Consider the following 56,170-nt stretch of genomic DNA (forward strand, 5'->3'; position numbering starts at 1 on the left):
ACTCGGCAGTGCTGTGGTTCGTATTCGGGGCGATATTCCTGGCAGCCGGGCTTGCCTCACGAAAGCTTTGCAAGCGACTCTACAGCGGCAAAACGGTTTTCCGCCGCTTCTATCGAAAGTAGTTCGCTGCCGGTATCCAAGCCCAGCCTTGCGCTGGGCTTTGTTTTTTCCGCGCACTGAGAGGGAGCGATACAAAGCGCTTTTTTGGTGCGCTTTTTAGCCCTCGTTCATAAAAAATATCCGGATATCCAAAGAGTTACAGAGTTCAATCTCCAACCAGTTATCGAAAAAGCCTTGTTGCAAGTTGGGAATTTAAGTAACATTCGTCCCGCGTTCACCACCACGGTTTATGCATTTTTAAATCCCAAGCTTCCATCAGCTGCTTGGGATTTTTTGCCTGCGATTTGGCGTTTGGCATCTGTTCCCCTTCACCTGCGCGCGAAGCGCCGTTATTTCGTCTACTACTGTCAGGCTGATTTCAACTCTTTATAAGGGGGCACTTCGATGCTGAGCCAGTGGATCCTTGCGGCTGTTCATCTATTCGCGTTTGCCTTGGCTTTCTGGGCGGTGCTGACGCGCGGCACAGCGCTCAGCCAGCTCTCGGCGGGCACGGGAGAGGTCAAGCGCGTTCTGCTCGCGGATAACTTGTGGGGGCTTTCAGCCTTGACGCTGCTTATCACCGGAGCGATGCGTGCGTTCGGTGGTTACGAGAAAGGCTCTGACTATTACCTGCATCAGCCGCTGTTTCATCTGAAGATGACGTTGTTTGTGCTGATCCTGCTGATAGAGCTTGCGCCCATGATCACACTGATCAAATGGCGCATCGCATCATCGCGCGGGGTAGCGCTTGATAGCGGACGTGCGAAATTGTACGCGCGAATCAGTCATGTTGAAGCGCTGCTGCTGATCATGATAATGGTCGCGGCGACAGGCATGGCGCGTGGCGTGATATTCGCTTAGAAGGCGGAATTCTCCGCGCTCTATCGGAAACGTCCGACAGCCAGCTCCAGGAGTGAAAGGTAATATCGGCGCAAGAAAGGAGGGAGGGGCAAGTGAAGGGAGTCAGCATGCTTCAGGCGCCGTGCCCAGCGGGGTGAAATGCGGATGGCTAAACGGCGCGTGAATCTTTAGCCAGTCTTGCGCGACGGCAAAACGACTGGCTACGTGAGGCGGTGTGGCTCAGGGGTTTGCGGCTTGTCCGGAGCGGTCAGGCCGGCCTGGATGCGTTGGTAAATTTCTTCACGATGCACTGCCACGTTTTTCGGAGCGTTGATGCCGATGCGAACCTGTTGGCCGCTGACTCCGAGGATGGTGATCGTGATGTCATCACCAATGTTTATGCTTTCACCGACTTTGCGGGTGAGTATCAGCATGGTCTTCTCCTTGATTGCTTTGTAGGGCACCTGATTCAGACAGTGCAGAGGTCGGTGGTATCTATAGATTAGTGCGAAGTCTCACGGTTTGGGTGCCTCTTTCTGACGCGCAGATGCGGCATTAATTCCCAGGGCGTAACTATACAGAGGCTGCAATCATCATTCTCGTTGTTTTGTGCCCATTTTGCGGGGCTCGCGAAGTATTTATGAATGATAAGATCGCCGCTTTACGAATTCCGAGGAAAGCGTTGTGCGCAAATTGGTTTGGCTGGTAGCGGCACTGGCATTGGCAGGCTGCGGTGAAGGCAAGAATGTAGATGCGCCGAAGCCTGAGACGAAGGTCGCGGCAACGCCGGCGGCCGCTGCGCCACAGTGGGATCTGGAAGTGCGTGGCGAAACGCCTCAGGCAGTCAGTGACCTGAGCGGCTGGTTGATCGAGCACGCTTTCGTTCCGACGGTCGTCAAGGACGGCAACGGTAAAACACGAATTCTGATCGGTCCGTTCAATTCTCAGGCTGACGCCGAAGCGCGCAAGGTGCAGGTCGATGCGGCGTTGGTAAAAGCCAAGAAACAGAACATTGAGTCAGTGGTGATTGAGCATCCGCTTACGCCATAAACGAAGCGCCTTCAACGCAGGTTGAACGCCGGACATGAAAAAGGCCTCGAGCATAGCACTCGAGGCCTTTCTATTTGTGCTGCAATCAGCCGCAGGCTTTCAGATTTACCGAGCCGACAAATTCATTGCCTCGTCCCATCACGCACGCCACGCTTTGATTACGCTGACGCTCCCAGTCCTGCACCGGATATGTCTTGTCCCACGCCTCGTACAACTGCCGATCCTGCTTCGATAGGCGCAGTCCGTATTGTTTGCTCATATAAAAATACGTGCGGGCGATCATGCCGCGAATCGAAGGGCGGGGCATGACCTTCTTCGCTTTGAAATCGACCTGCGTCAGGCAGGAACCGTACTGGCCCGATTGTACCGGCAACCAGCCGTAGCTGAAGTTGCTGCGGTCACCGTTGACCTCGCCAATGCTCGGCACCAGGTTGTGCAAATCAGCTTCGGCCTTTTGATACACCGGATCGTAGCGGGTGCAATTCTTGCGTCCGCCTTGTTGCCAACACTGTCGCTGGTGACCGATCTGCCAGGCCGGCACGATGTGCTCCCATTCGATTCTCGATGCGCGTTTGGCGTTCTTGCGCGGCACATAACCGCAAGCCTTCAGATCGACCTTGTTACCGGTGTACTTGCAGCCGCAATAAAACTCGGTGGACTGCGGTGCGTAAAGTTTCCACGCGGCTTTCTTGGCTTCCGAAAAGGTTCGTGGGGCGCCAGCCTGGGCGCCCATGGCGAAAAACAACAACAGCAAAGCAACACAGCGGACACTCATTGAATCAATCTTCCTTCGGCACAACCCAAAAAATCTGCACGCCACCGTCATCGCGATAAGCGAGGGTAACGTTGTCGTTCTCGTCGATTTCCTCGAGCAAGCGCTCCCAGTCGTCCATTGGCTCATCCGGCAAACGGAAAATCAGTGCGGCTTTGGCTTTTTGTGCGGTGGGGGAATTGATGATTTTCTGAACGCGCATACCCATGCGTTCGTAAGCGTCAGGAGCAGCAGGAGAGGTGGCCACGAGGTTATCCTTATTAAGCTGTACGTGCATACAGTATTTAACTGTAAGCGATTTCGCAACTGCTTAAAATTCAAGAAAATCCTCTGACAGCGTGTTTCCGATTTTGGTGTAGTACTCGACGAGTTTTTTGTGGAAAAAATGCTTGTAGGGTGTCAGCGGGGCACCACCTGCCAAGCTGACAGGTGGTGCGCAATGCCCGATCGAGAACTGATCAGGCGAAGGTCAATCAATATTCCCAGAACATCCGCTGCAGTTCTTTGCTGTCGTTGGTCTTGGTCAACGCGACCATCGCCAGGATGCGGGCTTTTTGCGGGTTCAGGTCGTGAGCGACAACCCAGTCGTATTTATCGTCAGGCTGTTCGGCGTTACGCAGGACAAAGCCACCGGCGTTGACGTGGGACGAACGAATGATCTGCACGCCATCCTTGCGCAGGGCTTGCAGGGACGGGACCACACGCGAAGACACCGAGCCGTTGCCAGTGCCGGCGTGGATGATCGCCTTGGCACCGGATTGCGCCAACGCCTTGTAGGCGGTATCGCTGACGTTGCCGTAGGAGTAGGCGATTTCTACATCAGGCAGACTCTTGATGTTCTTGATGTCGAATTCCGAATCCATGGTGTGACGCTTGGCCGGCAGGCGGAACCAGTAGGATTTGCCTTCGACGACCATGCCCAGCGGACCCCAGGCGCTTTTGAACGCTTCGGTCTTGATGTTGATCATTTTGCTGACGTCGCGACCGGACTGGATCTCGTCGTTCATGGTCACCAGCACGCCTTTGCCGTGCGCTTCTTTGCTGCTCGCCACGGCGACGGCGTTGTACAGATTAAGCATGCCGTCTGCCGACATGGCAGTGCCCGGACGCATCGAGCCGACGACGATGATTGGCTTGTCGGTCTTTTCAACCAGGTTCAGGAAGTACGCGGTTTCTTCCAGTGTGTCTGTGCCGTGGGTAATGACGATACCATCGACGTCCTTGCTCTCTGCCAGCTCGGAAACTCGACGACCCAATTGCAGCAGGTTGTCATTAGTGATGCTTTCCGAAGCGATCTGCATGACTTGCTCGCCACGCACGTTGGCCAGTTTGCTCAGCTCGGGAATGCCGGCGATCAGTTGTTCGATGCCGACCTTGGCCGCTTGATAGGTGGCACTGTTGGCAGCACTTGCCCCGGCGCCGGCGATGGTGCCGCCCGTTGCCAGTACAACGACGTTGGCCAGTTTGGTCTGGGTTTCGACTTCTTTTGCCTGAAGGGCGGTGGGCAGGAGCAGGAGGAGGGCCAATGCGCCCGGAACCAAGGTATTGAAAGCAGATTTCATTATTTTCTCTCTAGTCGTAGACGGTGCTGATGCAGGTTCATCTAGATGCGCCCCGAGCCGATCTGAATGCTTGAGGTGCAACGAAGGGAGCAGGATTCATACCATGCGTAATGTGCCTGCGGAAAATGTTTAACTCGATGATTTAAATCAACATTTGTCTGGTGTCAGAACATTCTTGCAGACCGTTCCATCCGGTATTCCGAACAACGGACGGATTCGTGTTCGGCTCACCGATGGGCAACCGCTAAACGCCTGCTGAATAGCAAATACCCGCTAAAGAAATGCGCGCCCGGGCCGATGCGTCCTCAAGGAAACCAAATCTTAGGAGTTCACATGTCACTGACGGTCGGTTTTGCCAATCCCGCTGCAGTCACCATCGGCGGTAAAACTGCAGCGACAATCAACACCCTGAACGATGCGACCAATGAGGCATCGGCGCAGGCGCTGGGTACCGAGAAAACCGAAACAAATCAGGTCAGGACCGGCGGCGGGCCTGTGCAGGAAGACAGCAAGGCCGAGAGCGGCGGCAATCAGAGCATCACCGTCAAGACATTGCTCAAGCGTATGCAGGAGTTGCAGAAGCAGCTTCAGGAACAGCAACAGCAATTGGCAGCAGCGCAGGCTGCGAGCTATCCAACTCCAGAAGCCAAGTCCCAGGCGATCATGTCCATCCAGGGACAGATCGCGCAGACCAGCGCGGCAATGACCGAAGTCGCGGGCGCGCTGGTCAAGGAAATGTCCAAGGGCGCCAGTGGTGGGCTGGTCAACACCACTGCTTGATCTGTCGATTGGGCGAGTCAGCGATTCGCCCTACAACAGATGACGATTTGTGATTGTTGACAAATGTCGGCGGGATTCTCATAGTTCGGTCTACGCAAACGTTTGCGCGGCTTTAACGGGGCAGATGTCCTTTCGGCCTTGACGGAGCATACGTCAGCGCAAACGTTGCTCACAATAATCATAAGATCGGAGTGAACCCATGAAGCTGCCATTCGCCGCACGTCTTCTTGCTGTCGCTATGCTGGCTGCCACAGCCGCCGCACTACCTGTCTCCTCGGCGTTCGCCGAATCCGCAGAAAAACCCAAAGTCGCGCTGGTCATGAAATCCTTGGCAAACGAATTCTTCCTGACCATGGAAGACGGCGCCAAAGCCTACCAGAAAGAACACTCCGCCGATTTCGATCTGATCTCCAACGGTATCAAAGACGAAACCGACACCGCTGGCCAGACTCGCATCGTCGAACAGATGATCCTGGCCAAGGTGAATGCACTGGTGATCGCGCCTTCTGACTCCAAAGCCATGGTGCCGGTTATCAAGAAGGCCGTAGACGCCGGTATCACGGTGATCAACATCGACAACCAGCTCGATCCCGCCGTAGTCAAAAGCAAAAACATCAACGTGCCTTTCGTAGGCCCGGACAACCGCAAAGGTGCACGTCTGGTTGGCGAATACCTGGCCAAGCAACTGAAGGCGGGCGACGAGGTCGGCATCATCGAAGGCGTGTCCACTACCACCAACGCACAGGCGCGCACGGCCGGTTTCAAGGACGCGATGGAAGCCGCGCAGATCAAAGTGGTCTCGCTGCAATCCGGTGATTGGGAAATCGACAAGGGCAACAAGGTTGCCGCTTCGATCCTCAGTGAATACCCGGATGTCAAAGCACTGCTGGCCGGTAACGACAGCATGGCGGTCGGCGCCGTTTCCGCAGTCCGTGCCGCTGGTAAGGCTGGGCAGGTGAAAGTCGTCGGTTACGACAACATCAATGCGATCAAGCCAATGCTCAAGGACGGCCGCGTGCTGGCCACTGCTGACCAGTTTGCAGCCAAGCAGGCCGTGTTCGGCATCGAAACCGCACTGAAGATCATCAAAGGCGAGAAAGTCGACAGCGGTGCCAACGGCGTGATCGAAACACCGGTCGAACTGGTCACCCAGTAAGTCATCTGGCGACACAACGGCGCTCGTCCGTCCGGGCGAGCGCATGGAGATTTCTATGTCAGTTTCCGCCCCGAACGCTGTCCTCTCGGTCAGCGGTATCGGCAAGACCTATGCGCAACCGGTGCTCACCGGCATCGATCTGACGCTGATGCGCGGTGAAGTACTGGCGCTGACCGGCGAAAACGGTGCCGGCAAAAGTACCCTGTCGAAGATCATTGGTGGTCTGGTCACGCCAACCACCGGCCAGATGCAATTCCACGGCAAGGACTATCGTCCGGGCAGCCGTACCCAGGCTGAAGAGCTTGGCGTGCGCATGGTCATGCAAGAACTCAATCTGTTGCCGACGCTGTCGGTGGCGGAAAACCTGTTTCTGGATAATCTGCCGAGCAGCGCGGGCTGGATCAGCCGCAAGCAGTTGCGCAAGGCGGCGATCGAAGCCATGGCGCAGGTCGGCCTCGATGCGATCGACCCGGACACACTGGTTGGCGAGTTGGGTATCGGTCATCAACAGATGGTCGAAATCGCGCGCAACCTGATTGGCGATTGCCACGTGCTGATCCTCGATGAGCCGACCGCGATGCTCACGGCGCGCGAAGTCGAAATGCTCTTCGAGCAGATCACCCGATTGCAGGCTCGCGGCGTTTCCATCATCTATATCTCTCATCGTCTCGAAGAACTGGCGCGGGTGGCGCAGCGTATTGCTGTGCTGCGTGACGGCAATCTGGTCTGCGTCGAGCCGATGGCCAACTACAACAGCGAGCAACTGGTCACCTTGATGGTCGGTCGCGAACTGGGTGAACACATCGACATGGGGCCGCGCAAGATCGGCGCTCCGGCGCTGACGGTCAACGGCCTGACGCGTTCGGACAAAGTCCGCGACGTCTCCTTCGAAGTGCGTGCCGGGGAGATCTTCGGTATTTCCGGATTGATCGGGGCAGGGCGCACGGAATTGCTGCGGCTGATCTTCGGTGCCGATGCTGCCGACAGCGGTACCATCGCCCTCGGCTCGCCGGCCAAGGTCGTGAGTGTCCGCTCGCCAGTGGATGCCGTGCGCAATGGCATTGCGCTGATCACCGAGGATCGCAAGGGCGAAGGGCTGCTGCTCAGTCAGTCGATCAGCGCCAACATCGCCTTGGGCAACATGCCGGAAATCTCCAGTGGCGGTTTCGTCAACAACGGCGACGAAATTTCCCTGGCGCAACGTCAGATCGAGGCCATGCGCATCCGCAGCTCGAGCCCTACGCAATTGGTTTCGGAACTGTCCGGCGGCAATCAGCAGAAGGTCGTGATCGGCCGTTGGCTGGAGCGCGACTGTTCCGTGCTGCTGTTCGACGAGCCGACTCGCGGGATCGATGTCGGTGCCAAGTTCGATATTTACGGTTTGCTCGGAGAGTTGACCCGCCAGGGCAAGGCGTTGGTCGTGGTTTCCAGTGACTTGCGTGAGTTGATGCTGATCTGCGACCGGATCGGCGTGCTCTCGGCGGGACGTCTGATCGACACCTTCGAGCGCGACAGCTGGACCCAGGATGATTTGCTTGCCGCCGCTTTCGCCGGCTACCAGAAACGTGATGCGTTGCTCAATGAAGCAGCGCCTAGGGATCTCCCATGAAAACTGCATCTTCTGCCAGTAAACGTAGTGGCAATTTCTTCGGCCTGGGTACTTATCTGGGCCTGGCCGGTGCCTTGCTGGCGATGATTGCGCTGTTCTCGGTCCTGAGCAGCCATTTTCTCTCGTACAACACTTTCAGCACCCTGGCCAACCAGATTCCCGACCTGATGGTGCTGGCGGTAGGCATGACCTTTGTGCTGATCATCGGCGGCATTGATTTGTCCGTCGGCTCGGTGCTGGCGTTGGCCGCATCGACGGTCAGCGTTGCGATTCTCGGCTGGGGCTGGAGCGTTTTGCCAGCGGCGCTGCTCGGCATGGCGGTGGCGGCTCTGGCCGGGACCATCACTGGCTCGATCACCGTGGCCTGGCGGATTCCGTCGTTCATCGTCTCCCTCGGCGTGCTGGAAATGGCCCGCGGTGTGGCGTATCAGATGACCGGGTCGCGCACTGCCTACATTGGCGATGCGTTCGCCTGGCTGTCGAATCCGATCGCGTTCGGCATTTCCCCGTCGTTCATCATCGCTTTGCTGGTGATCTTCATCGCGCAGGCAGTTTTGACCCGCACTGTTTTCGGCCGCTACCTGATCGGCATCGGCACCAACGAAGAAGCCGTGCGGCTGGCCGGGATCAATCCCAAACCCTACAAGATTCTGGTGTTCAGCCTTATGGGTTTGCTGGCGGGCATTGCCGCGCTGTTTCAGATTTCGCGTCTGGAAGCGGCTGACCCGAACGCAGGCTCTGGCCTGGAACTGCAAGTGATCGCAGCCGTTGTTATCGGCGGCACCAGTCTGATGGGCGGGCGCGGTTCGGTGATCAGTACGTTCTTCGGCGTGTTGATCATTTCCGTGCTCGCGGCCGGACTCGCGCAGATTGGTGCGACGGAGCCGACCAAGCGCATCATCACCGGTGCGGTAATCGTTATCGCTGTGGTGCTCGACACCTATCGCAGTCAACGCGCCAGTCGCCGGGGCTGAACCATGGCAACGATCAAGGATGTAGCGGCGCTCGCGGGCATTTCCTACACGACCGTGTCGCACGTGGTGAACAATACCCGTCCGGTCAGTCAGGAAGTGCGGCGCAAAGTCGAGGCGGCGATCAAGAGTCTCGACTACGTGCCCAGTGCCGTGGCGCGCTCGCTGAAAGCCAAGACCACCGCGACCATCGGTTTGCTGGTACCGAACAGTCTCAACCCGTACTTCGCCGAACTGGCGCGGGGAATCGAGGATTACTGCGAGCGTAACGGCTACTGCGTGATCCTCTGCAACTCCGACGACAATCCGGACAAGCAACGCAGTTATCTGCGTGTGTTGCTGGAAAAGCGCATCGACGGTTTGATCGTCGCCTCCGCCGGCGGTGACAGTGGTCTGGCCGAAGGGCTGGCGGGTGTGAAAACGCCGATGGTCATTGTCGACCGCGGCCTGGAGGGTGTGAATGCCGATCTGGTGCGCATTGACCACGAGTACGGCGCTTATCTGGCAACCCGTCACCTGCTCGAGTTGGGTCATCGCGACATCGCCACGATTGGAGGCCCGGCCAGTACTAGCGTGGCGCAAATGCGTCAGGCCGGTTATTGCCGAGCGCTGCAAGAGGCAGGAATAGAAGTGCGCGAAGAGCGCATGCTGGAAAGCGACTTCACCAGCACCGGAGGTTACAACGCCGCTGCCCGCTTGCTTGAAAGCAATCCGCCGAGTGCGATTTTTGCTGGCAACGACATGATTGGTATCGGTGTGCTGCGTGCGGCGGCCGAACGTAACGTGCGAGTGCCGGCCGAATTGTCGGTGATCGGCTTCGATGACATTCAGATGAGCCGTTATGTCTATCCGGCGCTGACCACGGTCGGCCAGTCGATCCTGCAATTGGGCGAGATGGCCGCCGAGGTGCTGTTGCGCAGGATTGCTGTGCCGGATTCCGGCACCGATCAACGCATCGTGACCCCGAGCATTGTCCTGCGCGAATCGACCGCGCCGCTGTCCGGCGTGTTCACCGAATATCGCTGAAACCGAATTGATGAGTAGTGATGTATGCCAGCAAATGTAGTGGTAATAGGCAGTCTGAACATGGATCTGGTCACCCGGGCGCCAAGGCTGCCGCGCGGCGGTGAAACGCTGATCGGACATTCCTTTGCCACCGTGTCGGGAGGCAAGGGCGCCAATCAGGCGGTTGCCGCTGCTCGTCTGGGCGCGCAGGTGGCGATGCTCGGTTGCGTCGGAAATGACGACTACGGTGTGCGATTGCGCGATGCCTTGCTCGCCGAGCACATCGACTGCCAGGCTGTCAGTGTCGTCGAGGATTCCAGTGGCGTGGCGCTGATTGTGGTGGATGACCACAGCCAGAACGCCATCGTCATTGTCGCCGGTGCCAACGGCGCAATGACGGAAGCAGTTATTGACCGTTTTGATGCGGTTTTGCAAGCCGCCGATGTGGTGATCTGTCAGCTCGAGATTCCCGATGCGACAGTCGGTCATGCGCTCAAGCGTGCGCGTGAACTGGGTAAAACCGTCATCCTCAACCCGGCCCCGGCCAGCCGTCCTTTGCCGGCAGACTGGTTCGCGGCGATCGACTATCTGATTCCCAACGAGAGCGAAGCGGCCGCATTGAGCGGGATCGCGGTCGACTCGCTGCAGTCGGCAGAAACGGCTGCCACCCAATTGATTGCCATGGGCGCCAGCAAAGTCATCGTCACCTTGGGCGCGCAGGGCTCGTTGTTCGCCGATGGCAAAGGCTTCGAACATTTCCCCGCGCCGACCGTGAAGGCGGTCGATACCACGGCGGCAGGCGACACGTTTGTTGGTGGTTTCGCCGCAGCCCTGGCCAGCGGCAAGTCCGAGGCCGAGGCGATTCGCTACGGTCAGGTCGCCGCTGCACTGTCGGTTACCCGCGCCGGTGCGCAACCGTCGATTCCAACCATGTCCGAAGTACAGGCGTTCAGACCCGCATGAAAAAGACTCCTTTGCTCAACGTCGCGCTGTCGCGACTGATCGCCTCTCTTGGCCACGGTGACATGGTGGTGATTGGCGACGCCGGTTTGCCGGTGCCGCCGGGCGTCGAATTGATCGATCTGGCGCTGACCCATGGTATCCCTGACTTCGTCAGCACCCTGAAAGTCGTGCTCAGCGAAATGCAGGTAGAAAGCCATGTGCTGGCCAGAGAGATCTTCGATAAGCGGCCCTCCGCGCTGGCCGATCTGGACGCGATGAACGAAGAGGGCGCGCTGGGCCGTAGGGATCTGCTCACCCACGAGCAGTTCAAGGTGCTTAGCCGACAGGCCAGGGCGATCATTCGTACAGGAGAATGTCAGCCGTACTGCAACATCGTTCTGGTCGCCGGGGTTACATTCTGATTTCTGATTTCCGATTTCACCTGCACAAGGAATGCGCCATGCAACGCTATGCTGAGAAACTTCACCAACTGATCCGGAGCCTGCTGCTTTTGTCCGTGATAACTGCGACCGGCGCCCAGGCGGCGGAAAAGATCGACTTGATCATCGATACCGATCCCGGCGCTGACGACGTGGTCGCCTTGCTCTTCGCTCTGGCATCGCCGGATGAATTGAACATCCGTGCCCTGACCACCGTTGCCGGCAACGTGCGCCTGGACAAGACTTCGCGTAACGCACGGCTGGCTCGCGAATGGGCAGGGCGCGAAGATGTACCGGTTTACGCCGGTGCGCCGAAACCGCTGATGCGTACGCCGATCTACGCCGAGAATATTCATGGCAAGGAAGGCTTGTCGGGCGTGACGGTCCACGAGCCGAAGAAAGGCCTGGCGAAAGGAAATGCGGTCAATTATCTGATCGACACGCTTAAATCGGCCAAACCGCACAGCGTCACCATCGCCATGCTCGGCCCGCAGACCAACCTGGCGCTGGCGTTGATCCAAGAGCCGGAGATCGTTCAGGGCATCAAGGAAGTGGTGATCATGGGCGGGGCGCATTTCAACGGTGGCAACATCACCCCTGTGGCTGAATTCAACCTGTTCGCTGATCCGCAGGCTGCCGAGGTGGTGCTCAAGAGCGGGGTGAAACTCACCTATCTGCCGCTCGATGTGACCCACAAGATTTTGACCAGTGACGCGCGCCTGAAGCAGATTGCCGCGCTGAACAACAATGCCAGCAAGATCGTCGGCGACATTCTCAACGAATACATCAAGGGCGATATGGAGCATTACGGCATTCCCGGTGGCCCGGTGCATGACGCGACTGTTGTGGCGTATCTGCTCAAGCCTGAGCTGTTCACCGGTCGGGCAGTCAACGTCGTGGTGGACAGCCGGGAAGGGCCGACATTTGGTCAGACCATCGTTGACTGGTACGACGGTTTGAAAGCGCCGAAAAATGCATTCTGGGTTGAAAATGGCGACGCGCAGGGTTTCTTCGATTTGCTGACCGAGCGCCTGAAACGCCTTAAATAAGCCCTCTGATCCGCAGGTCACTGCCTGCGGGTTTTCACTGCGTGTGTTCGGCCGCTACGATGCGGTAGCGTTCGAATACCTGGTTGATGAATTGCTGCGCCGCCTCGATTCCCAGCTCCTTGACCAATAGATCAATGCCGATCAGCGCCAGCTCCTCCGTCGTGCCGGGGCTGTAAGAGCTGTGGCCGTCCGCCCATTTGGCTTTGATGTCGGCGTCGATGCTGAGGCTGGTCATGAGAAGGCTCGAAAGGTCAGGATGTCGGTTTTTCGAGTTAACCATTTTGCGCGGTGTTTGGCACTGCGACTTAGGCATGAGCGGGGCGCTATGCGACACTTGGTCTTTTCCGGCTTCCAAGGACCTTGTTGTGCAAATCGATCTGAATAGCCCTGACGGCCTCACGCTCGAAGCAGTGCGCCAATTGCTCGCCTCGGCCAGTGACGACGTACACAACCAGTTGCGCGTGAGCAAAGATGGCATCGCCTATCTGTCCACCGTGACCGGCGGGCAGGATATTGACGGTCTGCGGTTTCGCTTGGAAACCTGGGCAAAGGGCTCGGGCTATGTAGGTAACGTCGCAGCCAGCGATGAAGTCTGGGTGACGCAGATTTTCAACGCCCTCAGGGACAACTGGCCGAATCCGCCGTATGACTACATCGACGTTTATTGAGCGTCGTTAATATTCAGTCACGATTGTTTGCTGAGTCGCCGCGCGCAGCTCAGGCACACTCGGCATTTTTCCGCTCGTGGGGCAGGGCATGGCTTGCGCCTTGAAACCAAACGCCGCATTGGCGGTCGCACGATCTCTGCTTAAACATTTGAAAACAAGGAGGCTTCATGCCTTTGAAGTTCGCGACACTGGGTGCACTGATGGCCGCTACGCTGTTGGCTGGTTGCAGCACAACCTCCAGCGAGTCGGCAAAGGAACCCGTGGCTGCTGAATCGGGAAACAGCCGCTGCGAAGCATCGGCAGCGCAATTCGCCATCGGCAAGAAGGCATCCCCTGAATTGCTGGATCAGGCACGTGCCAAGGCTGGGGCGCAAAATGCGCGCTTCCTCAAGCCGAACGACATGATCACCCTGGAATACCGCTCCGACCGCCTGAACCTGAACACCGACAACAACCTGGTGGTCACCCGCGTCAACTGCGGCTAAGTCTTTTTTCAGGCATAAAAAACCCCGTCACCAGGACGGGGTTTTTTTAGTGCGCCGAGAAATTACTCTGGGCGAACTTGTGCAGCTTGCATACCCTTTTGGCCTTTCTCAGCCACGAAGGAAACAGTCTGGCCTTCTTTCAGGCTTTTGAAACCGTCGCTTTCGATAGCTTTGAAGTGTACGAACAGGTCGTCACCGCCACCTTGAGGAGTGATGAAGCCGAAGCCTTTTTCATCGTTGAACCATTTAACGGTGCCGGTTTGGCGATTAGACATGGTGTATCTCCAAGAAACATATATTTTCAGTAGTACTGTGCTGCTCAGGCCAACTGGGCACACCCGGGTATCATAGTCGAAATGTTCGCTTTGGGAGCCCCCGGACGTGCTGTTTGCCAATCAGTCGTGTTTTCTTTACCGCCTGTTTCTGCTGAAAGCCCCGGTTTGAAAGGCTTGCAGCGAAACGTAAAGACGATAAAAAACCTGTAAAACCTGCATAAATCGTCTGAAAAGCTTCATTTCCAGCACTTTTTCCGCCTTTCAGCCGACCAGAATGCGCGGTTTTATTATTTTTTCGCCGGAGGATTTGCCTTGCATTTGGCGATCTGGCCGAGGGCTTTCTGTTGCAGTTCAGGAGTCGCCTTGTTGTCCATCAGTGCCTGAATATCGCTGGCCGGATAGGACTTGATGGCGTCGGCACCGCAAGCACAGTGGGATTTCGCCGCGGCAGCACCGATTTGCTGGGTCGCAGCCTGAGTGCACTGGGCCATGTACTTCTCGCGCTCGCCTTTTGGCCAGTCGGCATGGGCGCTCAGTGGCAACAGCAGAACGACGGGGGCGACGAGGGCGAATAAGCTTTTCAGACGCATGCGAGGATGCTCCTTGTGGGTCAATGTCTTGTTATCTGAGGGCGCGAGGGCCGATCAAGTTCAGCACTCTGGCATAAAAACGGACATTTCGCCTTCTGCCAAATCAAGGCGTGGGCGACCGCTCATCTGTGCTAGCATGCCGGGCTCAAGCGTTATCAGGCTTCGGATGACCTTCAGTCCCGAAGCGGTCGGCGTGCGAATTTTTCGATTTGAATCCCAGTCACTCTGGTTCGGTTTTCCGGTTGGCCGCAAGGCTCCTGCCGCTGTAAGGCAGGCGTTCGTCATTGAATGGCCTGGATCGGATCTTGTACTGGCTCATCCCAACCCACGTGACCTTTGGTAGGGGTCACCACTAGGAGAGGAGGCGCCATGCCAACTATTACTCTTCCCGACGGCAGTCAACGTTCATTCGATCACCCGGTTTCCGTAGCCGAGGTCGCCGCATCCATTGGTGCAGGTCTGGCCAAGGCCACACTCGCCGGCAAGGTCAATGGCCAACTGGTCGACGCCAGCGACATCATCAGCAGCGACGCGACCCTTCAAATCATTACGCCAAAGGATGAAGAGGGGCTGGAGATCATTCGCCACTCTTGCGCGCACCTGGTTGGCCACGCGGTCAAACAGCTGTACCCGACCGCGAAGATGGTCATCGGCCCGGTCATCGACGAAGGCTTCTATTACGACATCGCCTACGAGCGTCCTTTCACGCCGGAAGACATGGCGGCCATCGAACAGCGCATGCAGCAGCTGATCGAGAAAGATTACGATGTCATCAAGAAAGTCACTCCGCGCGCTGAAGTGATCGAAGTGTTCAAGGCTCGCGGTGAAGACTACAAGCTTCGCCTTGTCGAAGACATGCCGAACGAGCAGACCATGGGTCTGTACTATCACGAAGAATATGTCGACATGTGCCGCGGCCCGCACGTGCCGAACACACGCTTTCTGAAATCCTTCAAGCTGACCAAGCTGTCGGGCGCCTACTGGCGCGGCGACGCCAAGAACGAGCAATTGCAGCGCGTTTACGGCACCGCCTGGGCTGACAAGAAGCAGCTGGCGGCGTACATCCAGCGCATCGAAGAAGCCGAGAAGCGCGATCACCGCAAGATCGGCAAGCGCCTGGGCCTGTTCCACACCCAGGAGGAATCCCCGGGCATGGTGTTCTGGCACCCGAACGGCTGGACGCTTTACCAGGTGCTCGAGCAGTACATGCGCAAGATCCAGCGGGACAACGGCTATCTTGAGATCAAGACTCCTCAAGTTGTCGACCGCAGCCTGTGGGAAAAGTCCGGGCACTGGGCCAACTACGCCGACAACATGTTCACCACTCAATCGGAAAACCGCGACTACGCCATCAAGCCGATGAACTGCCCGTGTCACGTGCAGGTGTTCAATCAGGGCCTGAAGAGCTACCGCGAGCTGCCGATGCGTCTGGCCGAGTTCGGTGCGTGCCACCGTAACGAGCCGTCGGGTGCGCTGCACGGCATCATGCGCGTGCGAGCGTTCACTCAGGACGACGCGCACATCTTCTGCACCGAAGAGCAGATGCAGGCCGAGTCCGCTGCGTTCATCAAGCTGACCATGGATGTCTATCGCGATTTCGGCTTTACCGAAGTCGAGATGAAACTGTCCACTCGTCCGGAAAAACGCGTCGGCTCCGATGAACTCTGGGATCGCGCTGAAGCAGCATTGGCTGCAGCCCTTGATTCTGCTGGCCTGCCGTACGATCTGCAGCCGGGCGAGGGTGCCTTCTACGGGCCGAAGATCGAGTTCTCGCTGAAAGATTGTCTCGGTCGCGTCTGGCAGTGTGGTACCTTGCAGCTCGATTTTAACCTGCCTGTCCGTTTGGGCGCTGAATACGTCTCTGAAGACAACAGCCGCAAACACCCTGTGATGTTGCACCGTGCGATCCTCGGTTCGTTCGAGCGTTTCGTCGGGATTCTGATCGAGCACTACGAAGGTGCGTTCCCTGCGTGGCTAGCGCCGACCCAGGCGGTGATCATGAATATCACTGATAAACAGGCAGATTTTGTTGCAGAGGTTGAAAAAACTCTCAACGAAAGCGGATTTCGTGCCAAGTCCGACTTGAGAAATGAAAAGATCGGCTTTAAAATCCGCGAGCATACTTTGCTCAAGGTTCCCTATCTTTTGGTTATCGGAGATAAGGAAGTCGAGATGCAGACTGTCGCTGTGCGTACTCGTGAAGGTGCTGACCTGGGCTCGATGCCCGTCGCCCAGTTCGCTGAGTTTCTCGCGCAAGCGGTTTCCCGGCGTGGTCGCCCAGATTCGGAGTAATTATTATTAAGCGTGAAATGAGACAAGATAAACGAGCTGCACCGAAAGCCCCGATCAACGAGAATATCTCGGCACGCGAGGTTCGGTTAATTGGCGCTGATGGCGAGCAGATTGGCATCGTCTCGATTGATGAAGCGCTTCGTATCGCTGAAGAAGCAAAGCTTGATCTGGTGGAAATTTCCGCGGATGCAGTCCCGCCTGTTTGCCGGGTGATGGACTACGGCAAGTCGATCTTCGAAAAGAAGAAGCAGATTGCCGCGGCGAAGAAAAACCAGAAGCAGATTCAGGTTAAAGAAATCAAGTTTCGTCCAGGGACGGAGGAAGGGGATTACCAGGTAAAACTGCGCAACCTGGTACGTTTCCTGAGTGACGGGGACAGGGCCAAGGTATCCTTGCGATTCCGCGGCCGTGAGATGGCCCACCAGGAGCTGGGGATGGAACTCCTCAAGCGGGTTGAACAAGACCTGCTTGAGTACGGTTCGGTCGAACAGCATCCTAAGATGGAAGGACGCCAGCTGATCATGGTCATCGCCCCGAAAAAGAAGAAGTAATCAACAGGGCACGGCAGGCCTTCTGATTATGTTTATCAACTGAATGCGGAGTATCCGAACATGCCAAAAATGAAAACCAAAAGTGGTGCTGCCAAGCGGTTTCTGAAAACTGCTAACGGCATCAAGCACAAGCACGCTTTCAAGAGCCACATCCTGACTAAAATGTCGACCAAGCGTAAGCGTCAACTGCGCGGTAGCAGCTTGCTGCATCCGTCTGACGTGGCAAAAGTCGAGCGCATGCTGCGCCTTCGTTAATTTAGTCAAGAATAGAGGAAGTAACTCATGGCTCGTGTAAAGCGTGGCGTCATTGCCCGTAAGCGTCACAAAAAATTCTGAAACTTGCTAAAGGCTACTACGGCGCACGCTCCCGCGTATTCCGTGTTGCCAAGCAAGCGGTAATCAAGGCAGGCCAATACGCCTACCGTGACCGTCGTCAGAAAAAACGTCAGTTCCGCGCTCTGTGGATCGCTCGTATCAACGCTGGTGCTCGTGTTAACGGTCTGTCCTACAGCCGTTTCATCGCTGGCCTGAAAAAGCGTCCATCGAGATCGACCGCAAGGTTCTGGCTGATCTGGCAGTGAACGAAAAAGCGGCGTTTGCTGCGATTGTCGAGAAAGCTAAAGCCACCTTGGCTTAAGTACCCTCGACAGTCACCCGGCCTCACCTCTGTGGGGCCAGGTGTTAAACGTCATAAATAGGGGAAGAGCCTTCAAGCTCTTCCCCTATTTTGTATCTGGAGTCTGTACATGGAAAACCTGGATGCGCTGGTCTCTCAAGCACTAGAGGCTGTGCAAAGCGCTGAAGATATCAATGCCCTGGAGCAAATCCGGGTTCAATACCTTGGCAAGAAGGGCGAATTGACTCAGGTGATGAAGACCCTGGGGAATCTGCCGGCAGAAGAGCGTCCGCAAGTCGGCGCGCTGATCAATGTTGCCAAGGAGCGTGTTACAGGCGTTCTCAATGCGCGCATGGCATTGTTTGAAGAAGCCGAACTGGCTGCCAAACTGTCTGCCGAATCCATCGACGTGACATTGCCGGGCCGTGGCCAGACCTCTGGCGGCCTGCATCCGGTCACCCGGACTCTGGAGCGCGTCGAGCAGTTCTTCACCCGCATTGGCTACGGCATCGCCGAAGGCCCTGAGGTCGAGGACGACTATCACAACTTTGAAGCGCTCAACATCCCAGGCCATCACCCCGCCCGGTCGATGCATGACACCTTCTATTTCAATGCCAACATGTTGCTGCGCACCCATACCTCGCCGGTACAGGTCCGCACCATGGAATCGAAGCAGCCGCCGATCCGCATCGTCTGCCCAGGCCGCGTGTATCGCAGCGACTCCGATATCACCCACTCGCCGATGTTCCACCAGGTCGAAGGCCTGCTGGTCGATCGCGATATCAATTTTGCCGATCTCAAAGGCACCATCGAAGAATTCCTGCGGGTGTTCTTCGAGAAAGAACTGGCCGTGCGTTTCCGTCCTTCGTACTTCCCGTTCACCGAGCCATCCGCCGAAGTCGATATGGAGTGCGTGATGTGCAGCGGCAAAGGCTGCCGTGTCTGCAAGCAGACTGGCTGGCTGGAAGTGATGGGCTGCGGCATGGTTCACCCGAACGTGCTGCGCATGTCCGGCATCGACCCGGAGGAGTTCTCCGGCTTTGCCTTCGGCATGGGCGTCGAGCGTCTGGCCATGCTCCGTTACGGCGTGAATGACTTGCGTCTGTTCTTCGACAACGACTTGCGGTTCCTTGCGCAATTTCGCTAGTCGTAACGAATTCTTAGGAGAGCAGGATGAAATTCAGTGAACAATGGCTGCGCGGCTGGGTTAGCCCGCAGGTAGATCGCGATGAGCTGGTTGCTCGTCTGTCGATGGCCGGTCTTGAGGTCGATAGCGTTACGCCGGCCGCCGGTGTATTCAGTGGTGTGGTGGTGGGTGAGGTGCTGAGCACCGAGCAGCATCCGGACGCCGACAAATTGCGCGTGTGCCAGGTCAGCAATGGTACGGAAACTTTCCAGGTCGTGTGCGGAGCGCCAAACGTGCGCCCGGGCCTGAAGATTCCGTTCGCCATGATCGGCGCGGCACTGCCGGGCGACTTCAAGATCAAGAAGGCCAAGCTGCGCGGCGTCGAGTCGAACGGCATGCTGTGCTCGCAAGCCGAGTTGCAAGTCGGTGAAGGCAACGACGGTCTGATGGAGCTGCCGGCCGATGCGCCGGTGGGCGAAGATTTCCGCGTGTATCTGGATCTGGAAGACGCCAGCATCGAGGTTGACCTGACCCCGAACCGTGGCGACTGCCTGTCCCTGGCCGGTCTGGCCCGGGAAGTCGGTGCCCTGTACGCCGTGCCGGTGACTCGCCCTGTAGTGGCTGCGGTTGCAGCGGTACACGACGAAGTGCGTTCGGTCGAGGTGCTGGCGCCCGCAGCCTGCCCACGTTATCTGGGCCGGGTCATCCGTAACGTCGACCTGTCCAAGCCTACGCCGCTGTGGATGGTTGAACGTCTGCGCCGCGCCGACGTGCGCAGCATCGACGCTGCGGTCGACATCACCAACTACGTGATGCTCGAGCTGGGTCAGCCGCTGCACGCTTTCGATCTTGCCGAAATCAATGGCGGCATTCGTGTGCGGATGGCTGAAGAGGGCGAGAAGCTGGTTCTGCTCGATGGTCAGGAAGTCAGCCTGCGTAGCGATACGCTGGTCATCGCCGACCACACTCGTGCACTGGCGATCGCCGGCGTTATGGGTGGCGAGCACAGCGGTGTTTCCGCGACCACGCGCGATGTGTTCCTTGAATCTGCGTTCTTCGATCAGATCGCTGTTGCCGGTAAGGCGCGTTCTTACGGCTTGCACACCGACGCTTCGCATCGCTACGAGCGTGGCGTTGACTGGCAGCTGGCCCGTGAAGCCATGGAGCGCGCCACGGGCCTGCTGCTGGAAATCACTGGTGGCGAAGCTGGTCCGGTTATCGAAACCGTCAGCGAGCAACATCTGCCGTCGATTGCGCCGATCACCCTGCGTGGCCAGCGCATCACTCAGATGCTCGGCATGGAAATGGATTCGGCACAGGTCGAGCGTCTGCTCAGCGCCCTGGGCCTGAACATTACCGCTGAAGGGGAAGGGCAGTGGCGCGTTGAAGTGCCAAGCCACCGCTTCGATATCAGTCTGGAAGTCGACCTGATCGAAGAGCTGGCTCGTCTTTACGGTTACAACCGTCTGCCGGTTCGCTACCCGCAAGCGCGTCTGGCGCCACAAGCCAAAGCCGAAGCGCGTAGTGATCTGCCTGAGCTGCGTCGTCTGCTGGTTGCTCGTGGTTATCAGGAAGCGATCACTTACAGCTTCATCGATCCGCGTCAGTTCGAACTGTTCAATCCGGGCGTCGAGCCGCTGTTGCTGGCCAATCCGATCTCCAACGACATGGCGGCCATGCGTTCGTCGCTGTGGCCGGGTCTGGTCAAAGCGCTGCAGCACAACCTCAATCGTCAGCAGGATCGCGTGCGTCTGTTCGAGAGCGGACTGCGTTTCGTGGGTCAGCTTGACGGCTTGAAGCAAGAGCCAATGCTGTCCGGGGTTGTCTGCGGCAGCCGCTTGCCGGAAGGCTGGGCGCAGGGTCGCGATACCGTCGACTTCTTCGACGTCAAGGCTGATGTGGAAGCAGTACTGGGTTTCGCTGGCGCCCTGGATTCGTTCACCTTTGCTCCGGGTAAACACCCGGCGCTGCATCCAGGTCAGACCGCGCGCATAGAGCGTGAGGGTCGTGAAGTGGGCTTCATCGGTGCCATTCACCCTGAGCTCTCGAAAACGCTGGGTCTGGATCGTCCGGTGTTCGTCTTCGAGCTGGTGCTGGCGGAAGTGGCGCTCGGTAAAATGCCGAAATTCCACGAGTTGTCGCGCTTTCCTGAGGTGCGTCGTGACCTTGCACTGATCGCACATAAAGACGTCGCGGCCTCGGCTGTGCTGGACGTAATCCGTGAAAATGCAGGCGAATGGCTCACAGAGCTCAGGCTGTTTGACGTATATCAGGGTAAAGGTATTGATCCTGATAGAAAAAGCCTTGCAGTCGGCTTGACCTGGCAGCATCCATCGCGCACTCTTAATGACGATGAGGTGAATTCGACGACGCAAAATATCCTCACCTCGCTCGAACAAAGGTTGAACGCCACGTTAAGGAAGTGACGTATGGGGGCTTTGACGAAAGCTGAGATGGCGGAACGTCTGTATGAAGAGCTGGGCCTGAACAAGCGGGAAGCCAAGGAATTGGTAGAACTGTTTTTCGAGGAAATCAGGCACGCTCTTGAAGACAACGAGCAGGTCAAATTGTCCGGTTTCGGCAATTTTGACCTTCGGGACAAACGCCAGCGGCCTGGCCGCAACCCGAAAACGGGGAAGAAATCCCGATCACGGCTCGCCGTGTGGTCACCTTTCGTCCAGGGCAGAAGTTGAAGGCCCGAGTTGAGGCTTATGCTGGAACCAAGTCATAACGACGAACTACCCGTCATCCCGGGCAAACGCTACTTCACCATCGGTGAAGTCAGCGAGCTGTGTGCCGTAAAGCCACACGTGCTGCGCTACTGGGAGCAGGAGTTTCCTCAGCTCAACCCCGTCAAACGCCGCGGAAACCGCCGGTATTATCAGCGCCAGGACGTGCTGATGATCCGGCAGATCCGTGCGCTCCTTTACGATCAGGGTTTCACCATCGGCGGCGCACGTCTGCGCCTGTCCGGCGACGAAGCCAAAGACGACACCACCCAGTACAAGCAGATGATCCGGCAGATGATTGCCGAGTTAGAGGATGTGCTGGTGGTGCTCAAGAAATAAAAAGCTGCGTTTGAATACTTCCAGTTTTCAAATGCTTGCGATATATTCTTGAGCGTTCTTCGAGGTGAAGAACGCAACGCAACATCAGTCGGGGCGTAGCGCAGTCCGGTAGCGCACTAGCATGGGGTGCTAGGGGTCGAGTGTTCGAATCACTCCGTCCCGACCATATTTTTCAATGACTTAGGCCAATGTTCAAAGCATTGGCCTTTTTCTTGCGCGTAAGATTTGCGCGACTTCTGGGTTCCGATCAAGCCTTTAACTCCAGGATGGCTCCCCTACTGCTGCCAGAAGGTCGGCAGAAACGCATCGATCACGGCATCCTTTTCCGCCATGCACGCGCAGCCATGTTGTTTAATACCAAATTCTTGAAAGGAGTCGAGTCATGGACAAGGCGTTCAAACAGCCAATGTTTGTTGTTGGGCTGCCACTTGCAATATGCGGCTTGGTTTTCGGCCTCAATGGTCTTCTTGCCAGCGGAACCTTTGCATATATCGCGCCGGGGCTATTGATACCTGGCTTGGCATTCATGTTGATAGGTTGGCTGCAACGGAATAAGTGATTTATCGGATAGTTAAGTCCCGTCGTAGAGCGGGGCTTTTTTATGTCCGCTCGTCGAGCGGATCGCACTCCGAGTATGCGCATATTCTCTCACTAGTAAGCGCAGCCCCTGCGCCACTGACAGGAGAAAATGATGATCGACGACAACAACGGCCCAGAAGCGCCATATCCGGGCCCGGGCGAGCAAACCCCTGACTCTGGCGAGGGTCATGATTCCGGTCTGGAGCAAGCTGAGTCTGAGCCAAAGCAGGGTACGGACGAACGACCAGAAGACTGGAATCCGCCACCCGGTAATCCTGGCTCCGATCAAGATGCCCAGACGGGCCGCGACAATGGCGGCGCGAAGTAGGGGTCATGAACTCAAACGTTCAGAAAACCCGGCCATTGCGCCGGGTTTATTTATTGCCGTCGTCCTTGGAGTAACAGCGGGAACACAATCGCCGGACAAGACGCGTTCAGTTGAAACTTCCTTCTCAACAAGACGATCTCTTGAGCACCAGCAAACAGGAGATCGGCGATGAAATGTTATCTATGCGGGCTTGAGGTGCGGGCAACGGAAGAAGCTCACGGCGGCGAACTTATCGAATGTGCGGACTGCGGCATTTACAGGATTTCAGGCTTGGTCCTGAAAGAGCTTGGGAACAAGAAAATCGACTTTGCAAAAATGCGCGACGATCTGCATCGCCAGCGGCAGGTTGATTCTACGGACGTGGCCGAGATCAACACTGAGACAGTGATCTGGGTTTGAGCGGAACGCCTTCGAGTAATTGAAGCCAAACGGCGCCGGCGCTGGACGTTTCGATCCAGGCGCCGGCAACTAGCATGTTCACTCGACGATGCAGATCCAGCGGTGGTTGTAGCGGTAAGGCGCACGAGTGAAATGGACGTCTGAGACCATCTTCATGCCGCGCTCTTGAAGCGCTTCGGTCAGTTGTACGAGTGTCTCTGCCTGGATAGTCATTGCTGTCACCTCGTCAGATTTACTGCGTTCATAATTCTTGACCGAGAGATCAGGCGGCTAATTCATTTTTTCTACGGTCATCATTGGGACTCTGTGTTCAGGGGCGTTGCACTTCACTTCGTGCCTGCGATCTCAGCCCATTCAAGTCCGAACCGCCCCAAATACTTCCTCAAGCGATCGGCATCATTGGGCTGCGCCTTGGCCTGCCGGGAAACACCGAACAGCTGTCGACCGGCATCTGACAGACTATCCGCCTGCCGACATACGTCGATAACCGCCTTCAGTTGCAAGCGGTCGAACAAGTCCATGCTCTCGCCATCTCCCGGCAAGTCAGCTGACACTGCAGTGGGTTGCGCCAAGCCCCAGGCATACCGCAATCGATCAATCTCATCGTCCACCTGTGCTTCATCGATACGCCCGCTGTCGGCCAACGTCGCCATCCGCGTAATCGATGCGGACAGTTCGCGAAAGTTGCCCAGCCAGGTTGCTTCGCGTGAGCTGGCGAATGCCAGGTAGCGTCGGCGCGCTTCGAGATTGAAACGCACCCGCTGCCCATGCTCGCGAGCATGGCGTTCCAGTTCGAAATCGATATTTGGCTCGATATCCTCGCGGCGACCGGCCAGGCCGGGCAGGTCGAACGTCCATAGATTGATCCGAGCGTACAGGTCCTCGCGAAACGCGCCTTCGGCGACCCGGCTGCGCAGGTCGCGGTGGGTGCCAGCGATGATCAGGAAATCACTCTCCACTTCCTTGTCCGAGCCCAGCGGGAAGAAGCGTTTCTCTTCGATTGCCTTCAACAGCATTGCTTGTTCGTCTGCGCCGAGCTCGCCGATTTCATCGAGAAACAACATTCCCCCATCGGCGGCGCGCAGCAGGCCATCGCGAGCGTTTTGCGCACCGGTGAAGGCACCTTTGACGTGACCGAACAGGGTTGACATCGCACCGTCGCCACGCAGGGTGGCGCAGTTCACTTCGACAAAGCGTCCCTGCATCTGATGGCGATTGCGTTTGAGTTCGTAGATGCGTCGGGCCAGGAAGGATTTGCCGGCGCCGGTCGGACCGATCAGCAGCATCGGTGCTTTGGAGCGCACCGCTACGCGTTCGATCTGTTCAATGGAACGGTTAAATGCATAGTTGCGCGTGGCGATGCCGGACTTGAGAAACTCCAGGCCTTCCAGGCGCTTGCTGGCGAAGCGTGAGGCGATGCGATCATAACGCGACAGGTCGAGATCGATCAGCGCATGCGTACCGCAGGCGGGCTCGTTATCGCTGTTGCGCTTGGGGGAGGTCTGGATCAGGCGGGCCGGCAGATAGCGCGCCTCGGTGAGCAGGAACCAGCAGATTTGTGCGACGTGGGTGCCGGTAGTGATGTGTACGAGGTAATCCTCGGTCTCGGTGTCGAAGTTGTAAGCCGTGGTGAAGTCGTGCAGTGCGCCGTACACCTCTTCGAAATCCCAGGGATTGCGCAGCAACATCGGATGCAGGCGCACTTCGGTCCCTGGAGATGTCTGCTGAATATCGACAGTAACGCGCTCCGCGAGGCTGACGTCGCGCGCATCGAGGCCGTGAATCAGTTCAAGCCGATGGATCGGCAGATTGGCTTGTTGGCACAGGCCGACTGTGGGGCGCCAGTGGCTCCAACGGTTTGCGCCTTTACCGACGCGATCGAGAGTGGCTCCGATAAATCCGATAGCGACCGTGAGTTTTTCAGACATGCTTATCTCAGAAGATAAATGACGATAGACAATGATAATTTCTTTGAGTCGGTTTTGTCGTCGATTGCTCGCCGAGACCGACTCAGAAAATTGATAATTCCTTCTAAATCAAGTGGATGCATTAAATAGTAGGGCGCGACGGCGAAGCTGGCACAGCGGCTGCAACGCTCATGCAAACAAAGAGGGACACCGATTTATGAAAGATCAAAGCTACCAGCTCCTCGAAGTCGCCAACGGCAAGCCAATCAAACTGTGGACCGAAGGTGTCCCAGTTGAAAACGAAGCCCGCGCACAGTTGATGAACACGGCAAAAATGCCATTCATCTTCAAGCATCTGGCGGTCATGCCTGACGTGCATTTAGGCAAGGGATCGACCATCGGCAGCGTGATCCCGACAGTTGGCGCGATCATTCCGGCAGCGGTGGGCGTCGACATCGGTTGCGGCATGATCGCTGCGCGTACGTCGCTAACGGCTGCAGATCTGCCAGACAACCTGCATGGATTGCGTACTGCAATCGAACAAGCGGTGCCACATGGCCGCAGTTCCAATCGTTCGGGGCGAGACAAAGGCGCGTGGGACGAGATTCCTCAGCAGGCTGATCAGGCCTGGGCGGGGTTGCAGCCGCGTTTCAAGCTGATCACCGACAAGTATCCGAAATTGGCCAACACCAACAATCGTGGGCATCTGGGGACGCTCGGCAGCGGCAACCACTTCGTCGAAGTGTGCCTGGATGAAGCCAACCGGGTCTGGTTCATGTTGCACAGTGGCTCGCGTGGTGTCGGCAACGCCATCGGCAACCTGTTCATCCAACTGGCCCAAGCCGATATGCGCCAGCACATCGCCAACCTGCCAGACCGTGACCTGGCCTATTTCGAAGAAGGCAGCCGACATTTTGATGACTATGTGGAGGCTGTGGGCTGGGCGCAGGATTTCGCCCGGCAGAACCGCGAACTGATGATGCGCGCAGTGATTCAGGCGACGCGGCAGATCATTCGCAAGCCTTTCGAGGTCGCGCTCGAAGCGGTGAACTGCCATCACAACTATGTGCAGAAGGAGCGGCATTTTGGTCAAGACGTACTGATCACGCGCAAGGGCGCGGTGTCGGCGAAGAAGGGTGAACTGGGGATTATTCCGGGCTCGATGGGGGCCAAGAGCTTCATCGTTCGCGGGCTGGGCAACGAGGAGTCGTTCAATTCCTGCAGTCATGGCGCCGGGCGCACCATGAGCCGTACCAAGGCAAAAATACGTTCACCGTCGCCGATCAGATTCGCGCCACTGCCCACGTGGAGTGCCGCAAGGACGAAGCGGTCATCGACGAAATTCCGATGGCCTACAAGGACATCGACAAAGTCATGCACGCCCAGCGTGAGCTGGTGGAAGTGCTGCACACCCTGCGTCAGGTGGTGTGCGTCAAAGGTTAAGGAGCCCGCGCTGGCGAAAACGCTTCGGGCGGCGTCGCCCGATACTGCATCGGTACATCGCGCCCGAGCTTGAACGCGAAGTTCCTACATTACTCAGAACTCGGAAGACTCACGGCGGCTTGACCGGTACCTCAGGGACAACGTCGCGCCGTACGCATAAGGATTGGCAATGAAAGAAATGATTGAACTGGACGGCGCCATTGGTGGCGGCCAGGTGTTGCGCAGTGCGCTGAGCCTGTCGATGGTGACAGGCCGGGCGTTTCGCATTAAACAGATTCGCGCCAGACGCAGCCGTCCTGGATTGCTGCGTCAGCATCTGACAGCCGTGATGGCGGCGGCCGAGGTTTGTGGTGCACGGATCTGCGGTGCGCATTTGGGCTCGCAGGCCTTGAGCTTGGAACCGGGCGCAATCCGCGCAGGTGATTTCAAGTTCGCCATCGGCACGGCGGGCAGTTGCACGCTGGTTCTGCAGACTTTGCTGCCAGCCCTGATGCTGGCACCGCAGGCCAGTCGAGTGACGATCTCTGGCGGCACGCACAATCCGCTGGCGCCCCGACTGAATTCCTCTCGCGCAGTTGGCTACCGCTGCTGCGACGCATGGGCGGGGTTGTCGAACTGGACTTGGTGCGTCATGGTTTTGCGCCGGCCGGCGGTGGTGAGGTTGAAGTGCGAGTGCAGCCTTCGAGCCTGATGCGACTGGATCTGTGTGAGCGCGGCGAGGCGATTTCACAACAGGCTCTGGCGCTGACCGCCGGACTTGCGCCCACTGTCGCTCAACGAGAACTGAGTCAGGTGGCCAAGCGTTTGAACTGGCCGGCGGAGGCGCTGCGACCGGTCACAATTGATCCAGCACGCGGCCCGGGCAATGTGTTATTGCTGGAATATGTTTTCGAACATGTCACTGAGGTGTTCAGCGCGTTTGGGCAAGTGTCCTTGCGCGCCGAGAAGGTCGCTGATGCCGCGATCAATCAGGCTGCAGACTGGCTGCGCAGTGATGCGGCGGTCGCGGAGCACCTGGCCGATCAGTTGCTGTTGCCAATGGCGCTGGCCGGCGGCGGATCGTTCACCACGCCACGCATGACGGATCATTTACGCAGCAACATTGAAGTCATTCAGATGTTTTTGCCGGTTCGTTTCGATTGCCGAGAGGAGGGCGGCGATCGCTTGCAGATAGACGTTTTACAAACCGATTAAGCGTCCTGCGATACCGAAGGCAGTCGCAAAGCTTCGCTGAGCGCGCCGCTAGCCTTCAGCCATTAGCACATCCGACCTAATTGCCCCTGTTCCGGCTCGACTTTAAAGTCCTTTCGCTTGGCAGCTAATTGCCAGAATTTTTCCGGTATGAAAATCAAAAAGGTCGATCTGCATGAACTCATCAAGGACTATCCCGGTTCTCGCTTTACTCGCAACATTGGCGCTCGCAGTTACTGGATGCCAGACCGTAAAGCCGGGAGAGAGTGATCTCAAGAATCGCGCACAGACCACCATTGGCAAACCTGTAATCAAGGTGTCCAACATCCGCAGCGACTTCAATACAACTTTCTATACCGCTCAAACCGAAAGCGGTGAATATACGTGCGAACTGCCGAGCGGCCCGATGGTTGCCCTGGGTGCCATGGGCATGGGGCTGGGCGCTCAGTGCACCAAGCAATGAATAACCAGTCTCTTCGCCGCTAAAAAGAAAGGCCAATGTCGATGACATTGGCCTTTTCTCTATAACGAATACTCGGCGCAGATCAGCTGTTTTTCGAGTTCAGCTTGCGCAGTTCTTCGTAGGTCGCCGACTGCACGAACCAGAAGCCGGAGACGATGCACCAGCCCAGGGTGCCGCCTACGAACATGCCGAGACCCGAAAGAAAGCTCTGGCTCATCATGAACAGAGACACGATCAGGATGACTGCGAGTGCGATGTAGAGAACGATGTTGTTGACGCCGATGACGAAATCTTTCATTTGCATTCCTTGGGTGTATTTTTCTCTGGCCACCCTCTATGGTCGCCAGTGCGCGCATCATATTGATATCACCCTGTGCTGCGCTAGTTTCGACATCGGATTTTCGTTACTAAAAGCGAAACCACTCTTACTGAGCGGGTTTTTTATCTATGTCGCTGGAGTCGCTCGACGTCGCGGCATCCTTCTCTGTCTCATGCGGCTGTGAACCTGCGTTGGCGCCTGACGACTCTTCGCCTTTCTTGTTCGCCTTCTCATCATGGTCGCGAGAGCTTTCTGCATGATTGACACCGGGCAGGGCGGTGGCAGGGGTCGCGGCACCCGCTGTCGTTTCGGCTGCCCAAGCGTGAAGCGGGCCGATCAGGCACAGGCTGGAAAACGACAGGGCGAGCATTTTCTTGTTCATCACATTGGCCTTCTACGCGGTGGGATGTGCTGCGTTGGATAGGCCTCCCGGCCAAAGGTGCGCGGTACTGGACGAGCGGCGAATTCACCTTTGATAAAAAATCCCGACAGCAGGCAAATTGCTGGCCCCCAGACGCAATGCACCCCGGCAAAATCGCCTCTTTTTCAAAAGGTTAGGCTGGCAATATGCGGACGATTGTCATCACCGTTGCGGCGTTTTCCCTGGCTTTGATCGCCTCGGGAGTGCAGGCAAGAGAGTTAAGCAAAGGCCATCGCTTTGCCTGTACCTGGGGCTCGGACATTGCTGCCGGTGCGCAGCAATCCAAGCTGTCAGGGGTTTCGCTGTATGGCGCGCGCAAGCAACTGCAGGTTCGCCGCTTCCAGCAGCCGTGGATGCGCATGACCGCGATGGGCATTACCGAGCAGACCTACAACAGCAGTTCGAAGCTCAAACCGGCAGCGGTCAAGCAGACCTATTACGAGCAATGCGTACGCCACGAATTGGCAAGGCGATAAGCGAAAGCCCGACCTGACCAGGTTGGGCTTTTGGGTGCCTGGGCGCTAGTGATGTATTCAGTCGACGATCACACGTTCGTTGTCGTCGTCACTCAAGCATATGGTCAACTGCTGACCATCTTCGGTGAACGCACAATGGGGCAGCGACATTTGCCTGGCGACATAAATGGGCCCGCCAATAAATACCGTCAATATGAGAATCGCCGTGGCCGATCTCCCGATCATCGCCCAAAGCGAGGGCGCGCGTTGCTTCCTCAGTCTGGAACGCAAAAACAGGCCGAGTCCCAACAACAACGCACCGATCAGCATCGCGCTACCGATTTCGTGAGGACTGATGCTGTAGATGCGCTGTTCCGCGTCGTCAGGATAGTTGATCTGCCACCACATGCCGATGGCCAAAGGCATAAGGCCCGCGAGTATGCAGGCATTAATTGCTCCCGGTATGCGCGCCAGCATGGCCAACAACAAAGCTACAGTGGCCGCGACCCATCCACTGGCGAACAGTTGTCCACCGATTCCGCCCATGAAGGTACCGCCGACGTCGATCGGGGTCAGCAGATTCCAGTCATAGAAAGCGCTGTGCAGCAGTAGTGAAAGTACAGCTAGCCAGCAAATCGGGTAGTAAATCCATCGGGCGTTGGGGCGGGTTAACACACTCAGTCCTTTTTGTGGTGTCGGAAGCGGCGCCAGTATGCCAGTACGTCGGTCAGGAGTCGCTAGAGCCTTTGGCCACTGCTGGTCCGGCAACTTTGGGCAGCGGTTTGCTTTGCATCAACGCATCCAGAGCCTTGCGATAACCCTGGCCACCGAGCGCCATGCTGTTGTTGTGCGTCGCTCCGGGCACCATCAGCAGGCGTTTGGGCTGCTCAGCGGCATTGAACAGCTGCTCGCTGAAGCGCGGCGGCACGAAGGCATCGGCCAGGCCATGCACCACCAGCAGCGGCATGTGAATGTCGGCAATCTTGTCGATGGAGTCGAATTTCTGTGAAAGCAGCCAGCGCACCGGCAGCGAGGTATTCGCTACGGCGGCGGCGACATCAGCCAGAGAAGTGAAGGTTGACTCAATGACCAGACCGCGCACCGGCAGAGGCGTGTGGTTACGCGCGGCGTTCTTTCCGAGCTCAGCGGCCAGATCGATCGCCACTGCGCCACCGAGAGAGTGACCGTAGATCAGGCGTTTGTTCGGATCCGGTTGCAACAGTTGGAAGCGTTCCCACGCAACGCGGGCATCTTCATAAACGCTGCTCTCCGACGGCAGATCGCCCTTGCTCTGGCCAAACCCGCGATAATCGATAGCCAACACCGAATAACCCGCCGCGCGCAGCTGTTCGATGCGAAACAGTTGCCCGGTGAGGTTCCAGCGCACGCCATGCAAATAGAGGATTGCCGGGGCATTGGCACGTTCCGCAGGCCACCACCAGGCATGGATGTTCTGCCCGGCCTTGAAGCTCTTCGGTTGCAGATCGAGTTCCTGAACACTGTTCGGCAGACCGCGATACCAGCCGGCAGTCCCCGGCTCGATGCGAAAAAGCAACTTGCGCTCGGTGTGTTCCAGTACGGCACAACTCGTCGGCACGCCAATAATCAGCGCGGCCATCATGGCGAACGCCAGGCGGCGGCGTCGCAGACGAGTCAGGAAAGACAGGAACATTAATCGTTTCACCACTGCGCAGACAAAGAACGCTTTTTACCAGATGCCTCGGTCTGCGCGTGATTATTTTCGACCACCGTGCATGCGCAACGATTACAAGATGCTGCAATCGCTCATGCCACTTGCAGCACGATCTTGCCGATATGATCGCCGCCCTCCATGCGGGCATGGGCCTGAGCCGCGTCAGCCAGCGTATATACTTTATCGATGATCGGCAGGCAGCGCCCGGCGCTGAGGGCAGGCCACACGTGTTCTTGCAGTTGATCGGCGATGGCGGCTTTTTCCGCAGCGGTGCGTGCACGCAGCAATGAACCGGTGACGACGGCGCGTTTGCCAAGGATCGCCAGCAGATCGATGTCATTGGCGCGGGCGCCGCCGAGGAAACCGAGCATCACCAGTCGGCCGTCCATCGCCAGTGCGCTGATGTTGCCGTTCAGATACGAGCCACCCATGATGTCGAGAGTCACGTTCACGCCTTGATCTGCGGTCTTCTCGGCAATGACCTTGGCGAAGTCCTCTTCTCGATAGTTGATCGGTTGCCCGTGAAGTTTGCTGATTGCGGCGCATTTTTCAGCGCTGCCTGCGGTGGCGAAGGCCTCGATACCGAATTCGCGACAGAGCATCAGCGCGGTGGTGCCGATGCCGCTCGTGCCGCCGTGAATCAGCACGCGCTGGCCGGCCTTGGCCCCGCCGAGGCCGAACAGGTTGGCCCATACGGTGAAAAAGGTTTCCGGAATCGCGGCGGCCTGAATCCAGTCGACACCGTCCGGCACAGGCAAAGTCTGGCCGGCTGGAACCGCGCAATATTCGGCGTAACCGCCGCCATTGGTCAGTGCGCACACGCGATCGCCGACCGCGAGGCGCGTTACTCCGGGGCCAAGCGCAACCACTTCGCCAGCCACTTCCAGGCCGGGAATCGGGTCCATGCCGGGTTTCATCGGATACTTGCCGGCACGCTGCAGGGCGTCCGGGCGATTGATACCGGCGGCGTGAACGTGGATCAGCACTTGGCCTTCGGCAACGCTTGGCAGAGGCACGCGTCTGGCTTGCAATACTTCCGGGCCGCCGGGTTCGGTGATTTCAATACGGGTCATTTCATTGGGCAGTGACATTGTCGATTCCTGTGAAAAAGGTCGTGTAGATGGGAGCGCTGCGAGCGCGCAATGATTCCCTTCAGTTCGCCGCGCAACGAGTTTGAGTTGCAGCGGGCAGCCAGCGCATGGCTTGCTCCAGCAGCAGGGCAATCACGATCGCGCCGGCGGCGATCACAAACAGCAGCGTATGCTGGCCGCCCGAAGCGTTGAACAGCGCCGAATAGGCAAACCCCGCCAGTGCCTGAAAGGTAGCGAACGACACGGTTGCGCGGCTCCAGGCGATCTGCTGATGGTGATGCGACGGCACCAGCTCATGCACCCGCGCCAACGCCAGCGGTACGATGCCCGGCGGGAACGAGCCGAGGATCACCGCGAGTAACGCCAGCGCCAGAAACGAATCGGAGACGGTTAGCAGACCCAACGCAACCGCTTGCACCACCAACACCAGACGGATGCCAGCGCGGGCGCCAAGCTGGTCGGCCAGAAAACCGTACGTGACCGGTCCGACAATCGCCCCCAGGCCGTACATGACCCAGACCAGTGCGCCGATATGCGCCCCGCGCTCAGTCCGCGGGCCACGTAATCCACCAGAAACACCATGGCAGGCACCAGCCCGGCAGCCATGAACGCGTATTGAGCGAACAACAGGTAAACGCCCGGCGGTGTCGGCTCATCGGCCAACGTCGTGTGCGCCGCCGCGGTATGCGCGGTATCGGCAGGCCAGCCGAACCAACTCAACGCGGTCAGTAATAACGCCAGCGCGCCCAGCCCCAGCCAGGTTGCCTGCAAACCAAGAGCCAACAGCGGCGGCACTAGGGTTCCGGAACCGGCAATCCCGAGGCCGATGCCAAGGAAGATTGCGCCACTGGCCAAACCTCTGCGAGAAGCCGGAACGTGAGGCAGCACGGTTGCCGCGACCAGCACCATGATCGCCCCACCGGCAATGCCGGACAGCAAGCGCCAACCGAAGAACCAGCTCACCGACAGCGGATAAGCACAGGCAAAAAACGCTGCCGTGACAGCCAGCATCATCAGCCGCAAGGCGTTACGGTTACCCAGTCGATGAGCCATGGGCCGACCGAGGAGGGCACCAATCAAGTAACCGACCAGATTGGCCGCGCCGAGATAGACGACATCGTTGGCCGAAAACCACTGCGCCTGAATCAGCGAAGGGATCAATGGCGTGTAAGCGAAACGCGCCAGGCCAATGCTGACCAGGCTGGCGCAAAGTCCGGCGAAAATCGGCAGCCAGATACCGGAAGAGTTTGAAGTACGCATGATAGCGATCTCACAAGAGGTGTATGGCGCTCAGCTTATCGGCTATCGTTGCTGCGTATATGCAGCGATTAAGCGGCACACTGATGCAGAAATGCTTCTAGGAGGAACAGCATGAATTGGGATGATGCGCGAGTGTTTCTGGCGGTCTGTCGCGAGTCGACATTGCGTGGGGCTGCGCGGGTTCTGGGCGTCGACCAGGCCACGGTCGGACGGCGTGTCACCGCGCTGGAGAAGTCGTTGAGCGCGACGCTGTTTTTGCGCACATCCGATGGTTACGCGCTGACCGCCGTCGGTGAGGCGGCACTCAGAAGTGTGGAGAAAATGGAGCATTCGGCGCTGGAACTGGAGCGGCACATTCATGGGCTGGATGATCGGCTGACCGGTAACGTACGGGTCAGCACCACCGACTCGCTGGCCATCGACTTCATCATCCCTGCGATGGCGCGCCTGCATGACCAACATCCGGATGTGCAGATCCAGTTGGATGCGTCGACGCAAATTCTCAGTCTGGCCAAGCGCGAGGCCGATATCGCCGTGCGCAATACCCGGCCGGATAACCCGGATCTCATCGCCCGGCGAATCGCCCGCTGGCCTGTAGGACTTTTCGCTGCACAGGCCTACGTCGACCGGCATGGCGAACCGCAGCCCGGCAGTGCTTTCGAGGGCCATGATCTGGTGGTGTATCAGCCGTATTTGCAGAGCAAAAAAGACCTCACGCTGGTGTCCGAGCCGTTAAGCCGTGGGCGCATCGTCGCCACGCTCAGTTCCAGCCTTTTGGTGCGTCGCTCCATTGCCGCCGGCCTCGGGGTAGGGGAGATTCCTGTGAACATGGGCGAACGCGACGGCCTGGTCAGACTCTGGCCGGAGCGGACCCGGCCGTTGCCGTATGAAGTGTGGCTGGTCACTCACGCCGACCTGCGTCACACCGCGCGGGTACGGGCGGTCATCGAGCAGATCGTTGAGGCTTTTGCGCTGGAAAACCAATAGTGGATTCAGGATTTTGCCGAGGCTACAACGTCTGACGAAACAGCCTACGTCCGAGGCAGAATGGGCCGGCTTGTCGCCGAGGGCGATGAAATCTATTGTGACTGCAGTTGGATGCAGACCTCGGTCCCGCATCGAAACGAAGAGCCAGGGAAGGTCTCGTAGCCATATAAAGGTGTCGAATTGAAAATCAGGGAAGTGAATCAATATGCAGGCACGGACAGATCGGACGCAGGTCAGAAAAGGCAAACCATGAGCAGCATAAGTCGCGAAGAATTCGATGCCAGGATAGAGACCATCGAGACGAGGATGGACGGCCGCGTGGCAGAAATGCGCGCCGACATTCGCGGGTTCCTCGCTGCTCAGGCAGAGCGGGACAAGGTCTATCTTGAACGGGACAAGGCCCTACAGGAGCGCGACAAGCGTTATGACCTGATGTGGATGGGCGTGCAGAAAATTGCCGACGAATCGCGGGAAGCGATCAGGCAGGCATCGACAGTAAAGGCCAATTACTGGGCGGCCACCACCGTGCATTTCCTCGGCGTGGCCTCTTTGCTGGTTGGCGCGCATTTCGCCAATCAGGCGGCGGTGATGACCACGATCCAAACCACCCTGGCAGCGATTCAGATTGGCAAAGAGGTCTCTGCCCCCAAACCAGTTGAACGACCCTCAACGGCGTCGCCGCAATAAAAAACGGCCTTCAGTGGAAGGCCGCTGTGCATCGCGCCAGATCATGGCATTTCTGGCAACTCCTGAGGGCGCAAGTCGAACACCAGAACCTCTGCATCGACGCCGTTGCTCAAGGTAAGCAGCTGTTCTTCACGAACCCGCACGCCGTCGCCTTCCTGCAAGGCTTGGCCGTTGAGTTCGACACTGCCACGCGCAACGTGCACGTACGCGTAACGATTAGCCGGCAATTTCAGCGTGGCACTTTCCTCGCCGTCGAATAACCCGGCGTAGACCCGCGCATCCTGACGCACTTTCAGGGAACCGTTGCTACCATCCGGCGAGATGATCAGTTGCAGGCGACCGCGTTTTTTCTCCGCGCTGAAGTGTTCCTGTTGGTAGCGCGGTTTGGCGCCGCTGACGTCCGGCACAATCCAGATTTGCAGGAAGTGCACGGGCTTGGTGGCCGAGTGGTTGAACTCACTGTGCGCCACGCCGCTGCCGGCACTCATCAACTGTACATCGCCGGGGCGGATCACCGAACCAGTGCCGAGAGTGTCCTTGTGTTCCAGCGCGCCCTCGAGCACGTAGGAGAAAATCTCCATGTCGCGGTGCGGATGCTGGCCAAAACCTTTACCGGCGGCGACCCGGTCGTCGTTGATCACCAGCAGGTCGGAGAAACCCTGTTCACGCGGGTTGCGGTAATTGGCGAAAGAGAAGGTGTGAAACGACTTCAACCAGCCGTGATTGGCGAGGCCGCGATCGGAGGCTTTGCGAAGAGTCAGCATGATGAAATCTCCTGGCGGGACGTGAATTCGTCCGAGTGAGGAGAAGGTTACTGGTTACCCGACAAGGCAATAAGTAGATGGAAATAGAAAGACTGTCCGGTTCAGGTTGACAGTTTTGCGTTATGGTTCACCCATTCGATTATGCTGATCACGCCGGAGTCAGCCTTGATGCCCCGGCTGCAGCGTAAATATTGGCCCTTGAAATGTGTGATGCCCTCCATGAAAACCGTGGCAATGGTGCTGTTTCCCGACTTTCTGATGCTCGACATGGCCGGGCCGCTGGAGGTGTTTTCAGTCGCCAACCGTTATCTGAAATCTGATTTGCACTATCAACTGACGACGTTAGGCACGGAGCGCGGCTTGCTGAGGGCTTCCAATGGCGTGCAGGTCCAGGCTGATCTGCACATCGACGAAGCGGCCGAACGCTATGATCTGTTATTGGTGCCCGGCGGCCCTGGCGCCTACAACCAGAGATTTCCCGAATTGTTCGCCTGGTTGAGAAACGCCGTGCCGCGCGCCGAACGCTACGGTTCGATTTGCACTGGCGCTTTTATCCTCGGCCATGCCTGCCTGCTCGATGGCTATCGCGTCACCACGCACTGGAATTACACCGAGCGCCTGATCAAGGCTTTTCCAAAAACTACGGTGACCACCGACCAGATCTACGTTGAGGATCGCAATCTGATCACGTCGGGGGCGTGACCGCTGGCATCGATCTGGCGCTGGCGGTGGTGGCCCGGGATCACGGCAAGAAAATCGCCCAGGATGTGGCCAAGGTCTTGTTGGTGGTGATGAAACGCCAGGGTGGGCAGGCGCAATTCAGCCCTTTGATGGCAGCAGTCTCGCCGCAAGAGACGCCTGTCACCCGCGTACAGAATTACGTGCTTGAACACTTGGACGAAGCCTTTACCGTCGAGCGCATGGCCGGATTGGCGAATATGAGCGCACGGCACTTCGCTCGGCTGTTCGCCCGTGACGTCAACATGACTCCAATGGAGTTTCTGCAGAATGCCCGCATCGACTGCGCGCGCAGCCTGCTGGAAACCAGCGATCTGCCCCTGAAGACCATTGCTTATAAAAGTGGCTTCGGCAGCGTTCGGCACATGCGCTCGCTGTTCGCCGAAAAGCTTGGTCTTACACCGTTGCAATACCGGGAACAGTTCAGCTAGAGCGGTTCTGTCCGTCTGGCGCAGCCGGATGTCCGTACCGCGTCGGCTGTGGCGGTTGTATCGTCACGCAAGGGTGCCAAGATGTCTGGCATGACTAATCACAACGACACAAACCACGGTCGGGTGCTGCGTTTTGGCCCCTACACCTTTCATGTGCGCCAACGCTTGGTTCTCGAGGAGAGCAACCGCTGCGCATGGGCGGGCGCGCCATGGACATTCTGCAGGTGCTGCTCGAGCACGCGGGCAGGGTGGTCAGCAAAGAGCAGTTGATTGCTCAGGTCTGGCCGACGTCGATTGTCGAAGAGATCAATCTGCGGGTGCACATTGCGGCGCTGCGCCGTGCACTCGGCGATGGCACCAAAGGCCAGCGTTACATCGTTCACGTGGCGCAATGCGGCTACAGTTTTGTCGCCCCGGTGGAGCAGGACCCAAATGATGCGCTGCCCATGCCCGCCGCCGGGCTCAAGCCGCTGCACAATCTTCCGGCTCGACTGACACCCGTCAGTGGTCGCGATGCTTTGGTCGGCAGTCTGGTTCGACAAATGCCGGTGTGCCGCTTGATGACGATTACCGGTGCGCCAGGTGTTGGCAAAACCACGGTGGCACTGCGCGTGGCAGAACTGCTGCTGCAATATTTCCGCGATGGCGCCTGGTGGATCGACCTTGCCAACCTCGAAGATGAAAAATCGCTGCTCGATTACGTGTTGCACGCCCTGAAGATAGACCTTTCCACGCTGACCGGCCGGCACGCCTTGTTGATACTGGACAACTGCGACCACCAGCGCGACAGCTGCGCGGCTCTGGTTGAAACTCTGTTGCACGCGGCTCCTCGCTTGTCGATTCTGGTCACCGGTCGCGAAGCCTTGCATGTCGCGCACGAGACCGTGCATTTCGTGCCGCTGTTGGCGATCCCCAAGCGCTCGACATTGAACACCGTCGAAGAAGCCTTGGGCTATCCGGCGGTGCAGTTGTTCGTCAATCGGGCGCGAGCGCGGCAGCATGGCTTCAGTTTGCGTGAACAGGATTTGCCGGGTGTGCGCGAGATCTGCCGTCAACTGGACGGTCTGCCGCTGGCGATCGAACTCGCCGCAGCGCAGATCGACGCGCTGGGTTTGATCGGTCTACAGGCCCAGGTTGAAAACGGTCTGCAGTTGCTTGGTCAAGGCCGGCGCACCGCGGAACCGCGCCATCAGTCGATGGCGGCTGCCATCGATTGGAGCTTTCAGTACCTGACGGAAACGGAGCAGCGCGTGCTGCTGCGTCTGTCAGTGTTCGGCAGCGGGTTTACCCTGGAAGCTGCAGTGAGCGTGGTCAGCTGTGCGGATCTGGCCGGCTCCAGGTTAACCTCAATCATCGAAGACCTGGCGCGCAAATCGTTGCTGATTCAGCAACCCATCCAGGCAAAGGTTCGCTATTGGATGCTCAACACCGTGCGCCGCTACGCGCGTGATCAGCTTGAGCGCAGCGACGCGTGGCTTGAGCTGGAACGGCGTCATGCGCGCTATCTCAGCCGCACGCGCAATGCGTCAGGCCGGGCATTTCTCGCGCAGGCTGTCGATTAGCCCGCGCACCTTGCGCAAGTCCGGGGTGGCGTAGCCTTCGGTAAAGCGCTGGTAGATCGGCGTGAGCAGATCCAGTGCTTCGCGGTGGCGCGATTGGCGGTGCCACAGTTCAGCGAGATCCGTGGCGCTACGCAGTTCCCAGGCCAGCGCGCCCTGGTTTCTGGCAATGTCGAGAGCTTGTTGCAGGGTTTGTTCGGCTTGGGTTGCAGCGGTGTCCGAGCGGGCCGATTCGCGAGCAGGCTCGCTCCCGCAGGATTCAGCGCACAACCCGGAATTTGCGCCCGACGACGACCCCTTGTGGGAGCGAGCCTGCTCGCGAAGCGGCGTTTGTAAATGCTTCAACAATGCCGCCGCCCGTGCCCGCAATATTTCCGCCGTACTCCAACCCGCGTCCCCATTGCGTGCTCGCTCGACCATTGCCTCATCGACAAAGCGCTCATCCAGCGTAACCATCACTTCCCGGATCAAACCGCTGCTCTGCGTCGATACCGGCGCGGCATTGTCTGGATCGATCACTTGGGCATACTGCCGCCCCCAGTTATTGAACAGCAGCACCGAATGCTTCTGTGATTGTTCCAACAACAATTGCAGCAAGGCGCGGGCGTTGTCGCGGTCACCGTTGTAATGGGCGATCAGGCAACTGGCCAGCGCCAGGGTGTAGCAGATCGAGGTCCCGTGGTTGATCTGCACGGCAATATCCAGCGCCTGCCGTGCGGCGCGCCAAGCCTGCTCGGGCAGACCCTGCAGCCACAGCACTCGTGCCAGTACCGTCAGTGAAGCAACACTCTGGTCGTACTGCACGCCAAAACCATGGGTGAAGCGATTGAGATGGCCGCTGTGGGCCATGCGTTGCAATACCTGCTCGGCATGCACGCGAGCCTGCGGTTGGTCGCCGGCATAGTGCAAGGCCAGCACCCGCAAACGATGTGTGCTCAGTGATAGCAGCGGCTCGCCGTGCACGCCGATGCGGTCGAACTGCTCACTTTGCGCCAGTGCCATGCGGTAGTGTCCGCAGCTCAGGTTGACCGCCATGTGCCCCGATATCGCACGCAGTTGTCCGGCCAGATCGCCATGTTCTTCGGCTAATCGGCAGGCGTCGACGAACGCCTGGATGGTTTGTGGCGTGCCGCCCCAGGTGTGATAGCTCGCGCTGCCGAGCGCCAGTTTCAAGGCGATTTGCAGGCGAGGGCAGGGCTGTGAGAGCGAGCCTGCTCGCGAAGGCTCCAGCAGGCTCAGTGCCCGGCGCACATAGCGGCTGTAATCGCGCAGCAACGACAGCTCCTGCCACAACGGTGCCGAAGCGGCAGCCAGTTGCACGCCCAGCTCATCGGGTCCCGGCCCGTTGAGGCTCCAGTCCAGCGCCGCGCGCAAATCCTCCAGACCCCGGGCATAACGCTCCATCCACAGCACGGTGGGGGTGTTATCCCAATCCGCTTGCGCCTGCTGCATCAGTGTCAGGCAGCGCTCGGCGTGGCGTTGGCGGGTTGCGCTGAGCTCGTCGGCCTGTTCGAGTTTTTCCAGTGCGTAGTGGCGCGTGGTGTCGAGCAAACGGTAGAAGACATCTTCGTCGCCCACTTCGACGCTCAGCAGGGATTTGGCCACCAGTTGTGTGACGGCGCTGAACACCGCGCCGGGATCGATCTGCTGGCCGATTACTACTGCTGCTGCCGAGGCGAGGCTGAAGCTGCCACGGAAAATGCCCAATCGCCGCAGACAGGTTTGCTCGCAGACATTGAGCAGGTTGAAACTCCAGTCCATCGTCGCGCGCAGGGTCAGGTGTCGCTCGGCGCTGCTGTGGTGTCCGGCCGACAATGGCGGCAAGCCTTCGCGCAACTGCTTGAGCAGTCCGTCCATGCCCAATTCGCTGACCTGAGCGGCGGCCAGTTCCAGTGCCAACGGAATGCCGTCCAGGCGCTGGCAGATCTCGATCGCTTGCGGCAGTTCGGCGTGACTCAGTTGAAAGTTTTCCCGGGCAGCCGTGGCGCGTTCGACAAACAATTGCAGCGCAGCAAAGCCCAGCGCCTGGGCCGGGTCCATCGGCGTCGACATGGACGGGCATTCGAGTGACTCCAGACGCTGCACAAACTCGCCCTCAGCACGCAGGCTCTCGCGGCTGGTGGCGAGGATATGCACCTTGGGCGCGCCGCGCAGAATTTGCTCGCTGAGCGACGCGACCGCATCGATCAGGTGCTCGCAGTTGTCGATGACCAACAGCATTTGCCTTTCATGCAGGCCAGCGACCAGATCCACCTGTGCATCGCCTTCGGAGGCGGACAAGTCGAGCAGCGTCGCCAAGTGCGAGCCGATCAGCGCGGGATCGGCGATGGGCGCCAAGTCCACCAGGCGGATGCCGTCGCGATACTGGCCAATCAGCTGTTCGGCGACGCGCAGGGCGACGGTGGTCTTGCCAATGCCGCCAGGGCCGACCAGGGTGATGCAGCGTCGGCGCGGCAGTTGCGCAATCAAGTGATCGACCACCGGCTGGCGGCCGATCATTCGCGTGCGGCGCAGCGGCAGGTTGTGTCTGGCGACGGGCATCGCCGGTTTTTGTTCGATGCTGTCGAGGAGGGTGAGGGCGACAAAACTGTAGCCGCGCTGCGCCACGGTGACGATGTAGCGCTGACCGTTCTGTCCGTCGCCCAGCGCCTTGCGCAGCGCCGCCATGTGTACGCGCAGGTTGATGTCTTCAACCACACTGTCTGGCCAGACCCCGGCCATCAGTTGCTGCTTGCTCACCACTTCACCGGCGTGGGCCAGCAAAATCAGGAGGATGTCCATCGCCCGTCGTCCCAGGCGCAAAGGCTGTTGGCCTTCAAGTAGCAGTCGTTGCCCGGGATGAATCCGATAGGGGCCAAAGGCAATGGCCTGATTCGGGGGAAAACTCAACAGCGCGCTCCTGCGGTAATGCGACGGACAGGGCGAACCAGTGCCTGGCACATGCGCAGGCCGTCTGATCCGGGGTGTCCGGGCATAATCCTCAGGTTTTGGCATCAGTGCAACGGGTGGCGTAACGGCAGCAGTCAAAACACAGGCTGCGCGGCGGTGTTTTTCGGTTTGCCCATGACCCGACAGCGCCAGGCGAAGGGATTGATGCCCTCGCTGCGGGTGAACATGTGGCAGAAGTGCGCCTGATCGCAGAAGCCGCATTCCAGGCTGATTTGCGTCAGACTGAGGTCAGTGTGCTGGATCAGCAACTTGGCCCGGGCCAGACGCTGGGCGCGAATCCAGTCCTGTGGGGACAGGCCGGTGCTGCACTTGAACGCGCGGGAGAAATGACTGCGTGACAGTGAACAGGCACGGGCGAGTTCAGCCACTTCGAGACTTTCGCCCAGGCGATCGAGGATCAACTGTTTGATCTGACGTTCGCGCTGCGGACTGAGTCCGCCAGTCGCGTTTTTCCGCGGTTCGCAGGCAGGGGCGAGGGCGACGGTTTGCTGTAGATAAGCCATGGCCAAGGTCCGTGTCGGTGGGGAATACACGGTCGGCGCATTCCCTCAGGTCAAAAAGCAACGCTGCGCAGAGGTCTTCATTGTTGGGTGAGGGCGTGAGGCTGACGAGTTAATCGTTGTTAATTTCCTTGCTGAGGCTGGAACTCAGCACATCCTTGCAAGTCAGCGCCCGGCGCTTTGCGCGACGATGTCGACCAAGCGCGGCCACCGTCGGCCAGGTTCAGGGGGATGCAATGAAAGGCATGATGAAAGCAGCAACGACCGTGGCGGTGATGCTGGCAATGTCCGGCGCGATGGCGCAGGCGCCGCAGGTGGGCACTCAGGCGCCGGGTTATTTCCGTTTGGCGGTGGGCGATTACGAAGTCACGGCATTGTTCGACGGCTACAACGATTTGTCGCCGAAGTTGTTGCAGGGCATGAGCCAGAGCCAGATTCGCGCGCTGCTCGCACGCCGTTCGATTGAAACCCCAGGGGTGCAGACCGCGTTCAATGCGTTCCTGGTCAACACCGGCAAACAGCTGATTCTGGTAGATACCGGCGCCGGGCAGTGCATCGGCGCCACCGCCGGGCAGCTTTCGGCCAACATGCAGGCCGCCGGCTACAAGCCTGAGCAGGTCGACACGATTCTCTTGACGCACCTGCACCTCGATCACGTCTGTGGTCTGGTCGATGCAGAGAAAAAACCGCTGTTTGCCAACGCCACCGTGTACGCGGCCAAGGCCGAGGCCGACTACTGGCTCGATCCGGCAGCGCTGGCCAAGGCTCCCGCCGGCGCCAAAGAGTTTTTCAAAATCGCCCAGGATTCCACCGCGGCCTACGTTGCCGCCGGTCGCTTCAAGACTTTCGCCCCCGGGCAGTCGCCGTTGCCAGGCCTGGTCGAAGCCACCCTCGAAGCCGGGCACACGCCGGGCAGCACTACGTACCGCTTCACCTCGCAGCAGCAGAGCATCGTGTTCATGGGCGATCTGGTGCACAACCTGGCGGTGCAGTTTCTGCACCCGGAAGTGTCGATCGGTTTCGACGTCGACAGTCAGCAAGCGATCAGCAGTCGGCAGGCAGTGTTCCGTGCTGCGGCCGCGAGCAAGACCTGGGTGACGGCCGCGCATTTGCCGTTCCCGGGCATCGGCCACATCACCGCCGAGGGCAAACATTTTCAGTGGGTACCGGTGGAGTACGGCCCTTACAAACGCGCGGCGAAAGTGCCGTTGATCGAGTAAAGTGCCCAGCGCCAGTGGCAAAACGCGTCTGACACCGATAAGGAAACCACGCCCATGAACCGTAACGATCTGCGCCGCGTCGACATGAACCTGCTGGTGATTTTCGAAGCGCTGATGTTCGAAAAGAACCTGACCCGCGTTGCCGAAAAACTGTTCATGGGCCAGCCGGCGGTCAGTGCTGCGCTGGGGCGCTTGCGTGATCTGTTCGACGATCCGTTGTTGCTGCGCAATGGTCGCGGCATGGAGCCGACGGCGCGGGCGCTGGCGATCCTCAAGGAGCTGCAACCGGCCATGGATGTGATTTCCGGTGCGGTCAGCCGCGCCAAGGAATTCGAACCGGCGAGCAGTTGCGACGTGTTTCGCATCGGTCTGTCGGACGACGCCGAGTTCGGTCTGTTTCCGCCGCTGTTGCGCCAGCTTCAGCAGGAGGCGCCGGGGATTGTCGTGGTAGTGCGCCGCGCCAATTATCTATTGATGCCGGCGCTGTTGGCCTCTGGAGAAATCTCCGTGGGTGTCAGCTACACCACAGATCTGCCGGCCAACGCCAAGCGCAAGAAGCTGCGTGATATTCCCTGCAAAGTCCTGCGCGGCGATGATCGTCCGGGGCCGCTGACCCTCGATGAATATTGCGAGCGTCCGCACGCGATGGTGTCGTTCTCCGGTGACCTGAGTGGCAATATCGACCTCGATCTGGCGAAGATCGGCCGCTGCCGCCGGGTAGTTCTCGGTGTCCCGCAGTTCAGCGGCTTGCGTGCCTTGCTCGCCGGTACCGAGATGATCGCCACCGTGCCGGATTATGCCGCCTGTGCCTTAGTCGAAGGCTGCGCCTTGCGTGCCGAAGACCCGCCATTTCCGATCGATGCCGCGCAGTTGTCGATGGCGTGGAGCGGGGTGCACGACAACGACCCGGCGGAGAAGTGGCTACGCTCGCGCATCAGTCAGTTCATGGCGGCGCCGCTGGATATTCCAGCGCTTTAACTCATCTCGATTACACAAGCAGTTCTCCTGTGGGAGCGAGCTTGCTCGCGAAAGCGGTGTATCAGGCAATGTGGATGTGGCTGACCTGACGCCTTCGTGAGCAAGCCCACTCCCACATTGTTTTGTGATGGTCAGCCAATTGAATGCACGCCGCAGATCCCTGTGGGAGCGGGCTTGCTCGCGAAAGCGGTATGCCAGTTAGTGTGGATGTGACTGACCTGACGCCTTCGCGAGCAAGCTCACTCCCACATTGTTTTGTGATGGTCAGCCAATTGAATGCACGCCGCAGATCCCTATGGGAGCGGGCTTGCTCGCGAAAGCGGTATGCCGGTCAACATAGATGTGACTGACCTGACGCCTTCGTGAGCAAGCCCACTCCCACACTGTTTTGTGATGGTCTGCAAATGGGATGCGCGCCGCCAATCCCTGTGGGAGCGAGCTTGCTCGCGAAAGCGCTTTGCCAGTCAACATTGATGTGACTGACCTGACGCCTTCGCGAGCAAGCCCACTCCCACATTGTTTTGTGATGGTCTGCAAATGGGATGCGCGCCGCCAATCCCTGTGGGAGCGGGCTTGCTCGCGAAAGCGGTATGCCAGTCAACATAGATGTGACTGACCTGACGCCTTCGTGAGCAAGCCCACTCCCACATTGTTTTGTGATGGTCAGCCAATTGAATGCACGCCGCAGATCCCTGTGGGAGCGAGCTTGCTCGCGAAAGCGGTATGCCGGTCAACATAGATGTGACTGACCTGACGCCTTCGTGAGCAAGCCCACTCCCACATTGTTTTGTGATGGTCTGCAAATGGGATGCGCGCCGCCAATCCCTGTGGGAGCGGGCTTGCTCGCGAAAGCGGTATGCCGGTCAACATAGATGTGACTGACCTGACGCCTTCGTGAGCAAGCCCACTCCCACATTGTTTTGTGATGGTCTGCAAATGGGATGCGCGCCGCCAATCCCTGTGGGAGCGGGCTTGCTCGCGAAAGCGGTATGCCGGTCAACATAGATGTGACTGACCTGACGCCTTCGTGAGCAAGCCCACTCCCACATTGTTTTGTGATGGTCAGCCAATTGAATGCACGCCGCAGGTCCCTGTGGGAGCGGGCTTGCTCGCGAAAGCGGTATGCCAGTCAACATGGATGTAACCGACCTGACGCCTTCGCGAGCAAGCCCACTCCCACTTTGTTTTGTGGTTGGCAGCAGAGTGTCCGGTGGTCTGAAACGCAACTAAGCACACCCATCCAATTTCTTCCGCCCCGGCATTGGCATGATTCCCGTCAATGACATTCAAAGGGTCGGGTCATGATTGCTACGAGGGATGAACAGGCGCGCGACATCGGGTTGCTGTTCCTGCGGGTCAGCGGTGGGTTGTTTCTGTTGTGGGTGCATGGCTTGCCCAAGTTGCTCGACTTCACGGCGCAACTGCAACTGATCGAAGACCCGTTCCACCTCGGCGCCCACCTGACTCTGAGCCTGGCGATCTTCGCCGAAGTTCTCTGCCCGCTACTGATCGTCGCCGGTGTGCTGGCGCGATTGGCCTGCTTGCCTATTCTCTTTGTGCTGCTGGTGGCGTTGCTGGTCGTGCATCCGCAATGGAGTGTGGCCGAAGGGCAGTTCGGCTGGTTGCTGTTGATTCTTTTCACCACTGTCTTGATCGCCGGGCCGGGACGGCTGGCGGTTCCTGTTCGTTTGCCCGGAGTGCTGCGTTATGCCTGAAGTCCTTAATCAACAAGCACCGGGGGCCGATGAGACCGTCACGTTGATCATCAAACACTCGGTCAAGGCCGGTTTCGAATCGGCGTATGAAGCGTGGCTGCGCAACATCGTGCGCGTCGCCGGCCAGCGCGCAGGGCATTTGGGTGTGGATGTGGTACGCGGCAAGCGCGGAAGTCTGGATTTCTACACGTGCGTATTGCGCTTCAGCTCCACCGAAGCGATGCAGGGCTGGCTGGAATCCTCCGAGCGTCAGGCGCTGGTGGCTGAAGCCGCGCCGATGCTGGCTGACGGTGATCAGACCGAAGTCGCCCCGGTCAACGAATTCTGGTTCTCGCCCTGGGCGATGCCGCTTCGCCGCCGCCGCGTTGGAAGCAGGCGGTGGTCTCGCTGCTGGTGATTCTGCCGCACACCTTGCTGGTGCCGCTGATCTGGGGCCCTTTGCTGGCGCTGCATCCTTTGCTTTCCAACTACGTGGTCGCCACGTTCCTGATCACCCTGACCATCGTCCTTTCGGTGGTCTACGTGGTGATGCCGCCGGTCACCCGTTTGTTCACCCCGTGGCTGGAAGCCAGCCAGGCCCACGAACACCTCGATTCCCAAGAAACCTCGCCGCGTTGAGCGGGGTTTGCTTCTTTTCACTTTTGCTTGAGGAACTGCGATGAGCGCCGATCTGATTTTATTCAATGGCCAATTTCATACCGTAGACCGGGAAAAACCACTGGCCAGCGCCGTGGCGATCAAGGACGGCCGCTTCGTCGCCGTTGGCAACGACGCCGAGGCCATGGCCCTCAAAGGCAGCGCCACGCAAGTGGTCGACATGAAGGGCCGTTGCGTCATTCCTGGTCTCAATGACTCGCACTTGCACCTGATTCGCGGCGGTTTGAACTACAACCTCGAACTGCGCTGGGAAGGCGTGCCGTCGCTCGCCGACGCGCTGCGCATGCTCAAGGATCAGGCCGATCGCACGCCAACCCCGCAATGGGTGCGCGTGGTCGGTGGCTGGAACGAATTCCAGTTCGCCGAAAAGCGCATGCCGACCCTGGAAGAAATCAACCAGGCCGCGCCGGACACCCCGGTGTTCATCCTGCACCTGTATGACCGCGCCTTGCTCAACCGCGCCGCTCTGCGTGTGGCCGGCTACACCCGCGACACGCCGAACCCACCAGGTGGCGAGATCGTGCGCGACAGCAATGGCAACCCGACCGGCATGCTGGTCGCTCGGCCGAACGCGATGATTCTCTACTCGACTCTGGCCAAGGGGCCGAAGCTGCCGCTGGAATATCAGGTCAACTCTACTCGTCAGTTCATGCGCGAACTCAATCGCCTCGGCCTGACCAGTGCGATCGACGCCGGCGGTGGTTTCCAGAATTATCCGGACGATTACCAAGTGATCGAACAATTGGCCAAAGACGACCAGTTGACCGTGCGCATCGCCTACAACCTGTTCACCCAGAAGCCGAAAGAAGAGCTGACCGATTTCCAGAACTGGACCGGCAGCGTCAAGTTGCATCAGGGCGATGACTTCCTGCGCCACAACGGCGCCGGCGAAATGCTGGTGTTCTCCGCCGCCGACTTCGAAGACTTCCTCGAACCGCGTCCGGACCTGCCGCAGACCATGGAACAGGAACTGGAGCCGGTGGTGCGCCACCTGGTCGAGCAGCGCTGGCCGTTCCGTCTGCACGCCACGTACAACGAATCAATCAGCCGCATGCTCGACGTGTTCGAGAAGGTCAACCGCGACATTCCATTCAACGGTCTGCCGTGGTTCTTCGACCACGCTGAAACCATCACCCCGCAAAACATCGAACGTGTGAAAGCGCTGGGCGGCGGCATTGCGATTCAGGATCGCATGGCGTTCCAGGGCGAATACTTCGTCGATCGCTACGGCAAACAAGCCGCCGAAGCCACGCCACCGATCAAGCGCATGCTCGCCGAAGGTGTGCCGGTTGGTGCAGGCACCGACGCCACGCGCGTGTCCAGTTACAACCCGTGGACCTCGCTGTACTGGATGGTCAGCGGCCGCACCGTTGGCGGTCTGGCCCTGTACGAAGAAGGTCTGCCACGCAGCACCGCGCTGGAACTGTTCACCCACGGCAGCGCCTGGTTCTCCTCGGAGCAGGGCAAGAAGGGTCAGATTCGCGTTGGTCAACTGGCAGACCTCGCGGCACTGAGCGCGGACTTCTTCAGCGTTGAAGAAGAAGCGATCAAGTGGATCGAGTCGGTGATGACCGTGGTCGGCGGCAAGATCGTCTACGCCGCCGGCGATTTCGAAGACCTCGGCCCGCGTTCGATTCCGGTGCTGCCGGACTGGTCGCCCGTGGTCAAGGTGCCGGGCCACTGGCGCCCGAACTCGCCGTTGCAGGCGCAGGTTCACCAGTGCAGCGGGCCTTGCGCCGTGCACACCCACAGCCATGAAAAAGCGCGTATGTCGAATGCGCCGGTCAGCGATTTCGCCGGTTTCTGGGGCGCGTTCGGCTGTTCCTGCTTCGCGTTCTGAGTTTGAAAAAAGCGTCGGTCATCAGGGCCGGCGCTTCCCGCAACAACCATCCATCCAGGAGTTTTGCCATGAGCGTTCCTTACAAGCGTCTGAACAAAGATGATGCCGTCGTCCTGCTGGTCGACCACCAGACCGGTCTGATCTCGCTGGTGCAGGATTTCTCGCCGAACGAGTTCAAGAACAACGTGCTGGCACTGGGCGACATCGCCAAGTTCTTCAAGCTGCCGACCATTCTGACCACCAGCTTCGACGCAGGTCCCAACGGCCCGATTGTGCCTGAGCTGCTCGAGCAATTCCCTGACGCGCCGTTCATTCAGCGTCCAGGCCAGATCAACGCCTGGGACAACGAAGACTTCGTCAAAGCGATCAAGGCCACCGGCCGCAAGCAACTGATCATCGCCGGTGTAGTGACCGACGTTTGCGTAGCTTTCCCGACCCTGTCGGCGATTGCTGAAGGCTTCGAAGTGTTCGTCGTGACTGACTCGTCGGGTACCTTCAACACCACCGTGCAACAAGCGGCGTGGGCGCGTATGTCCGCCGCCGGTGCACACCTGATGAACTGGTTCGCTGTGGCCTGCGAGCTGCAAGGCGACTGGCGCAACGACATGGAAGGGCTGGCGCATCTGCTGTCCGAGCGTCTGCCTAACTATCGCAACCTGATCAACAGCTACACCAAGTTCACCGCCAAGTAAGAAAATCGAAAGATCGCAGCCTTCGGCAGCTCCTGCATGGGAACGCATTTTCCCTGTAGGAGCCGCCGAAGGCTGCGATCTTTGCTGTTAGCGTTTTTGCAACCAACCCAAAAAACCACCTTTTTTCACCGCCACCGGTTTGGCCATCAACGCGAGGCGACTGTTCTGCTGACGCACCGCCTGCAACTTGTTCAAGGCCCGGCCGACTTCGCTGCGCTTGTCCATGCACTCACGGGTCAACTGCTTGTCGAGACGATAGATGATGCTCGACGTCAACGCCGTGAACGTCGCCTGCGACGGCGTATCGGCAAGAATGCTCTGCTCACCCATGACTTCGCTCGGCCCCATGCGTCCGGCCTCGGTCTGTCCGCTGCCGTCCGGCACCGTCGCGCTGACCACGCCCGTGGCAATCACGAACAGACTGTCCGGCACCTCGTCCAGATCCAGCACCACCTGACCCGCCGTGTACTGCTGCGCGACCATCGACTCAGCGAGGCGATCACGTTCCTCACTGCTCAGCGAGCGGAAAATTTTCACTTCATCCAGCAATGCACGAGCACGGCTCGACGGTTCGATCACGCCGTCGGGATGCCGGGAAATGCCCGCCGCTTCGAGATGGCGATGGGCGAGGTCGAACAGTTGATTGCGCACTTCGCTCTTCTTGCCCAGCTCGGCGATGAACCCGCTGGCAACGTACTCCGACATGGTTTCGCCAGCCTCTTTGAGCACGGCTTTCGGCGCCGGGCTGAGCAACAACGAGCTGCTGCCCTGCAAGGTGCGATCAAGGGCATCGAGTACCCGCCGCGGACGAATGTGATTAGGCACCTGGATGCTGATCGATACGCCGTGCATGTTGCTCGGCCGGCTGAGGTTGACGATCTTCGCCTTGGCCGCCACCGAGTTCGGCACCACGGCCATGGTGCCGGCGCTGGTCAGCAGGTGCGTGGCGCGCCAGTCGATATCGAACACCTTGCCTTCGACGCCGTCGATCATCACCAGATCGTCCACCTGATACGGCTTGGTGGTGTTGAGGACGATGCCGGAAAACACGTCGGCGAGAGTGCTTTGCAGCGCCAGACCGACCACGATAGCGACCACCCCGGAGGTGGCCAGCAGGCCTTTGACCGGCAGCTCAAGCACGTAACCGGCCGCCGCGACAATCGCGACCAGAAACACCAGCGCGCCGATGACATCCTGCAACAGGCGACCGCTGTGACCGATGCGGCGCATCAGCGCCAGGCCGATCACTTCGGTCAGCACTCTTGCTGCGTACAGCCACCAGAGAATCCCCAGCGCCGTCGCCCCCAGTTGTGCCACGCGATCATCGGCGAACAGCGGCGCCTGCAACGGGCTGACACCGGCGTTGATCACCAGCGCGCTGAACGCCAGAAACAACGCCAGACGTACGCCGACTCGCGGTGCGCGATGGGTGAAGGGCGAGAAATGCCAGAGTGCGGCGTCGAGCAGCAACAGCACAGCGCTCCAGGACAGCAGGTGGGCGTAGAAAAGACTCATGACCGGTACTCCGCGACGCTGGTGAGAAAAAGATCGCAGCCTGCGGCGGCTCCTACAGGGAATCGTATTCCAGGGTAGGCGCTGCCGCAGACTGCGATCTTTTGCTTTATGGATTCAGATGAGTCTTCAGCTCGGCTGCCGCTTGACGCACCGCGGCCTTCACTTCTGGAATCTGGCTCAGCGGATTGAGCAGGCCGAAGTCATGAATCATCCCGTTGTAGCGCACCGAGGTCACCGGCACGCCGGCCGCATCCAGATGCCGCGCATAGCCTTCGCCTTCGTCACGCAGCACGTCGAACTCGGCGGTCTGCACCAGCGCAGCGGGCAGGCCCTTGAGCTGTTCGGCGCTGGCGTTGAGCGGCGAGGCATGGATCTGCGCACGCTCGGCCGGGTTGGTGGTGTAGTTGTCCCAGAACCACTGCATCATGCCTTTGGTGAGGAAGTGGCCCTCGGCAAATTGCTGGTACGACCCGTCGTCGAACTGTGCATTGGTCACCGGCCACATCAACAGCTGGAAGCGCAGCGCCGGGGCTTTCTGTTCCTTGGCCATCAACGCCACGACCGCCGCCATGTTGCCGCCGACGCTGTTGCCGGCCACCGCCAGACGCTTGCCATCGACACCGATGTCCTTGCCGTGCTCGGCCACCCATTTCGTCGCGGCGTACGCCTGGTTGATCGCGGTCGGGTACTGCGCTTCCGGCGATGGCGTGTAATCGACGTACACCGCAACAGCGCCAGAGCCGACCACCAGATCACGGATCAGGCGCTGATGCGTCGGGAAATCACCCAGCACCCAGCCGCCACCGTGGAAGAACATGAAAACCGGCAACTCGCCTTTGACGTTGGCCGGGCGCACCACTTTCAGGTTGAGGGTCTGGCCATCGACCTTGATCGCCTTGTCGCTGACTTCCACACCGGACAGATCAACCTTAACCGAGGCCTGCGCACCGGTCAGCACCGCACGGGCGTCTTTCGGGCTCAGTTGCTCCAGCGGACGACCGCCGCCAGCGGCGAGGGCGTCGAGGAATGCTTGAGTGTTGTGTTCGACGCCAGTGTTGCCAGCGGCAAAAGCGCTGCTGACGGAGAGGGCGAGGAGCGACGCGGCGAGGGTTTTCTTTACGATGTTCATGGTGGAAATCCTTTTGAATGATTTTGATTTTTTTGCCTGAGTTGCGGGCTGCTGTGGCACTGGGTTTGCGGCCTCAGCAACACCGTGAGCACAGATTAATGGGCTGCTGAAAAGCGAAAAAGCGGCTATAAAGCGTTTAACTGTCCACCAGAGAGTGACAATGAACCCGTTCGAAGACATGCGTATTTTTTGCCAGGTCATGGACTCCGGCAGCTTCACCGCCGCGGCCGATCAGTTGGGCTTGTCCAAGCAGTTCGTCAGCCGCCGTTTGATGCAACTGGAAGAGCGCCTCGGTGTGCGCTTGTTGAATCGCTCGACCCGCCGCCTCGACGTCACGCCCCTGGGGCAGAGTTATTACGAATCGGCGTTACGTTTGCTTGGAGAAGTGGAGCAGGTCGAGCAGGGCATCGCTGGCGAAACCGCCGAGCCGCGCGGCACGATTCGCCTGAGCGCGCCGCTGTCGTTTGCCGTGGCGCATCTGGGTTGTCTGCTGCCGTTGTTCCTGCAGCGTTATCGCGAAGTCACCGTCGAGGTCGATTTAAGCGATCGCCCGGTCGACCTGCTCGGCGAGGGCTACGACCTGGCCCTGCGCATCGGCGTACTGGAGGACTCGACACTGATCGCCCGCCGCATCGCCAGTATCGAGCGGGTCTACTGCGCCAGCCCGGCCTACCTCGCTGAACGCGGCACACCGCTCAAACCCGAAGACCTGCACAGCCATGACTGCCTGCCGTACGGTCACGGACGCTCGGTGCAATGGCGCTTCAACGAAGCGCCGGGCAAACCGGTACTGATCAACGTCGCCGGGCGCATGCGCGTCAACAACGGCGAACTGCTGCGAGACGCAGCGGTGCAGGGGATGGGCATTACTTATCTGCCGACCTTCATCGTCGGTGCGGCGTTGAAGGACGGGCGGCTGGTGCCGGTGCTGGATGACCTGCGCCCGGAGCCGCTGACCCTGTCGGCGGTTTATCCGCAGCATCGCCAGGCTTCACGGCCAGTGCAGGCGCTGGTGGAGTTTTTGCGTGAGCGGCTTAACCAGAGTCATGTGAATCTTTGATAGTGGTTCCTGCTGGGCAAACGGCGTGTTATCGATCGGGCAAACGTCACACCGTTTTTTCCTGCGATGTCTTTATGGATATTCCTGTCGGGTATGCAAAACGCTAAGTATCTCGACTCGATCCGTCACCTCATAAATCACTACGTAGTTAGGATGTACAACGATTTCCCGGGTGCCGGGAGATCGACCTTTACGGTAGAGATGGGGATGAACGGAGAGTGAGGTTGTGGATTCTTCGATGGATTTCGAGAGACTCACTGCGGCTGCAAAGTTTCTCTCGCCAATGTATCTGAGGATGTTCGAAAGATCGGCCTTGGCTTCGGGCCGCCACTCAATCTGCATCGGCCTTTTTTCGCATGGATTCGATCAAGGCATGCATGTCCGCCATCACGTCCTCATGGGGAGACTCGGATGGGGATCATCTCTGGACGCCTGCACCTTGGCTCGCAACCAGCGATCATGACTGGCAGCCTGCTCGTCGTTTTCAAACCCTGAATCGTCGGGAAAGATTTTGCCGTCCATTGTGCCTCCGGGATCAATGCCTGGCAGTCTATTCGGTACAGGGATTGCTGTCGTCGTTGTCTGGATGAACTGCATCTGGGTCGAGCTCCATGAGTACTTGTAGTTCGTCAAATCCTAGCCTGAGCGCTTCCGACGGCCAACCGACGGAAGATGTAGGAAAACGGTTGGGGTTTCCCGAGTTCCTTCTTTTTCTGTAGGACTCGCTGAAGAGGACTGCGCAGTGTGATTACAACATTGGAACAACCGCCACCCCGGGTCTGTTCTAGACTCACGCAGCTCAATCACGAGCCTCACCCGGAGTAGCGCCATGGAAGTGCCCACCCCCAAAACCGCGATCGAAAGCAATCGACAGGCGTGGAACGATTCCGCCCGCCATCATCAGGACTCACCGGACTGGCAGGCATTGCTCAGCGACGTCGTGCAGGCGGAGTTTTGCTGCCTCGACGATACCTTGCGCGGCTTGCTGGAAGTCGACGGCAAAGACGTGATTCAACTGGGCTGCAATAACGGTCGGGAAAGCCTGTCGCTGTTTGCGCTGGGTGCGCGCAGTGTGGTCGGCGTCGATCAATCCGCACCCTTTCTCGCACAGGCCCGCGAGCTGAACAGCCGCTCGCCGCACACTGCCGAATTCGTCGAGAGCGACATCCACCATCTGCCCGCATCGCTGCATAACCGCTTCGACGTCGCCCTGATCACCATTGGCGTACTCAACTGGATGCCTGACATCGGCGAATTCTTCCGTCATGTCGCGCAGGTGCTGAAGACGGGCGGCAAACTGGTGATCTACGAAACCCATCCGTTTCTGGAGATGGTTGATCCGCAGGCTGAAGATCCCTACCGCCTCGCCAGCTCGTATTTCCGTGCCGAGCCGTTTGTGCAGGAAGAACCGATCGTTTACGTAGGTAAAGTCGAGCAGCCGGCGGCGAAGTCGTACTGGTACGTGCATACGCTGGGCGCGATCTTCAGCGGCGCCATTGGAGCGGGGCTGAGCATCGTTGATTTTCAGGAATATGCGCATTCGAACCGGGAAGAGGTGTATGACTGCTACCTGAACCAGCAGGCGCAGTTGCCGATGTGCTTTAGCCTGGTGGTGAGCAAGGCCTGAGAACCTTTTTGCGACGGCTGGCCTCTTCGCGAGCAGGCGCGCTCCCACAGGGAAACGCATCCCAATGTGGGAGCGAGCCTGCTCGCGAAGAGGCCTTGCGACCGCTACAAAATTCAGGGAACGGCGTGATTCACTACGTGCCCCGGCTGCGCATAAAGATCAATGCCCAACGCATGAATCACCTTCAACACTGTGTCAAAGCGCGGCTTCGCTCCGGGAGCAAAAGCTTTGTACAAACTTTCGCGACCCATGCCTGAATTCTTGGCGATCTGCGTCATTCCTCGCGCCTTTAACACGTAGCCGATCGCGCGAAGGAATTCTTCGCTGTCTCCGTCTGCAAGCACCTGTGACAGGTACTCACTGATGGCTTCATCACTGTCCAGCAGCGCGACCATGTCGAAATTCGTCAAAGTCTGGCTCATGGTTAAACCTCCTTTGCCATTTTTTGTGCGCGTCGGATGTCTGCGCTTTGTGAGGATTTGTCGCGCCCGATGTCGTGCTTGACTCTATCCAAGCGGATACAGATAAACAGTCGGCCAAGTCTTTTCCGAGTGTTGGAAGTGTCGTCACAGTTTGTAGGCAACCAGCCAATCGCTTGTGAGAGCTGCGGGTGCAGCTACTGGCCTCTTCGCGAGCAGGCTCGCTCCCACAGGGAAACGCATTCCAGTGTGGGAGCGAGCCTGCTCGCGATGGCGGCCTTGCGACCGCCACATGTCACAAGATCGGATCAAGCCTGCGCCGCTGCACTCACCACTGGCCGTCCCGGTTTGCGCAGCGGGTCCAGGCGTGATCCTTCGTAGCGGGTTTCGCGGAAGAATTTCCAGCGGCCGAACAGGCAGTAGACGTGGGTCACCCGGCCCTGTTCCTGATAGCCCATGCGGATGTGCAGTTTCAGCGCCGGGATGTTGTGGGTTTCGCAGACATCGACCACCTTGTTGCAACCTTGCGCCGCCATCGCTTGCCACAGCGCAACCTGCACATCCACCGACAGGCTGCTGCCGAAGTAGGCGCGGATCATTTCGCCGCCGAATTCGAAGAACTCGCCGGGTTTGACCGGGAAGGTGCAGCCGTAATAGTGGCGGTCGTGGTAGTCGCGAATGCTGCCCCAGATAAAGCCCACGGCGTGGCCATCGGCGTCGAGGTACATGTGCCCGGTGTGGCCCTCGGCAGCCAGTTCGGCCATGGTGCCGACGCGGTCGCCGAAGTGTTTGCTGAACGCCACGGCATTCTGCGCGGTGATGTCGACTTTGCGCAGGCCTTCATATGGGCGCAGTTTGTGCGGTGGCACCGGGCTGACCAGGTCGCGCTCCATCCACAGCAGTTCCCAGTGGAAGAACACGTAGCGTTTCCACAACGTACCGACGGTGCGGCCCAGGCCTTTCTGTCTGATGCGATCTTGCACTTTGGTGATGATGCTCATGATGCCCCTCCAGGGTCTTGGCCCGGATGTTGTGGTGAGTGTCGTTACAGCGGTGATTCATTCGAGCGCCGTGGCGCCCTGCGTTTCTTCTCGATTGAGGCCGGCATACGAGACTCGCGCAACGCCTCTCAAACCCTGTTCGAGGACCTCGCTCAAAGACTCGCCGGAGTCGAGATAGGCATCGCCGAAATCGACGCCGAGGCGGGT

General features: G+C 58.7%; 55 protein-coding genes, 1 tRNA gene and 10 pseudogenes (1 of these 66 only partly in view). 42 read left to right on the forward strand and 24 right to left on the reverse strand.

Annotated elements, in window-relative coordinates; all coding sequences use genetic code 11:
* Positions 1-207: 207 nt before the first annotated feature.
* Entirely contained in the window at positions 208-492 is a 285-nt protein-coding gene (locus LJU32_14150) for a hypothetical protein (GenBank protein WKV86999.1), read from the forward strand.
* A gap of 12 nt (positions 493-504) precedes the next feature.
* On the forward strand, positions 505-960 hold the full coding sequence (locus LJU32_14155; protein ID WKV87000.1) for a DUF2214 family protein: 456 nt from the start codon (positions 505-507) through the stop codon (positions 958-960).
* Between the two features lie 200 nt (positions 961-1,160).
* Here LJU32_14155 and csrA read toward each other — a convergent pair whose 3' ends face one another.
* The gene (gene csrA / locus LJU32_14160) at positions 1,161-1,373 is read right to left on the reverse strand and encodes a carbon storage regulator CsrA (GenBank protein WKV87001.1); all 213 of its coding nucleotides are present in this window, start codon (positions 1,371-1,373) and stop codon (positions 1,161-1,163) included.
* Between the two features lie 250 nt (positions 1,374-1,623).
* Between csrA and LJU32_14165 the strand changes: the two genes are divergently transcribed.
* Entirely contained in the window at positions 1,624-1,989 is a 366-nt protein-coding gene (locus tag LJU32_14165; GenBank protein WKV87002.1) for an SPOR domain-containing protein, read from the forward strand.
* An 85-nt stretch (positions 1,990-2,074) separates the two neighbouring features.
* Here LJU32_14165 and LJU32_14170 read toward each other — a convergent pair whose 3' ends face one another.
* The 3 genes from LJU32_14170 to LJU32_14180 all read right to left on the reverse strand — a co-directional run bounded on the left by LJU32_14170 (position 2,075) and on the right by LJU32_14180 (position 4,323).
* Entirely contained in the window at positions 2,075-2,764 is a 690-nt protein-coding gene (locus LJU32_14170) for an endonuclease I family protein (GenBank protein ID WKV87003.1), read from the reverse strand.
* Between the two features lie 4 nt (positions 2,765-2,768).
* Complete coding sequence (locus LJU32_14175; GenBank protein ID WKV87004.1) at positions 2,769-3,038, reverse strand: DUF1654 domain-containing protein; 270 nt, start codon at positions 3,036-3,038, stop codon at positions 2,769-2,771.
* 196 nt (positions 3,039-3,234) lie between these two features.
* Positions 3,235-4,323, reverse strand: coding sequence for an asparaginase (locus LJU32_14180; GenBank protein WKV87005.1), 1,089 nt, complete (start codon positions 4,321-4,323; stop codon positions 3,235-3,237).
* A gap of 333 nt (positions 4,324-4,656) precedes the next feature.
* Here LJU32_14180 and LJU32_14185 point away from each other — a divergent pair, with 333 nt between their 5' ends.
* The 8 genes from LJU32_14185 to LJU32_14220 all read left to right on the forward strand — a co-directional run bounded on the left by LJU32_14185 (position 4,657) and on the right by LJU32_14220 (position 12,275).
* Entirely contained in the window at positions 4,657-5,103 is a 447-nt protein-coding gene (locus tag LJU32_14185; GenBank protein WKV87006.1) for a hypothetical protein, read from the forward strand.
* 199 nt (positions 5,104-5,302) lie between these two features.
* Positions 5,303-6,259: a sugar ABC transporter substrate-binding protein gene (locus LJU32_14190; protein ID WKV87007.1), complete on the forward strand. Its 957-nt coding sequence runs from the start codon at positions 5,303-5,305 to the stop codon at positions 6,257-6,259.
* Between the two features lie 55 nt (positions 6,260-6,314).
* Entirely contained in the window at positions 6,315-7,868 is a 1,554-nt protein-coding gene (locus LJU32_14195) for a sugar ABC transporter ATP-binding protein (GenBank protein ID WKV87008.1), read from the forward strand.
* Positions 7,865-8,842, forward strand: coding sequence for an ABC transporter permease (locus tag LJU32_14200; GenBank protein WKV87009.1), 978 nt, complete (start codon positions 7,865-7,867; stop codon positions 8,840-8,842). Before LJU32_14195 ends, LJU32_14200 begins: the two co-directional genes overlap by 4 nt.
* 3 nt (positions 8,843-8,845) lie before the next feature.
* Positions 8,846-9,865, forward strand: coding sequence for a LacI family transcriptional regulator (locus tag LJU32_14205; protein WKV87010.1), 1,020 nt, complete (start codon positions 8,846-8,848; stop codon positions 9,863-9,865).
* 24 nt (positions 9,866-9,889) lie between these two features.
* Complete coding sequence (gene rbsK / locus LJU32_14210) at positions 9,890-10,807, forward strand: ribokinase (protein WKV87011.1); 918 nt, start codon at positions 9,890-9,892, stop codon at positions 10,805-10,807.
* Positions 10,804-11,208 (forward strand): D-ribose pyranase, encoded by a 405-nt coding sequence (rbsD, locus tag LJU32_14215; GenBank protein WKV87012.1) that lies wholly within the window; start codon positions 10,804-10,806, stop codon positions 11,206-11,208. The genes rbsK and rbsD overlap by 4 nt, the downstream gene beginning before the upstream one ends.
* Before the next feature lie 38 nt (positions 11,209-11,246).
* The gene (locus LJU32_14220) at positions 11,247-12,275 is read left to right on the forward strand and encodes a nucleoside hydrolase (protein WKV87013.1); all 1,029 of its coding nucleotides are present in this window, start codon (positions 11,247-11,249) and stop codon (positions 12,273-12,275) included.
* Positions 12,276-12,309: 34 nt separating this feature from the next.
* Here the strand turns inward: LJU32_14220 and LJU32_14225 are convergent, their stop codons facing one another.
* Positions 12,310-12,510, reverse strand: coding sequence for a hypothetical protein (locus LJU32_14225; GenBank protein ID WKV87014.1), 201 nt, complete (start codon positions 12,508-12,510; stop codon positions 12,310-12,312).
* Between the two features lie 130 nt (positions 12,511-12,640).
* Here LJU32_14225 and LJU32_14230 point away from each other — a divergent pair, with 130 nt between their 5' ends.
* Both LJU32_14230 and LJU32_14235 read left to right on the forward strand, forming a co-directional pair.
* On the forward strand, positions 12,641-12,943 hold the full coding sequence (locus tag LJU32_14230; protein WKV87015.1) for a hypothetical protein: 303 nt from the start codon (positions 12,641-12,643) through the stop codon (positions 12,941-12,943).
* 167 nt (positions 12,944-13,110) lie between these two features.
* Positions 13,111-13,428 carry a hypothetical protein gene (locus tag LJU32_14235; GenBank protein ID WKV87016.1) on the forward strand — a complete coding sequence of 106 codons (318 nt, stop codon included), beginning with the start codon at positions 13,111-13,113 and terminating at the stop codon, positions 13,426-13,428.
* Positions 13,429-13,490: 62 nt separating this feature from the next.
* Here LJU32_14235 and LJU32_14240 read toward each other — a convergent pair whose 3' ends face one another.
* Both LJU32_14240 and LJU32_14245 read right to left on the reverse strand, forming a co-directional pair.
* Complete coding sequence (locus LJU32_14240; GenBank protein ID WKV87017.1) at positions 13,491-13,703, reverse strand: cold-shock protein; 213 nt, start codon at positions 13,701-13,703, stop codon at positions 13,491-13,493.
* 287 nt (positions 13,704-13,990) lie between these two features.
* Positions 13,991-14,293, reverse strand: a complete 303-nt coding sequence (locus LJU32_14245; protein ID WKV87018.1) for a hypothetical protein — start codon at positions 14,291-14,293, stop codon at positions 13,991-13,993.
* 369 nt (positions 14,294-14,662) lie between these two features.
* On the opposite strand from LJU32_14245, the gene thrS reads away from it, so the two are divergent.
* From thrS to LJU32_14305, 12 genes and pseudogenes are all read left to right on the forward strand, one after another.
* Positions 14,663-16,585 (forward strand): threonine--tRNA ligase, encoded by a 1,923-nt coding sequence (thrS, locus tag LJU32_14250; GenBank protein ID WKV87019.1) that lies wholly within the window; start codon positions 14,663-14,665, stop codon positions 16,583-16,585.
* A complete protein-coding gene (infC, locus tag LJU32_14255; GenBank protein WKV91096.1) occupies positions 16,585-17,136 on the forward strand; it encodes a translation initiation factor IF-3 in 552 nt (183 codons plus the stop codon). The genes thrS and infC overlap by 1 nt, the downstream gene beginning before the upstream one ends.
* A gap of 60 nt (positions 17,137-17,196) precedes the next feature.
* Positions 17,197-17,391: a 50S ribosomal protein L35 gene (gene rpmI / locus LJU32_14260; GenBank protein WKV87020.1), complete on the forward strand. Its 195-nt coding sequence runs from the start codon at positions 17,197-17,199 to the stop codon at positions 17,389-17,391.
* 27 nt (positions 17,392-17,418) lie between these two features.
* Positions 17,419-17,773: pseudogene (gene rplT, locus LJU32_14265) on the forward strand (50S ribosomal protein L20).
* Positions 17,774-17,882: 109 nt separating this feature from the next.
* Positions 17,883-18,899: a phenylalanine--tRNA ligase subunit alpha gene (gene pheS / locus LJU32_14270; GenBank protein ID WKV87021.1), complete on the forward strand. Its 1,017-nt coding sequence runs from the start codon at positions 17,883-17,885 to the stop codon at positions 18,897-18,899.
* A gap of 26 nt (positions 18,900-18,925) precedes the next feature.
* Entirely contained in the window at positions 18,926-21,304 is a 2,379-nt protein-coding gene (gene pheT / locus LJU32_14275) for a phenylalanine--tRNA ligase subunit beta (protein ID WKV87022.1), read from the forward strand.
* A 3-nt stretch (positions 21,305-21,307) separates the two neighbouring features.
* Positions 21,308-21,609: pseudogene (ihfA, locus tag LJU32_14280) on the forward strand (integration host factor subunit alpha).
* Positions 21,590-21,946 carry a MerR family transcriptional regulator gene (locus LJU32_14285; protein ID WKV87023.1) on the forward strand — a complete coding sequence of 119 codons (357 nt, stop codon included), beginning with the start codon at positions 21,590-21,592 and terminating at the stop codon, positions 21,944-21,946. Before ihfA ends, LJU32_14285 begins: the two are co-directional and overlap by 20 nt.
* An 89-nt stretch (positions 21,947-22,035) precedes the next feature.
* A tRNA-Pro gene (locus LJU32_14290) sits at positions 22,036-22,112 on the forward strand.
* Positions 22,113-22,328: 216 nt separating this feature from the next.
* Positions 22,329-22,505 carry a hypothetical protein gene (locus tag LJU32_14295; GenBank protein WKV87024.1) on the forward strand — a complete coding sequence of 59 codons (177 nt, stop codon included), beginning with the start codon at positions 22,329-22,331 and terminating at the stop codon, positions 22,503-22,505.
* A 132-nt stretch (positions 22,506-22,637) separates the two neighbouring features.
* Positions 22,638-22,853, forward strand: coding sequence for a hypothetical protein (locus LJU32_14300; GenBank protein WKV87025.1), 216 nt, complete (start codon positions 22,638-22,640; stop codon positions 22,851-22,853).
* A gap of 168 nt (positions 22,854-23,021) precedes the next feature.
* Positions 23,022-23,252, forward strand: a complete 231-nt coding sequence (locus tag LJU32_14305; GenBank protein WKV87026.1) for a hypothetical protein — start codon at positions 23,022-23,024, stop codon at positions 23,250-23,252.
* A gap of 326 nt (positions 23,253-23,578) precedes the next feature.
* On the opposite strand, the gene rtcR is transcribed toward LJU32_14305, so the two are convergent.
* The gene (rtcR, locus tag LJU32_14310) at positions 23,579-25,180 is read right to left on the reverse strand and encodes an RNA repair transcriptional activator RtcR (GenBank protein ID WKV87027.1); all 1,602 of its coding nucleotides are present in this window, start codon (positions 25,178-25,180) and stop codon (positions 23,579-23,581) included.
* Positions 25,181-25,376: 196 nt separating this feature from the next.
* Between rtcR and LJU32_14315 the strand changes: the two are divergent.
* From LJU32_14315 to LJU32_14330, 4 genes and pseudogenes are all read left to right on the forward strand, one after another.
* Positions 25,377-26,602: pseudogene (locus tag LJU32_14315) on the forward strand (RtcB family protein).
* Positions 26,603-26,625: 23 nt separating this feature from the next.
* A pseudogene (locus tag LJU32_14320) lies at positions 26,626-26,762 on the forward strand (nucleotidyltransferase).
* Positions 26,763-26,771: 9 nt separating this feature from the next.
* A pseudogene (rtcA, locus tag LJU32_14325) lies at positions 26,772-27,796 on the forward strand (RNA 3'-terminal phosphate cyclase).
* Between the two features lie 172 nt (positions 27,797-27,968).
* On the forward strand, positions 27,969-28,256 hold the full coding sequence (locus tag LJU32_14330; protein ID WKV87028.1) for a hypothetical protein: 288 nt from the start codon (positions 27,969-27,971) through the stop codon (positions 28,254-28,256).
* Between the two features lie 82 nt (positions 28,257-28,338).
* Here LJU32_14330 and LJU32_14335 read toward each other — a convergent pair whose 3' ends face one another.
* Positions 28,339-28,554: a hypothetical protein gene (locus LJU32_14335; protein WKV87029.1), complete on the reverse strand. Its 216-nt coding sequence runs from the start codon at positions 28,552-28,554 to the stop codon at positions 28,339-28,341.
* Between the two features lie 127 nt (positions 28,555-28,681).
* On the reverse strand, positions 28,682-28,957 hold the full coding sequence (locus LJU32_14340) for a hypothetical protein (GenBank protein WKV87030.1): 276 nt from the start codon (positions 28,955-28,957) through the stop codon (positions 28,682-28,684).
* A 185-nt stretch (positions 28,958-29,142) separates the two neighbouring features.
* Here LJU32_14340 and LJU32_14345 point away from each other — a divergent pair, with 185 nt between their 5' ends.
* Complete coding sequence (locus LJU32_14345) at positions 29,143-29,472, forward strand: hypothetical protein (protein WKV87031.1); 330 nt, start codon at positions 29,143-29,145, stop codon at positions 29,470-29,472.
* Positions 29,473-29,529: 57 nt separating this feature from the next.
* On the opposite strand, the gene LJU32_14350 is transcribed toward LJU32_14345, so the two are convergent.
* The 4 genes and pseudogenes from LJU32_14350 to LJU32_14365 all read right to left on the reverse strand — a co-directional run bounded on the left by LJU32_14350 (position 29,530) and on the right by LJU32_14365 (position 33,495).
* Positions 29,530-30,126 carry a hypothetical protein gene (locus tag LJU32_14350; protein WKV87032.1) on the reverse strand — a complete coding sequence of 199 codons (597 nt, stop codon included), beginning with the start codon at positions 30,124-30,126 and terminating at the stop codon, positions 29,530-29,532.
* Positions 30,127-30,178: 52 nt separating this feature from the next.
* A complete protein-coding gene (locus LJU32_14355) occupies positions 30,179-31,123 on the reverse strand; it encodes an alpha/beta hydrolase (GenBank protein WKV87033.1) in 945 nt (314 codons plus the stop codon).
* Positions 31,124-31,236: 113 nt separating this feature from the next.
* Positions 31,237-32,235, reverse strand: coding sequence for an NAD(P)H-quinone oxidoreductase (locus tag LJU32_14360; GenBank protein WKV87034.1), 999 nt, complete (start codon positions 32,233-32,235; stop codon positions 31,237-31,239).
* A 61-nt stretch (positions 32,236-32,296) separates the two neighbouring features.
* Positions 32,297-33,495, reverse strand: a pseudogene (locus LJU32_14365) (MFS transporter).
* Positions 33,496-33,606: 111 nt separating this feature from the next.
* On the opposite strand from LJU32_14365, the gene LJU32_14370 reads away from it, so the two are divergent.
* Both LJU32_14370 and LJU32_14375 read left to right on the forward strand, forming a co-directional pair.
* Positions 33,607-34,482, forward strand: coding sequence for a LysR family transcriptional regulator (locus tag LJU32_14370; GenBank protein ID WKV87035.1), 876 nt, complete (start codon positions 33,607-33,609; stop codon positions 34,480-34,482).
* 180 nt (positions 34,483-34,662) lie between these two features.
* The gene (locus LJU32_14375) at positions 34,663-35,169 is read left to right on the forward strand and encodes a hypothetical protein (GenBank protein ID WKV87036.1); all 507 of its coding nucleotides are present in this window, start codon (positions 34,663-34,665) and stop codon (positions 35,167-35,169) included.
* Positions 35,170-35,210: 41 nt separating this feature from the next.
* Here the strand turns inward: LJU32_14375 and LJU32_14380 are convergent, their stop codons facing one another.
* Positions 35,211-35,933 (reverse strand): pirin family protein, encoded by a 723-nt coding sequence (locus tag LJU32_14380; protein ID WKV87037.1) that lies wholly within the window; start codon positions 35,931-35,933, stop codon positions 35,211-35,213.
* A 219-nt stretch (positions 35,934-36,152) separates the two neighbouring features.
* On the opposite strand from LJU32_14380, the pseudogene LJU32_14385 reads away from it, so the two are divergent.
* Together LJU32_14385 and LJU32_14390 are read left to right on the forward strand one after the other, a co-directional pair.
* Positions 36,153-37,102: pseudogene (locus tag LJU32_14385) on the forward strand (GlxA family transcriptional regulator).
* Between the two features lie 90 nt (positions 37,103-37,192).
* Positions 37,193-38,664, forward strand: a pseudogene (locus LJU32_14390) (helix-turn-helix transcriptional regulator).
* On the opposite strand, the gene LJU32_14395 reads toward LJU32_14390, so the two are convergent.
* Entirely contained in the window at positions 38,629-41,550 is a 2,922-nt protein-coding gene (locus LJU32_14395) for a helix-turn-helix transcriptional regulator (GenBank protein ID WKV87038.1), read from the reverse strand. The pseudogene LJU32_14390 and the gene LJU32_14395 sit on opposite strands and share 36 nt — an antisense overlap.
* Before the next feature lie 134 nt (positions 41,551-41,684).
* On the reverse strand, positions 41,685-42,113 hold the full coding sequence (locus LJU32_14400; protein WKV87039.1) for an AraC family transcriptional regulator: 429 nt from the start codon (positions 42,111-42,113) through the stop codon (positions 41,685-41,687).
* Positions 42,114-42,355: 242 nt separating this feature from the next.
* On the opposite strand from LJU32_14400, the gene LJU32_14405 reads away from it, so the two are divergent.
* The 6 genes and pseudogenes from LJU32_14405 to LJU32_14430 all read left to right on the forward strand — a co-directional run bounded on the left by LJU32_14405 (position 42,356) and on the right by LJU32_14430 (position 49,212).
* Positions 42,356-43,330, forward strand: a complete 975-nt coding sequence (locus LJU32_14405) for an MBL fold metallo-hydrolase (protein ID WKV91097.1) — start codon at positions 42,356-42,358, stop codon at positions 43,328-43,330.
* Positions 43,331-43,384: 54 nt separating this feature from the next.
* Complete coding sequence (locus LJU32_14410) at positions 43,385-44,308, forward strand: LysR family transcriptional regulator (GenBank protein ID WKV87040.1); 924 nt, start codon at positions 43,385-43,387, stop codon at positions 44,306-44,308.
* A 1,301-nt stretch (positions 44,309-45,609) separates the two neighbouring features.
* Positions 45,610-46,023 carry a DoxX family protein gene (locus LJU32_14415; GenBank protein WKV87041.1) on the forward strand — a complete coding sequence of 138 codons (414 nt, stop codon included), beginning with the start codon at positions 45,610-45,612 and terminating at the stop codon, positions 46,021-46,023.
* A pseudogene (locus LJU32_14420) lies at positions 46,016-46,641 on the forward strand (antibiotic biosynthesis monooxygenase). Before LJU32_14415 ends, LJU32_14420 begins: the two are co-directional and overlap by 8 nt.
* A 40-nt stretch (positions 46,642-46,681) precedes the next feature.
* The gene (locus LJU32_14425) at positions 46,682-48,520 is read left to right on the forward strand and encodes an amidohydrolase (GenBank protein WKV87042.1); all 1,839 of its coding nucleotides are present in this window, start codon (positions 46,682-46,684) and stop codon (positions 48,518-48,520) included.
* Positions 48,521-48,588: 68 nt separating this feature from the next.
* Positions 48,589-49,212, forward strand: a complete 624-nt coding sequence (locus tag LJU32_14430; protein WKV87043.1) for a hydrolase — start codon at positions 48,589-48,591, stop codon at positions 49,210-49,212.
* 87 nt (positions 49,213-49,299) lie between these two features.
* Here the strand turns inward: LJU32_14430 and LJU32_14435 are convergent, their stop codons facing one another.
* Both LJU32_14435 and LJU32_14440 read right to left on the reverse strand, forming a co-directional pair.
* Complete coding sequence (locus LJU32_14435) at positions 49,300-50,727, reverse strand: mechanosensitive ion channel family protein (GenBank protein ID WKV87044.1); 1,428 nt, start codon at positions 50,725-50,727, stop codon at positions 49,300-49,302.
* 106 nt (positions 50,728-50,833) lie between these two features.
* Positions 50,834-51,856 carry an alpha/beta hydrolase gene (locus tag LJU32_14440; protein ID WKV87045.1) on the reverse strand — a complete coding sequence of 341 codons (1,023 nt, stop codon included), beginning with the start codon at positions 51,854-51,856 and terminating at the stop codon, positions 50,834-50,836.
* Positions 51,857-52,016: 160 nt separating this feature from the next.
* Between LJU32_14440 and LJU32_14445 the strand changes: the two genes are divergently transcribed.
* A complete protein-coding gene (locus LJU32_14445) occupies positions 52,017-52,916 on the forward strand; it encodes a LysR family transcriptional regulator (protein WKV87046.1) in 900 nt (299 codons plus the stop codon).
* A 72-nt stretch (positions 52,917-52,988) separates the two neighbouring features.
* Here LJU32_14445 and LJU32_14450 read toward each other — a convergent pair whose 3' ends face one another.
* Positions 52,989-53,258, reverse strand: coding sequence for a type II toxin-antitoxin system mRNA interferase toxin, RelE/StbE family (locus LJU32_14450; protein WKV87047.1), 270 nt, complete (start codon positions 53,256-53,258; stop codon positions 52,989-52,991).
* Positions 53,248-53,438: pseudogene (locus LJU32_14455) on the reverse strand (antitoxin). The gene LJU32_14450 and the pseudogene LJU32_14455 overlap by 11 nt, the downstream one beginning before the upstream one ends.
* Positions 53,439-53,745: 307 nt before the next feature.
* Here LJU32_14455 and LJU32_14460 point away from each other — a divergent pair.
* A complete protein-coding gene (locus tag LJU32_14460) occupies positions 53,746-54,543 on the forward strand; it encodes a class I SAM-dependent methyltransferase (GenBank protein ID WKV87048.1) in 798 nt (265 codons plus the stop codon).
* A 113-nt stretch (positions 54,544-54,656) separates the two neighbouring features.
* Here the strand turns inward: LJU32_14460 and LJU32_14465 are convergent, their stop codons facing one another.
* The 3 genes from LJU32_14465 to LJU32_14475 form a co-directional block, all read right to left on the reverse strand.
* Complete coding sequence (locus LJU32_14465; GenBank protein WKV87049.1) at positions 54,657-54,965, reverse strand: putative addiction module antidote protein; 309 nt, start codon at positions 54,963-54,965, stop codon at positions 54,657-54,659.
* Positions 54,966-55,270: 305 nt separating this feature from the next.
* Positions 55,271-55,963 (reverse strand): N-acetyltransferase, encoded by a 693-nt coding sequence (locus LJU32_14470; GenBank protein ID WKV87050.1) that lies wholly within the window; start codon positions 55,961-55,963, stop codon positions 55,271-55,273.
* Positions 55,964-56,020: 57 nt separating this feature from the next.
* Positions 56,021-56,170, reverse strand: the end of a protein-coding gene (locus tag LJU32_14475) for a ChbG/HpnK family deacetylase (protein ID WKV87051.1). The gene runs 642 nt beyond the window's last position; only the last 150 of its 792 coding nucleotides appear in the window; its start codon lies off the right edge, out of view; it ends in the stop codon at positions 56,021-56,023.

It is taken from the genome of Pseudomonas sp. B21_DOA, assembly GCA_030544685.1.
Taxonomy (GTDB): domain Bacteria; phylum Pseudomonadota; class Gammaproteobacteria; order Pseudomonadales; family Pseudomonadaceae; genus Aquipseudomonas; species Aquipseudomonas fluorescens_AO.

Coding starts and splice junctions, on each gene's coding strand:
- LJU32_14155 (WKV87000.1), top strand. CDS start 505: ATGCTGAGCCAGTGGATCCTTGCGGCTGTTCATCTATTCGCGTTTGCC.
- csrA (WKV87001.1), bottom strand. CDS start 1,373: ATGCTGATACTCACCCGCAAAGTCGGTGAAAGCATAAACATTGGTGAT.
- LJU32_14170 (WKV87003.1), bottom strand. CDS start 2,764: ATGAGTGTCCGCTGTGTTGCTTTGCTGTTGTTGTTTTTCGCCATGGGC.
- LJU32_14175 (WKV87004.1), bottom strand. CDS start 3,038: ATGCACGTACAGCTTAATAAGGATAACCTCGTGGCCACCTCTCCTGCT.
- LJU32_14180 (WKV87005.1), bottom strand. CDS start 4,323: ATGAAATCTGCTTTCAATACCTTGGTTCCGGGCGCATTGGCCCTCCTC.
- LJU32_14185 (WKV87006.1), top strand. CDS start 4,657: ATGTCACTGACGGTCGGTTTTGCCAATCCCGCTGCAGTCACCATCGGC.
- LJU32_14190 (WKV87007.1), top strand. CDS start 5,303: ATGAAGCTGCCATTCGCCGCACGTCTTCTTGCTGTCGCTATGCTGGCT.
- LJU32_14195 (WKV87008.1), top strand. CDS start 6,315: ATGTCAGTTTCCGCCCCGAACGCTGTCCTCTCGGTCAGCGGTATCGGC.
- LJU32_14200 (WKV87009.1), top strand. CDS start 7,865: ATGAAAACTGCATCTTCTGCCAGTAAACGTAGTGGCAATTTCTTCGGC.
- LJU32_14205 (WKV87010.1), top strand. CDS start 8,846: ATGGCAACGATCAAGGATGTAGCGGCGCTCGCGGGCATTTCCTACACG.
- rbsK (WKV87011.1), top strand. CDS start 9,890: ATGCCAGCAAATGTAGTGGTAATAGGCAGTCTGAACATGGATCTGGTC.
- rbsD (WKV87012.1), top strand. CDS start 10,804: ATGAAAAAGACTCCTTTGCTCAACGTCGCGCTGTCGCGACTGATCGCC.
- LJU32_14220 (WKV87013.1), top strand. CDS start 11,247: ATGCAACGCTATGCTGAGAAACTTCACCAACTGATCCGGAGCCTGCTG.
- LJU32_14225 (WKV87014.1), bottom strand. CDS start 12,510: ATGACCAGCCTCAGCATCGACGCCGACATCAAAGCCAAATGGGCGGAC.
- LJU32_14235 (WKV87016.1), top strand. CDS start 13,111: ATGCCTTTGAAGTTCGCGACACTGGGTGCACTGATGGCCGCTACGCTG.
- LJU32_14240 (WKV87017.1), bottom strand. CDS start 13,703: ATGTCTAATCGCCAAACCGGCACCGTTAAATGGTTCAACGATGAAAAA.
- LJU32_14245 (WKV87018.1), bottom strand. CDS start 14,293: ATGCGTCTGAAAAGCTTATTCGCCCTCGTCGCCCCCGTCGTTCTGCTG.
- thrS (WKV87019.1), top strand. CDS start 14,663: ATGCCAACTATTACTCTTCCCGACGGCAGTCAACGTTCATTCGATCAC.
- rpmI (WKV87020.1), top strand. CDS start 17,197: ATGCCAAAAATGAAAACCAAAAGTGGTGCTGCCAAGCGGTTTCTGAAA.
- pheS (WKV87021.1), top strand. CDS start 17,883: ATGGAAAACCTGGATGCGCTGGTCTCTCAAGCACTAGAGGCTGTGCAA.
- pheT (WKV87022.1), top strand. CDS start 18,926: ATGAAATTCAGTGAACAATGGCTGCGCGGCTGGGTTAGCCCGCAGGTA.
- LJU32_14285 (WKV87023.1), top strand. CDS start 21,590: ATGCTGGAACCAAGTCATAACGACGAACTACCCGTCATCCCGGGCAAA.
- LJU32_14295 (WKV87024.1), top strand. CDS start 22,329: ATGGACAAGGCGTTCAAACAGCCAATGTTTGTTGTTGGGCTGCCACTT.
- LJU32_14300 (WKV87025.1), top strand. CDS start 22,638: ATGATCGACGACAACAACGGCCCAGAAGCGCCATATCCGGGCCCGGGC.
- LJU32_14305 (WKV87026.1), top strand. CDS start 23,022: ATGAAATGTTATCTATGCGGGCTTGAGGTGCGGGCAACGGAAGAAGCT.
- rtcR (WKV87027.1), bottom strand. CDS start 25,180: ATGTCTGAAAAACTCACGGTCGCTATCGGATTTATCGGAGCCACTCTC.
- LJU32_14330 (WKV87028.1), top strand. CDS start 27,969: ATGAACTCATCAAGGACTATCCCGGTTCTCGCTTTACTCGCAACATTG.
- LJU32_14335 (WKV87029.1), bottom strand. CDS start 28,554: ATGAAAGATTTCGTCATCGGCGTCAACAACATCGTTCTCTACATCGCA.
- LJU32_14340 (WKV87030.1), bottom strand. CDS start 28,957: ATGAACAAGAAAATGCTCGCCCTGTCGTTTTCCAGCCTGTGCCTGATC.
- LJU32_14345 (WKV87031.1), top strand. CDS start 29,143: ATGCGGACGATTGTCATCACCGTTGCGGCGTTTTCCCTGGCTTTGATC.
- LJU32_14355 (WKV87033.1), bottom strand. CDS start 31,123: ATGTTCCTGTCTTTCCTGACTCGTCTGCGACGCCGCCGCCTGGCGTTC.
- LJU32_14360 (WKV87034.1), bottom strand. CDS start 32,235: ATGTCACTGCCCAATGAAATGACCCGTATTGAAATCACCGAACCCGGC.
- LJU32_14370 (WKV87035.1), top strand. CDS start 33,607: ATGAATTGGGATGATGCGCGAGTGTTTCTGGCGGTCTGTCGCGAGTCG.
- LJU32_14380 (WKV87037.1), bottom strand. CDS start 35,933: ATGCTGACTCTTCGCAAAGCCTCCGATCGCGGCCTCGCCAATCACGGC.
- LJU32_14400 (WKV87039.1), bottom strand. CDS start 42,113: ATGGCTTATCTACAGCAAACCGTCGCCCTCGCCCCTGCCTGCGAACCG.
- LJU32_14405 (WKV91097.1), top strand. CDS start 42,356: ATGATGAAAGCAGCAACGACCGTGGCGGTGATGCTGGCAATGTCCGGC.
- LJU32_14410 (WKV87040.1), top strand. CDS start 43,385: ATGAACCGTAACGATCTGCGCCGCGTCGACATGAACCTGCTGGTGATT.
- LJU32_14415 (WKV87041.1), top strand. CDS start 45,610: ATGATTGCTACGAGGGATGAACAGGCGCGCGACATCGGGTTGCTGTTC.
- LJU32_14425 (WKV87042.1), top strand. CDS start 46,682: ATGAGCGCCGATCTGATTTTATTCAATGGCCAATTTCATACCGTAGAC.
- LJU32_14430 (WKV87043.1), top strand. CDS start 48,589: ATGAGCGTTCCTTACAAGCGTCTGAACAAAGATGATGCCGTCGTCCTG.
- LJU32_14435 (WKV87044.1), bottom strand. CDS start 50,727: ATGAGTCTTTTCTACGCCCACCTGCTGTCCTGGAGCGCTGTGCTGTTG.
- LJU32_14440 (WKV87045.1), bottom strand. CDS start 51,856: ATGAACATCGTAAAGAAAACCCTCGCCGCGTCGCTCCTCGCCCTCTCC.
- LJU32_14445 (WKV87046.1), top strand. CDS start 52,017: ATGAACCCGTTCGAAGACATGCGTATTTTTTGCCAGGTCATGGACTCC.
- LJU32_14450 (WKV87047.1), bottom strand. CDS start 53,258: ATGCAGATTGAGTGGCGGCCCGAAGCCAAGGCCGATCTTTCGAACATC.
- LJU32_14460 (WKV87048.1), top strand. CDS start 53,746: ATGGAAGTGCCCACCCCCAAAACCGCGATCGAAAGCAATCGACAGGCG.
- LJU32_14465 (WKV87049.1), bottom strand. CDS start 54,965: ATGAGCCAGACTTTGACGAATTTCGACATGGTCGCGCTGCTGGACAGT.
- LJU32_14470 (WKV87050.1), bottom strand. CDS start 55,963: ATGAGCATCATCACCAAAGTGCAAGATCGCATCAGACAGAAAGGCCTG.